Annotated in this window: 40 protein-coding genes (1 of these 40 cut by a window edge); 17 read left to right on the plus strand and 23 right to left on the minus strand. The window is 72.5% G+C overall.

The annotated features are described in order from the left end of the window. Positions 1 to 209: 209 nt before the first annotated feature. Both QSK32_RS36045 and QSK32_RS36050 read left to right on the plus strand, forming a co-directional pair. Positions 210 to 446, plus strand: a complete 237-nt coding sequence (locus tag QSK32_RS36045) for a hypothetical protein (protein ID WP_285474446.1) — start codon at positions 210 to 212, stop codon at positions 444 to 446. 95 nt (positions 447 to 541) lie between these two features. Next, on the plus strand, positions 542 to 1,060 hold the full coding sequence (locus tag QSK32_RS36050; protein WP_157411180.1) for a hypothetical protein: 519 nt from the start codon (positions 542 to 544) through the stop codon (positions 1,058 to 1,060). On the opposite strand, the gene QSK32_RS36055 is transcribed toward QSK32_RS36050, so the two are convergent. Both QSK32_RS36055 and QSK32_RS36060 read right to left on the minus strand, forming a co-directional pair. Then, positions 1,042 to 4,260, minus strand: a complete 3,219-nt coding sequence (locus QSK32_RS36055) for an ATP-binding protein (RefSeq protein ID WP_285474447.1) — start codon at positions 4,258 to 4,260, stop codon at positions 1,042 to 1,044. The two genes, QSK32_RS36050 and QSK32_RS36055, sit on opposite strands and share 19 nt — an antisense overlap. Next, a complete protein-coding gene (locus QSK32_RS36060; protein ID WP_045744016.1) occupies positions 4,260 to 4,919 on the minus strand; it encodes a hypothetical protein in 660 nt (219 codons plus the stop codon). Before QSK32_RS36060 ends, QSK32_RS36055 begins: the two co-directional genes overlap by 1 nt. Before the next feature lie 316 nt (positions 4,920 to 5,235). On the opposite strand from QSK32_RS36060, the gene QSK32_RS36065 reads away from it, so the two are divergent. The 3 genes from QSK32_RS36065 (at position 5,236) to QSK32_RS36075 (ending at position 10,249) form a co-directional block, all read left to right on the plus strand. Then, a complete protein-coding gene (locus QSK32_RS36065; RefSeq protein WP_245674057.1) occupies positions 5,236 to 5,571 on the plus strand; it encodes a CU044_2847 family protein in 336 nt (111 codons plus the stop codon). A 13-nt stretch (positions 5,572 to 5,584) separates the two neighbouring features. Further along, positions 5,585 to 9,628 carry a WD40 repeat domain-containing protein gene (locus tag QSK32_RS36070; protein WP_052720712.1) on the plus strand — a complete coding sequence of 1,348 codons (4,044 nt, stop codon included), beginning with the start codon at positions 5,585 to 5,587 and terminating at the stop codon, positions 9,626 to 9,628. A gap of 312 nt (positions 9,629 to 9,940) precedes the next feature. Next, on the plus strand, positions 9,941 to 10,249 hold the full coding sequence (locus QSK32_RS36075; RefSeq protein ID WP_052720710.1) for a Uma2 family endonuclease: 309 nt from the start codon (positions 9,941 to 9,943) through the stop codon (positions 10,247 to 10,249). Between the two features lie 36 nt (positions 10,250 to 10,285). Here the strand turns inward: QSK32_RS36075 and QSK32_RS36080 are convergent, their stop codons facing one another. The 6 genes from QSK32_RS36080 to QSK32_RS36105 all read right to left on the minus strand — a co-directional run bounded on the left by QSK32_RS36080 (position 10,286) and on the right by QSK32_RS36105 (position 20,795). Continuing rightward, positions 10,286 to 11,464, minus strand: a complete 1,179-nt coding sequence (locus QSK32_RS36080) for a TIGR02679 family protein (RefSeq protein WP_045744015.1) — start codon at positions 11,462 to 11,464, stop codon at positions 10,286 to 10,288. Continuing rightward, entirely contained in the window at positions 11,457 to 15,503 is a 4,047-nt protein-coding gene (locus tag QSK32_RS36085; RefSeq protein WP_045744014.1) for a TIGR02680 family protein, read from the minus strand. The genes QSK32_RS36080 and QSK32_RS36085 overlap by 8 nt, the downstream gene beginning before the upstream one ends. A gap of 12 nt (positions 15,504 to 15,515) precedes the next feature. Continuing rightward, positions 15,516 to 16,838 (minus strand): DUF2398 family protein, encoded by a 1,323-nt coding sequence (locus QSK32_RS36090; protein WP_285474448.1) that lies wholly within the window; start codon positions 16,836 to 16,838, stop codon positions 15,516 to 15,518. After that, positions 16,835 to 18,364 (minus strand): TIGR02677 family protein, encoded by a 1,530-nt coding sequence (locus QSK32_RS36095; RefSeq protein ID WP_285474449.1) that lies wholly within the window; start codon positions 18,362 to 18,364, stop codon positions 16,835 to 16,837. The genes QSK32_RS36090 and QSK32_RS36095 overlap by 4 nt, the downstream gene beginning before the upstream one ends. A gap of 65 nt (positions 18,365 to 18,429) precedes the next feature. Next, positions 18,430 to 20,322, minus strand: coding sequence for a DUF2075 domain-containing protein (locus QSK32_RS36100; RefSeq protein ID WP_285474450.1), 1,893 nt, complete (start codon positions 20,320 to 20,322; stop codon positions 18,430 to 18,432). A 119-nt stretch (positions 20,323 to 20,441) separates the two neighbouring features. Beyond that, the gene (locus tag QSK32_RS36105) at positions 20,442 to 20,795 is read right to left on the minus strand and encodes a nucleotide pyrophosphohydrolase (RefSeq protein WP_285474451.1); all 354 of its coding nucleotides are present in this window, start codon (positions 20,793 to 20,795) and stop codon (positions 20,442 to 20,444) included. Between the two features lie 88 nt (positions 20,796 to 20,883). On the opposite strand from QSK32_RS36105, the gene QSK32_RS36110 reads away from it, so the two are divergent. Then, positions 20,884 to 21,474: a hypothetical protein gene (locus tag QSK32_RS36110; protein ID WP_157411179.1), complete on the plus strand. Its 591-nt coding sequence runs from the start codon at positions 20,884 to 20,886 to the stop codon at positions 21,472 to 21,474. Positions 21,475 to 21,478: 4 nt separating this feature from the next. On the opposite strand, the gene QSK32_RS36115 is transcribed toward QSK32_RS36110, so the two are convergent. Genes QSK32_RS36115 through QSK32_RS36145 form a run of 7 tightly spaced genes read right to left on the minus strand, consistent with a single transcriptional unit; the run spans position 21,479 to position 28,281 of the window. Next, a complete protein-coding gene (locus QSK32_RS36115; RefSeq protein ID WP_285474452.1) occupies positions 21,479 to 22,240 on the minus strand; it encodes a hypothetical protein in 762 nt (253 codons plus the stop codon). After that, the gene (locus QSK32_RS36120) at positions 22,237 to 23,493 is read right to left on the minus strand and encodes a WXG100 family type VII secretion target (protein ID WP_285474453.1); all 1,257 of its coding nucleotides are present in this window, start codon (positions 23,491 to 23,493) and stop codon (positions 22,237 to 22,239) included. The genes QSK32_RS36115 and QSK32_RS36120 overlap by 4 nt, the downstream gene beginning before the upstream one ends. A 32-nt stretch (positions 23,494 to 23,525) precedes the next feature. Then, positions 23,526 to 24,362: a hypothetical protein gene (locus tag QSK32_RS36125; RefSeq protein ID WP_285474454.1), complete on the minus strand. Its 837-nt coding sequence runs from the start codon at positions 24,360 to 24,362 to the stop codon at positions 23,526 to 23,528. Beyond that, the gene (locus tag QSK32_RS36130; protein WP_285474455.1) at positions 24,359 to 25,624 is read right to left on the minus strand and encodes a WXG100 family type VII secretion target; all 1,266 of its coding nucleotides are present in this window, start codon (positions 25,622 to 25,624) and stop codon (positions 24,359 to 24,361) included. The genes QSK32_RS36125 and QSK32_RS36130 overlap by 4 nt, the downstream gene beginning before the upstream one ends. Positions 25,625 to 25,656: 32 nt before the next feature. After that, a complete protein-coding gene (locus tag QSK32_RS36135; RefSeq protein ID WP_285474456.1) occupies positions 25,657 to 26,439 on the minus strand; it encodes a hypothetical protein in 783 nt (260 codons plus the stop codon). Continuing rightward, complete coding sequence (locus QSK32_RS36140) at positions 26,436 to 27,158, minus strand: beta/alpha barrel domain-containing protein (RefSeq protein WP_157411177.1); 723 nt, start codon at positions 27,156 to 27,158, stop codon at positions 26,436 to 26,438. Before QSK32_RS36140 ends, QSK32_RS36135 begins: the two co-directional genes overlap by 4 nt. Continuing rightward, the gene (locus QSK32_RS36145) at positions 27,148 to 28,281 is read right to left on the minus strand and encodes a hypothetical protein (RefSeq protein ID WP_285474457.1); all 1,134 of its coding nucleotides are present in this window, start codon (positions 28,279 to 28,281) and stop codon (positions 27,148 to 27,150) included. Before QSK32_RS36145 ends, QSK32_RS36140 begins: the two co-directional genes overlap by 11 nt. A 134-nt stretch (positions 28,282 to 28,415) precedes the next feature. Between QSK32_RS36145 and QSK32_RS36150 the strand changes: the two genes are divergently transcribed. From QSK32_RS36150 to QSK32_RS36160, 3 genes are read left to right on the plus strand one after another with little or no spacing between them, the layout of a single operon-like run. Then, a complete protein-coding gene (locus QSK32_RS36150; protein WP_285474458.1) occupies positions 28,416 to 29,981 on the plus strand; it encodes a DUF2397 domain-containing protein in 1,566 nt (521 codons plus the stop codon). Next, entirely contained in the window at positions 29,978 to 31,132 is a 1,155-nt protein-coding gene (locus tag QSK32_RS36155; protein WP_285474459.1) for a TIGR02678 family protein, read from the plus strand. The genes QSK32_RS36150 and QSK32_RS36155 overlap by 4 nt, the downstream gene beginning before the upstream one ends. After that, the gene (locus QSK32_RS36160; RefSeq protein WP_285474460.1) at positions 31,129 to 35,424 is read left to right on the plus strand and encodes an SbcC/MukB-like Walker B domain-containing protein; all 4,296 of its coding nucleotides are present in this window, start codon (positions 31,129 to 31,131) and stop codon (positions 35,422 to 35,424) included. The genes QSK32_RS36155 and QSK32_RS36160 overlap by 4 nt, the downstream gene beginning before the upstream one ends. Positions 35,425 to 35,481: 57 nt before the next feature. Here the strand turns inward: QSK32_RS36160 and QSK32_RS36165 are convergent, their stop codons facing one another. The 3 genes from QSK32_RS36165 to QSK32_RS36175 all read right to left on the minus strand — a co-directional run bounded on the left by QSK32_RS36165 (position 35,482) and on the right by QSK32_RS36175 (position 37,604). Next, the gene (locus tag QSK32_RS36165; protein WP_285474461.1) at positions 35,482 to 35,709 is read right to left on the minus strand and encodes a hypothetical protein; all 228 of its coding nucleotides are present in this window, start codon (positions 35,707 to 35,709) and stop codon (positions 35,482 to 35,484) included. A 77-nt stretch (positions 35,710 to 35,786) separates the two neighbouring features. After that, positions 35,787 to 36,917 (minus strand): hypothetical protein, encoded by a 1,131-nt coding sequence (locus QSK32_RS36170; RefSeq protein ID WP_285474462.1) that lies wholly within the window; start codon positions 36,915 to 36,917, stop codon positions 35,787 to 35,789. 9 nt (positions 36,918 to 36,926) lie between these two features. Then, positions 36,927 to 37,604: a vWA domain-containing protein gene (locus QSK32_RS36175; protein WP_285474463.1), complete on the minus strand. Its 678-nt coding sequence runs from the start codon at positions 37,602 to 37,604 to the stop codon at positions 36,927 to 36,929. A gap of 107 nt (positions 37,605 to 37,711) precedes the next feature. Between QSK32_RS36175 and QSK32_RS36180 the strand changes: the two genes are divergently transcribed. The 4 genes from QSK32_RS36180 to QSK32_RS36195 all read left to right on the plus strand — a co-directional run bounded on the left by QSK32_RS36180 (position 37,712) and on the right by QSK32_RS36195 (position 41,475). Continuing rightward, positions 37,712 to 38,878, plus strand: coding sequence for a hypothetical protein (locus tag QSK32_RS36180; RefSeq protein WP_285474464.1), 1,167 nt, complete (start codon positions 37,712 to 37,714; stop codon positions 38,876 to 38,878). Positions 38,879 to 39,186: 308 nt separating this feature from the next. After that, complete coding sequence (locus tag QSK32_RS36185; protein WP_052720699.1) at positions 39,187 to 40,188, plus strand: hypothetical protein; 1,002 nt, start codon at positions 39,187 to 39,189, stop codon at positions 40,186 to 40,188. Between the two features lie 29 nt (positions 40,189 to 40,217). After that, positions 40,218 to 40,538: a hypothetical protein gene (locus tag QSK32_RS36190; RefSeq protein ID WP_045743997.1), complete on the plus strand. Its 321-nt coding sequence runs from the start codon at positions 40,218 to 40,220 to the stop codon at positions 40,536 to 40,538. 124 nt (positions 40,539 to 40,662) lie between these two features. Next, complete coding sequence (locus QSK32_RS36195) at positions 40,663 to 41,475, plus strand: PHP domain-containing protein (protein WP_045743996.1); 813 nt, start codon at positions 40,663 to 40,665, stop codon at positions 41,473 to 41,475. Here the strand turns inward: QSK32_RS36195 and QSK32_RS36200 are convergent. Next, positions 41,472 to 42,641: a S8 family peptidase gene (locus QSK32_RS36200; protein ID WP_285474465.1), complete on the minus strand. Its 1,170-nt coding sequence runs from the start codon at positions 42,639 to 42,641 to the stop codon at positions 41,472 to 41,474. The two genes, QSK32_RS36195 and QSK32_RS36200, sit on opposite strands and share 4 nt — an antisense overlap. Positions 42,642 to 42,790: 149 nt before the next feature. Here QSK32_RS36200 and QSK32_RS36205 point away from each other — a divergent pair, with 149 nt between their 5' ends. The 4 genes from QSK32_RS36205 (at position 42,791) to QSK32_RS36220 (ending at position 46,220) form a co-directional block, all read left to right on the plus strand. Next, the gene (locus QSK32_RS36205) at positions 42,791 to 43,606 is read left to right on the plus strand and encodes a CPBP family intramembrane glutamic endopeptidase (RefSeq protein WP_285474466.1); all 816 of its coding nucleotides are present in this window, start codon (positions 42,791 to 42,793) and stop codon (positions 43,604 to 43,606) included. A 20-nt stretch (positions 43,607 to 43,626) separates the two neighbouring features. Next, positions 43,627 to 44,787: a sensor histidine kinase gene (locus tag QSK32_RS36210; protein ID WP_285474467.1), complete on the plus strand. Its 1,161-nt coding sequence runs from the start codon at positions 43,627 to 43,629 to the stop codon at positions 44,785 to 44,787. A gap of 8 nt (positions 44,788 to 44,795) precedes the next feature. Then, positions 44,796 to 45,455, plus strand: coding sequence for a response regulator (locus QSK32_RS36215; protein WP_083449196.1), 660 nt, complete (start codon positions 44,796 to 44,798; stop codon positions 45,453 to 45,455). A 153-nt stretch (positions 45,456 to 45,608) separates the two neighbouring features. Beyond that, on the plus strand, positions 45,609 to 46,220 hold the full coding sequence (locus QSK32_RS36220; protein ID WP_285474468.1) for an alpha/beta hydrolase: 612 nt from the start codon (positions 45,609 to 45,611) through the stop codon (positions 46,218 to 46,220). Between the two features lie 135 nt (positions 46,221 to 46,355). Here the strand turns inward: QSK32_RS36220 and QSK32_RS36225 are convergent, their stop codons facing one another. From QSK32_RS36225 to QSK32_RS36240, 4 genes are all read right to left on the minus strand, one after another. Beyond that, positions 46,356 to 48,251, minus strand: coding sequence for a hypothetical protein (locus QSK32_RS36225; RefSeq protein WP_285474469.1), 1,896 nt, complete (start codon positions 48,249 to 48,251; stop codon positions 46,356 to 46,358). Then, positions 48,248 to 51,790, minus strand: a complete 3,543-nt coding sequence (locus tag QSK32_RS36230; RefSeq protein WP_285474470.1) for a DUF5682 family protein — start codon at positions 51,788 to 51,790, stop codon at positions 48,248 to 48,250. Before QSK32_RS36230 ends, QSK32_RS36225 begins: the two co-directional genes overlap by 4 nt. After that, positions 51,783 to 52,907 carry an ATP-binding protein gene (locus QSK32_RS36235; RefSeq protein ID WP_045743990.1) on the minus strand — a complete coding sequence of 375 codons (1,125 nt, stop codon included), beginning with the start codon at positions 52,905 to 52,907 and terminating at the stop codon, positions 51,783 to 51,785. Before QSK32_RS36235 ends, QSK32_RS36230 begins: the two co-directional genes overlap by 8 nt. Before the next feature lie 64 nt (positions 52,908 to 52,971). Further along, on the minus strand, positions 52,972 to 57,671 hold the 3' portion of the coding sequence (locus QSK32_RS36240; RefSeq protein WP_285474471.1) for a hypothetical protein. Its footprint extends 121 nt past the window's final position; 4,700 of the gene's 4,821 nt are visible here — the last part of the coding sequence; the start codon falls outside the window, past its right edge; the stop codon is at positions 52,972 to 52,974.

Consider the following 57,671-nt stretch of genomic DNA (forward strand, 5'->3'; position numbering starts at 1 on the left):
CGGCCCGCGGTTCCGCGCCCGCCTGACAGACCGTCCCGGCCCACGGTTCCGTCCTCTCGCCCCGCGCTCCGCCCACCTCGCGTGACGGCCGTGCTCCTGATCCGGTGCCGACTCGGGCTACGCATGGCGCTCATTCCCGCGCGGATGTATCAGCGGGTCCACGACAGCAGTCTCTTCGGCGAGGAACCGCCGACGATCCGAGGTCTGCCATGTCGCACCTGATCGAACTCGCGGTGCGGGCGCTGTCCACCGCCCGCGCAGCCACCCGCGCCACCGGCCATGAGGCGCCCGCCGTCGAGGCGGCGCACCTGAACGCCACCGGTGTCCGTGCCCAGCTCTCCCAGGACCGGGCTGAGGAGACCGCCGAACGTCTCAGCGACGCGGACCCGGGCGACGACGGCCTGCTCGGTGAGATCCGGGACTGGTTCTTCGACCACCTGTCCTGACATCGCTCTGTCCCGAGATCGCCCTGCTTCGAGATCGCCCAGTCCTGAGATCGCCCTGTTCTGACATCGCCCTTCGTTCGGAAAGGAACGCGGAGATGGCCCGATCGCACACCGCCTGGGGAATGTTCGCCGCTCTGAAGATGCTCGGCGCCGATGACCGAGGAGAGTCCTACCGATTCTGGTTCGAGGCGTGGCCCCTCGAACCCGGCGAGCACGCCCTCCAGGGCTGGCGTGCCGTCCAGCTCGGCTCGTCGAAGGTGGGCCGGTACGGCGAGGTGGTCGGCAACCTGGTCCTGACCGGCCGCCGCATCCTCTGGGAGCCGACCGCGAGTCACCGTTCCGGGTACGGCCCGGACGGCCGCAAGGCGACGGTCAACCTGCTCGCCCGCCTCGGCGAGTCGCTCTCCCCACGAGTTCCGCTGCAGTGGCGCCTGCCCGGGGTCGCGGCCACCGGCCTGCCCCACCGCGAAGCCGTGGCGATCACCGACCACCGGGGCACCAGCGCCTCCTTCAGCTTCACCCCGCACCCGCTGGGGCCGGGTGATCCGCTGAAGCGGGCGGCCTTCCTCGACCGTCTCCAGCAGGTGACGAACGGTCAGAGCGGCGTCTCATGACCGGCTCCGGCAGGGGGATGGTGGTTCGGTCCGCGTGCGGCGCGCTCCACCACCTCCTCGCCGGAGAGCGGACTCTTGGGGTGATGGGTCAGGCAGAGCGGTGACTGCACCTTGACGAAGGACGCACTCTCGATCGTGGCGTAGAACTGGCCCGTCCGAAGACGGCCCACATCGGCGATGGCGCTGCCCTTCGCCCGGGCCATCTCCTGCGCCGCGTTGATCTGTGCCGGGCTGTTGAGCAGGCCGAAGAACTGGGTCGCGGCGTTGCCGGGGATGGCGTTGTGCAGGCCTTTCGGCTGCTGGGTGGCGAAGATCAGCCCGAGGCCGTACTTACGGGCCTGGGAGGCGAGCGCCAGCGTGCTGTGGGTGCAGGGCGTCATCGCCCCGGACGGCGCGAGGGTCTGGGCCTCGTCCATCACGAAGAGACCACCCAGTGGACGGTCACCGGCCGGATGGCGTTTGATCCAGGCGAACAGCCCGATCTGGAGCTGGTTGACGAAGTTCTGCCGCTGCTGATCGTCCGGCAGGCCGGCAAAGTTGATCACCGAGACCCGGGCCCGGAACCCGGGCGACGGCGTGAGCAGGTCTCCCGGGTCCGCGGGGGCGCCGTCGCCGCCGAACATCCGGTCGTTGACCGTCTCCGCCCGGAGCAACTGGGCCATCCTCCCGGCGAGCTTGGGGGCGTCGGCGATCCGGCTCACGTCCTCGGGGAGATCAGCGAGGGCGCCGATGAATGCGGTCAGGCTGTTGCCGCCGTTCCGGGCGTACCCGATTAGGGCCTCTCGCAGGACGGCCCGGCCGAGAACCGCCTTGTCGGTCTTGCCGTCGACCTTGGCATGCGGGGCCAATGCGGCCAGGGCGGCGTCGATACCGGCCTCGAACGCGTCCGTGTCGTCCAGGATGTCGGCGAAGTCGGGGAGCGGCTGGAAGCTGAGCGGACGGCCGCTCACCCGGTTGGGGGTCCAGACCACGACCTCGGTCTCGCGGAGGTACTCCTCGGAGCGTCGCCGGTCGTCGCTGGTCCACGCGTCCGGCGGCACGGGCCAGGGGTCACCGAGGCGGGCCAGGTCGTTGTTGGGGTCCAGCACGATGGCCGAGACACCGCGGAGCGCGCACTCCTCGACCAGGCGCCGGATCAGCACGGTCTTGCCGGATCCGGAACCCGCGAAGATCGCGATGTGCCGCCGGAACGCCTCGAGGCCGAGGGCGACGGTCTGTCCGCCGTCGACGGTCTTGCCGACCGGGACCGACCGGGCGTCCGCTGATGGTGTGCGTGTCTCACCCTTGGGAGGGGGCGCAGGCGCCGGAGTGTCCGGCGTGGTCGGTGCAGCCGGAGCGACGGTGGCAAGTGCCTCCTGGAGCACACCGATCGTGGCTGCTGGCCGCCGGCTGCGGAACCAGGGGAGCAGCGCCTCCGGACCATGTTTGGCGAGCAGCTCGCGGAGGGCCGTCAGTCGTCTGATGTCGGCCTCCTCGAACGGCAGGGTCACACCACCGGCCTCGTCGAAGTCCCGGATCACCTCCCGGGTGCGGATCCCCTTGCCCCACGGGTTCGACGCCAGATTGCGCAGCAGGATGAGCCGCCGCTTCTGGACGCCCTTCGTCAGGCCGGCGGTGGTCACCGCATTGCGGACCCGGTTGAGGATGGCGATGTGGTGCGGCGAGCTCACCGCGCGGAAGGCCCAGTGCTCCTCGTCCTCCGCGGAGGCGTCCTCGTCGGTGTCGTTCAGACTCCGGCGCAGGCGGCCGTGCAGGGTCGGCTTGCCACCGGCCTGAGGGTCGATGCTGAACTGTTCGGCGGCGTCGCCCTGTTCCGCGATCCAGGCGGTGAGGCCGGCGGTGAGCAGCGCCGGAACCACGGCGTCCTCGGTGTCCTTGTGGACAGCCGGGTGTGGGTCGGCCTGCCGGATCAGCTCAGCGTAGTGGGTGTCGACGCCGTCCAGGTCGAGGTCGGTGCTCGAGGCTCGGGCCGGGACGGGCCGGGCGGCCGGCTCGGTGCGGGCGGTGTCCTGGGCGTCAAGCCGCGTGAGCTCGGTGACCTGCTCGGTGGCCAGGCATGCCCGGACGTGCGTGTCGACCGTGCGGAGCAGCTCGCGGGGGGTGTAGCGGTGTCCCAGGGCGAACGCCTCCGGACGGACCGGCCAGCTCGGGTAGGGCGGGGTGAAGCGGGCCGCCGCGAACAGTGGGGCGAATCGGCGTTCGATCAGTTCCCGGGCGAGCTCCGGGGTGGGGATGCGGCGCAACGGCGCGGCCTCGCGGAACCGGTCCTGCACGGTGTCGGTGGCCTCGGTGATGATGTCGGTCCAGGTCTGCGGCAGGCAGGTCACCACGGACAACGAACGGCGGGTGGTCTCCCGCAGGGACATCAGCCCGCCGGCGATTTGCTCCAGCAGCAGCGCCTGCTGCCAGTCGACGGCCCGGTCGCTGCGGGCATTGGTGGCCTTGGCGGACTGGGAGATGAGCAGATCGATCTGGTCGACGGCCAGGACCGAAGGGCCGGTCAGGGCGAGCAGCCGGGAGATGTCCCGGACGACCTCCTGCGCCGACCGCTTGCCTCGGCGCATCCCCCACGTGGCCCGGTCGCCGGCCTCCTCCTCGTCGTTGGAGCACAGGAACTCGTAGCCGATGTCCTGCGCGCGGGAACTCTCGGCGGCGCGCAGGGCGAGCGCCCGGGCGGTGTCCTGGGCGTCGATGCCGACCTGGCGGTTGTGCTTGCGGATGAGATCGACGAACGCGTCGAGGCTCGGCCGGTTGAGGTCGGCCAGCCCGGTGACGGCCCGCCGGACCGACCGCGGCGCGCCGACCACGTCGACCAGACGGTTGAGGAAGACCGCCAGCTGACTCTCGCCACCGTCCACCGGCCGGTCCAGCCCGTCGAGCACCGACAGGGCGGTGCTGCGCCAGAAGGCGCTCGTCTCGAGCAGACTGATCAGGAAGAAGTAGCCGCCCTCGGCCTGTACCCGCTCGCGGACGGCGCCGAGGAGGTGGGTCTTGCCGGTGCCGCGCTGGCCGAGGATGGCCACGCCGATGGGGCTCGACTCGGTGGTGTCCCTCGCCTCGTGCACACCGTCGAGCACGGTGCGCATGACATCACGCTGGAGACCGTCGACGTGGAACGGGGCCGACCGCCAGACGTCGTCGGGGGTGGGCGCCCAGTTGAGGCGGAGGGCGGACAGAGCACGCTGCTCGTCGGCGTTCATCAGGACCGGACGGCGAGCAGGTGCATGTCCTGGTTGCCGATGCGGACCGCGGCGGCGCGCTGCCCGGCGGTGAGGACCTTCTGGTTCGACTCCGGGACCAGGTGGACGTCCGGCTGCCGGTCGAGGTCGAGCAGGGCGGTGTCGAAGTCGTCGCGAGACACCCCGGGGAGGGCGGCGCGCAGGTCCTCCAGCATCACGTACACGTTCGGACCATGCGCGAGACCGTCGTAAGCCACCCGGATCTCCGAGCCGACCGTCCGCTCCACCTCGCCCGTGTCCGTGTCCGGAACGGTCACGGGAGCCGCGGTCGGAGCGGCCACCGAGCCGAAGAAATCGGCCGCGGAGAGATCGTGGTGATCGAGGTATTGACGCAGGAAGCCGAGCAGCAGATAAAGCGTCCCGCCCAGGGCGCCGGCCCGCGGCGGAATGTCGGCGGACAATTCCTCGATCGCGCGCGCCCAGCCGTTCTCGGTCAGCTCGAGAACGAGCGGCTTGTCGGTCACCGTGATCAGTTTCCGGTCACGGAGATCATCACGCTTGGGCTTGTCGAGGCTGATCTTGACGGTGTCGGCCAGGAACGTCCGGGGTAGCGGACTCGCCTTGATCATCAGGGCGACGAGTGTCGCCCGCTGGGCGAGAGTGAGTTCCTTCTCCGGCATGCTGACGTGCCCCTCTCGGGCGTGACGCCCGTTTCGCTCAGGCTTATGCCTTATGGTGGCGACATTGATGATCGAATGGCGGCCGAAGCCCGGCTCACGATTGTGCCGATGTCCCGGATGGCTGCGCAAGGCTCGCCGGGGTGCTGCAAAAACCCGACACGAACACATTGTCGATCTTCGAATCTGCAGCTCACGGATTGCCGGGCGGTCCGGGTGGCGGCCATCGACAAAAAGGCCATTGTCATTCGACCGGTCGGCATGCAGCATGACCCGAGCGAGCGCCCGGCCGCTGCGCTTTCCCGGCTGATGGAGGTTGATGACGGTGCCGTCCGAAGTGGTGCGTTACCAGGTGGACGACAAGACCGTCGCCCGGTTCGAGTTCGAGCCCGCGCCGGGCTTCCGCCCGGCCGGTGTCGCCGGTGGTGTCGCCGGAATGGTGCGGGAGGCGGCCGCGCCCTCGATCGAGGCGGCCCGGGCGGTGCTGGAGCAGGCCAGGGCGCTCGCCCCGGACGCGGTCCAGGTGAAGTTCGGGGTCAAGGTCACCGGCGAGGCGAGCTGGGTGGTGGCGAAGGCGGCGAGCGAGGCCAGCTTCGAGGTCACCCTGACGTGGCAGGGCGACGACGCCGTCTCCGGTCTCGCGACCGGCGCCTGACGGCGACCCGGGAGTGGGCGTCACCGGTCCGGAGTCCTGGGCCGTCTCGCTGCACGCGGGTCCGGATCCCGGTGCCGGCGACGAGGTGCTGGGCGCCGGCGTGGTCGTCGACGACTGTCTCGTCCTCGCCTGTGAACACGTTGCGTTCCAGCTGGACGGCCTGCGGGAGATCTGGGTCGCGTTCCCCCGGGCCTTCCAGGTGGCGCCGGGCGTACGCCGCAGGGTCCTCACCTGCCGCCACAACGGCCGCACCGACCAGGGTCTCGACCTGGTCCTGCTGGAGCTCGCCGAGCCGATCCCGCCGGGAGTGTCCCCGGCCAGGCTGCGCCGGCCCTCCGGGACGGACCTGTCCGGCCGTGCCTGGCGGGCCTACGGGTTCCCGGTCGGCAGCGACGGAGGGCGCTCCGCCGAGGGCGTGGTCGGTGGCGAGGGCGGATACGGCCGGGTACACCTCAGCCCGGAGTCCGGCGCCGGCGTCGCCCCGGGGTTCAGCGGTGCCGCCCTGTGGTCACCCGACTACGAGGCGGTGGTCGGTGTCGTGGTGTCCGCCGATCCCACCACCGGTGTCGGTCACGCCCTCACCCTGGCGTACGCCGACGAGCACCTGCCCGGGATGAAACTGTCCACCCTCGACGCCTGGCGGGTCGGCGACGCCGACGATCCGACCCACGCCGCCTGGGGCTGGACACTCGCCGCCGACGGTGAGGCGTCCCGGCACTGGCTGCCGCGGTCCCGCGGGGTGGCCTCCGGCAGCGAGACCGGCAACCGTTTCCGCGGGCGTGCGGTGGCGTTGCGCCGGCTGCGGGAGTTCCTCGACAGGCCGGAAGCGTCCGGCCGCCCGCTGCTCGTCACCGGTTCGCCGGGGGTCGGCAAGTCGGCCGTTCTCGGCCGGGTGGTCACCACCGCCGACGCGGAGATCAACGCCGCGCTGCCCGGCGGGGACACCGCGGAACAGGCGACGGTCGGCTCGGTCGCCTGCGCGGTGCACGTGAAGGGCAAGAGCGCCCTCGAGGTGGCCGCGGAGATCGCCCGTGGCGTGGGCGTCGGGTTCCCGCAGGCCACCGTCGACCTCATGCCCGCGCTGCGGGATCGGCTCACCCGTCGGCCCCGGCGTTTCAACCTGGTCGTCGACGCCCTCGACGAAGCGGTGTCCACGGCGGAGACCCGTCTGCTGATCAACGACGTGCTGGTGCCGCTGGCCCGGTCGTGTGCCGTACTCGGTGTCCAGGTGGTGGTCGGCACCCGCCGCGCGGACGACGCCGGTGACCTACTCGGGGCGTTCGGTGCCGACGCGGATGTCATCGATCTGGACGCGCCGGAGTTCTTCTCGGCGGAGGACCTCGCCGACTACGCGCTGACGACCCTGCAGCTGGCGGGGGCGGGACGGGGCTCCCGGGCGTATTCCGACGCGGCCCTCGCCGCCCCGGTCGCCGCCCGCATCGCAGCCCTGGCCGGGCGTAACTTCCTGATCGCCGGGTTGGTGGCGCGGACCCGGGCACTGCGGGACCTGGCGCCCGTCGACCCGCGGCAGGTCTCCTTCACCGCGACGGTCGGTGACGCGCTCCACGAGTACGTCAGCGACCTTCCCCGGGCCGGCACAGCCCCGGCCGCGGTGGCACTGACCGCACTGGCCTACGCCGAGACGCCGGGCCTGCCGATCCAGCTGTGGCAGGAGGCGGTGACCGCGCTCGGCGCCGCGGTCACCGCCGCCGAGTTGAGTGAGTTCGCCCGCAGCTCCGCGGCGAACTTCCTGGTGGAGACCGGCGATCCGCGCCGGCCGACCTACCGGCTGTTCCACCAGGCGCTCAACGACGCATTGCTGGCCGGCCGCCGCGATGCCGGACTCGCGACCGCCGACGAGGAACGGGTGGTCGGCGCCTGGATCGCGCTGGGCCGGTACGGCGGCTGGGCGACCGCACCGGAATACCTGCTGCGGAACCTACCCCAGCACGCGGCCCGGGCCGGCCGGATCGACGATCTGCTCAACGACGACGGCTACGTCACCCACGCGCACCTCGACCGGCTGCTGCAGGTCGCCCACGGCGCCGGCACACCGTCCGGCCGGGCCCGGAAGAACCTGCTGCAGAGGGTCCCGAAGGCGGTCGGCGCCGAGGCCGGCGAACGTGCCGCGCTGTTGTCGGTGGTGGACCGCCTCGACGACCTCGGCGCGCATGTCGACGCGACCGATGCGCCCTACCAGGCACGCTGGGCCCACACGCCGCCCCGGCTGGAACGCACCGTCCTCGAGGGACATTCACAGGCGGTCTACGACGTGTGCCCGATCGCTGTCGACGGGCGGAACCTGCTCGCCTCGGCCGGGGAGGACGGAACGGTCCGGCTGTGGGATCCGCTGACGAACCAGAACGTGCACGTCTTCAGCTGCCACGACGACTGCATCCGGGGGCTCTCCGCGGTCACCGTCGGCGGCCGCTCCTGGCTCGCCACCGCCGCCCACGACGGCAGCATCGGAGTCTGGGAACCCCGGTCCGGCGACCAGGTGCACCGGTTCACCGGACACGACGACTGGGTGCGCAACATCTGTGCCCTGCCGATGCCGACCGGCGACCTGCTCGCCTCGGCCGGCGACGACCGCACGGTCCGGATCTGGGACGTCGCGGGCCGGACACCGCTGCACACGCTGACCGGGCACACCGGATGGGTCACCGCGGTCACCCACGTGCCGGTCGGGCCGTACGGCATGGTCGCCTCGACGGGATTCGACGGCTCGGTCCGGCTCTGGGACCCGCTGACCGGGGCCGCGGGTGGGACGATGTGGGGACACATCGGCTGGGTCACCACCCTGTACGCCTTCGACGACGGACAGCGGATCCTGCTCGCCTCGGGCGGCTACGACGGCGACGTCCGCCTGTGGGACCCGCTCACCCTGGAGCTGGTCGCCCGGCTGACCACCGGCGGCGGCCCCATCACCGACCTGTGCACCGTGCGCGTCGCCGACGGCCAGCTGCTCGTCTCGACGAGCGAGGACGGCGCCATCCGGATGTGGGACGCCGCGACCCGGGAGGAGACGCGGTGCCTCGAGGGACATGCCAGCTGGATCCGGGCCGTCTGCCGGCTGCCCACCTCCGAACGGGACATGCTGGCGACCGCTGGCGACGACGGCACCGTCCGGCTGTGGGATCCGACCGGTGAGCTCCCCGAGGCCCTTCCCGAGACCGTGCTGCCGGGCGCGGTGGGCAGCCTCTCCGCCGTTCCGCGGGACGGCGGTTCGCTGGTCGCCTCGGGTGGTGCCGACGGCGCGGTGCGCCTGTGGGACGTGCGGACCGGGGAGAGCCGGGCCGTACTGCGGACGCACACCACGGCGGTGAACGACATCTGCGTGGTCGGCAGCGACGATCTCCTCCTGCTGGCGGCCGCGGGGGAGGATTCCTCCGTCCAGCTGTGGGATCTCACCTATCAGGAGATGGTCCGCGAGTTCCGGGACCACCACCGGCCGGTCAACGCGATCACCGCGCTGCACACCGCCGGCGGCTTGGTCATGGCGTCCGCCGGTGACGACGAGACGGTGCGCCTCTGGCGTCCGGACAACGGGGAGACCCGTGGTGGCCTGGTCGGTCACCGCAGCTGGGTCACCTCACTGACCGTCGTGGACCGGTCCGGCCGGCCCGCGTTGGCCTCGGCGGACAAGAGCGGCGTGGTGCGCCTGTGGGACGGCGGCGTGCTGCTCTGGGAGCGCCACACCCACCACGACAGCGTCAACCAGCTGGCCACGGCCGTCGTCGGCGACCGTCCGGTGCTCGTGTCGGCGGGGGCGGACCGGACCATCCGCTTGTGGGACGTCGAGGATGGCCGCCCCTTCCAGGTGCTGGCCGGGCACACCGCCGCGGTGACCGATGTCGACCTCGCCACGATCGGCGGCCGGCAGCTTCTCATCTCGGCGGGCCTCGACCGGACCGTCCGGCTGTGGGACCCACGGACCGGCCGGATCGTGCGGACGATCCCGGTGCACCATCGCGCGTTGTCCTGCCGCTGGATCGACGACCATCTGGTGGTCGGCCTGGACTGCGGGATCCTGGCCCTGACGATCCAGCGGCCCTGAGCGGGGACACTTGCCGGTGGAGTTCGTGGCCGGACTCGAACTGTCCGGGCGGTTCTTCCGGGAGGCTGTGCTGCCGATGCCGGAGCACCGTTTCGCCGGGCTCGCGCACACCGCGGCGCTCCCGGCCCGGTTCCGAGGTGCTCGGGTTCGACATCATGCGCTCCACCGACCACGACTGAGGTCTCCACCTGCAACCCTTCCAACACCATCAAAATCTTGCGGAGTACGGGGCGGAAGTCTGCGCGTTGCTCGCGGCGGAACTCCCGGCCACCGTCGCCGGATATCCGACCAACCTCGAACCGGTCGGCGAGGGTGGCACCCGGCACATGCGGCTCACCGAGCAACACGGGGACGGACCGGCTTCTCAAACCGCAGTTGTACGCGGCGGCGGGCATCGGCTGGTACCTGCTGGTCGAGCCGTCGGCGGACGGTGTCGAGCTGCATCTGCAGAGACTGGTCGGCGGACACTACGTTCCGGCCGTGGTTGCGGGTTTCGGGGAGTCGCTGGCGTCGGAGGATCCGTTCCCGTTCAGCATCGAGGTGGCGTCGCTGCTGCCGTCGCCGCGCCTGACGGGAATGGGGTCTACCGCGGCGAGACTGGTCGCCGGGTGGGTGCGGTGACGCGGCGAGGCCAGACGCGACGTCTGGCGAGTGAGGTCACCCGGTGATGTCGGTGAGCAGGACGTCGAGCAGGCGCTCCTCCATCACGGCCTGACCTGTTTCGGTCATCGCCTCGGTCAATGGCGGGTCCCAGGGCGCGGTTGCGGGGGTGCCGAGCAGCGGGATTCCGCGCCCGGCCCGGGAACGGTAGTCGTCGGTGCTCATCCGCCACGGCGTCGCACCCGGGTAGCGGGCCAGGGCGGCGCGGGTCAGACGGATCCCGGTCCAGTCGAAGTCGTTGCGCCAGTGGATCACCGTGGTCGGTGGCAGCGCGGCCAGCAGGGCGTGCAACGCCGCTGACGGGACGCCCTCGGTGCAGATCAGCGGGGCGGTCGCCCGGCCGGCGGCGGCCCGCAGCACCGCCGGGTTCTCGCAGACGAACACCCGTGGGGCCGCAACGGTCAACGGTGCGAGACGGATCTGGTGCAGGGTCACCCGCAACGGTACGTGCGCTGTCGCGGCCGTGGTCAGCCAGTCGCCGAGGAGACAGCCGGAGGCCGGCAGGTTGAGCACCAGGACCTGGCTGGCCAGGTCGTCGGGTACCACGCCGGACAGTTCCCACAGGGCGCGTTCCTGTTCCGCGCCGGCCGGGTGCGGGACCTCGTGCCATGCGGCCAGCGCCCGGAGGACCAGGCCGCGGAGTGGCCCGTCGGTGAGGGCCTTGGTGTCGTCGAGGAGACGTTCGGCGAACACGGGTAACGGCTCGCCGTCGGCGGGCAGCGCGTCGAGCACCGCCACGACGTCCGCGAACGGCCACCCGGCGCGGACGATCCGGGTCAGGGTGCCGTCGCGGCGCAGCGCGTCGAGCCAGGTGGCGAACCACGGCCGCGCGGCGTGCCGGCTTTCGGCCGCGAGGGCGAGGACGGCGTCCCGGCCGGCGGTGTCACGGGCGCGTTCGCCGGGGCGGTCGCGGAATTCCCCGATCGTCGCGGTCAGGCCGGCGCCGTACGCGTCGCGCAGGAACGCGTCGATCTCGGTCAGCCGTACGGTGACCCGGCCGACGCCGGCGGGCCGGTGCACGCCGGTGATCCCGATGACGACCAGGCGTTCCTCGTCGGTGGGCGCGGCCAGCGAGACGGTGCCGTCCAGACTGCCGCCGGTGCGTTCCAGGCTGCGGCGGGCCGCGGCCAGGAGACGCCGCCACGCCGCGGAGTCCGCCGGGGCGGTGTCAGTCACGGCCGGCGTCGGCGGGGTCCGGCGCCCGGCGGGACTCCGGCGATCCCAGGGCCCGCGCGAGCGTCCCGTCGAAGTCGGCGATGTTGGTGGCGCCGTCCCAGACCAGCAGCACCGTCGAGACGGTGTGCTCCACCGTGGAATGCGACAGGTCGTAGTGGGCACAACCGGTCACCGACGGATGCGTGGCCCACAGGTCGTACCCGGTCATGAACAGGTCCAGGTCGAACTGCTTGGCCAGTGACATCAGTTCACCGCGGCCGGTGTCGTCCACCCCGGCGAACGCCTCGTCCAGCCCGAGGAGCCGCGGCGCGTCCGGCCGGGCCGAGCCGAACAGGGCGTTTGCGGCCGCGAACAGGGGAAGGTGCAGGGACACCGATTGTTCGCCGCCGGACAGCTGGCTGTGCCGGGCCCGGGTGAGCGGTTCGGCCGTGCCGCCCGGCCGGTGCAGCGTGAACGCGAACACCCGCCACTGCCGGTAGTCGAGGACCTCGGCCAGTAACTCGCGGTAGGGCTTCTCCGGCGACTGCGCCCGGGCCGTCTTGATCCGGGCGGCGAAGTGCCGGCGCAGGGTGGTGAGCTGGCCGGGGCCGAGCCGCGCCGGGTCGCGTTCGAGGAGTCTGCACACTTCGCGCTGTTCCGGGTCGAGGTCGTCGGCGAGCCGCCAGCCGACGCCGACGGTCAGGCCCGACGACATCCGACGGGCCCGCATCTGCTGATCCATCGCGGACACCAGGTCGCGGGCTTCGATGGTCCGGCGGTGGATCTGACCGGCGAGCTGGCCGAGCAGCGCATCCTCGAAGACCCGCTGCTCCGCGTCGGTGAGCAACTGTTCCTGGTCGCGGCGTTCTCGGGTGATGCGTTCGGCGAACGCCGCGACCGGGGTGAGGCCCTGCTCGTCGGCGACCCGGACGACGATCACACCCTCGTCGGTGTCCCACTCCGGGCGGTGGTCCAGCCCGGCCGCGGGTAGTTGCGCCTGCAGCTCGGTGAGTGCGCTGGTCAGCCGGGTGGCGCTCTGCTTGAGTGACGTCTCGGTGGGGGAGAGTTCGCGGGTCGCGGCCAGCACGGCGTCGTGCAGGGCGACGACCGCCGGGTCCAGGTCGGTGTCCGCGGCCTCGCCGGTGGGCCACCGCAGGTGCGGCGGGCAGCGCATCAGACCCAGGAGATCACTGTGGGCGTACGGCCGGAGCCGCACCGATTCCCGCCGGGCTTCGGCGACGGCCTCCGTGACGGCGTGCTCGCCGAGGCGCACCCGTTCGGCCGTACCCGCCTCCTCCTTCTGCGCGGCGATGTCATCGGCGCGCGCGGCGGACAGCGTGTCCTCGGCGGCGGTGACCGCCCGTTCGGTGTCGGCCACCTCGGCCAGCACCTGAGCCGCCTCGGCGCCGATGGCCGCGGACAGGGTGCGCAGCTCCTCGTCCTTCTCGGTGTGCCGGGCCCGGGCGTGCCGGGCGGTGCCGGCGGCGGCCTCGGCCCGCTCCTCCGCCTCGGCGTGCCGGTCGGCGGCCTCCCCGGCCAGGTCGTCGGCCCGGTCGACCGTCTCGTAGCCGTGCCGCAGCTCGATGCCCAGCCGCTCGAACCGGTCCAGCGCGGCGCCGGTCTCGTCAAGCCGTTCGACCGGAAGTGATCGCTCGGCGACGGCCCGGCGCAGTGCCGCTCCGGCAGCGGCCTGCTCGGCCACGGCCGCGTCGAGCCGGCCGGATGCCTCGTGCGCTGCTTCCCGGCGTACCCGTAGAAGGGTCGCGGCCTGATCCACCGCACGCTCGGCGCGCGCGACGGCAGTGCGTGCCGGAAGGGCCGCGCCGGCCCGATCCACCTGGTCCAGGGTGGCGCGGCGGGACTGCCGGGCGTCGGACAGCCGGGCCATCCGGGCCAGGATGCCGGCCAGCCGCTGGTCGCAGTCGGCGATCCGGAGGGCGCGGCGGGCAGCCCGGGCGGTGGCGCCGATGTACTCGCAGCGCTCCTTGGCGAACCGGCCGACTCCGGAGCCCTGCGCCCACTGCCCGGTTCCGGTCACGCCGGACGGGCCGGTGACGTCGTCGAGCGCGATGCCGGCCAGCACCGCGACGATCCGTTCGGCCGGCACCCGGTCCTGGTCCTCGGGCACCAGCACGGTGGCCAGCGAGACTCCGGCGACCGCTTGCCCGGCACGCAGGTAGGCATCCTGTTCGCCCTGGTCGAGGGCGGTGTCGGTGGCGTCGGCGGCCGGATGCAGCCAGGCGTCGAGCAGACCGGCCGCGTGCAGGCCCGCCTCGATCGCCGCGGCTCGTTCCCCGGGGACGTCGTCGGCGAACCGGACCAGCCGCCACAGCGGTGCGCCGGCCCGACCGGACCGGTTCGCCGGGCGGGTCGGTGACGGCGGCGGCGCGTCGTCGTGTTCGGCGGCGATCGCGGCCCGTTCCGCGGCGACCGTGTCGCGCTCCCCGGTCAGCTGCTCGACCGTGCTGGCCAGCTTGACCAGGTCGTCGCGGATCACGGCGACCGGCGCGGCGGTCCGCTCGGCGAAGATCTCCCGCAACGACGGCGTCTCGTCGCGGTGCCCGGCGAGCTCGTCCGGCAGGCCCGGCAGTTCCAGCGTCGTCAGCAGGGCGGCATGCTGATCGCCCCACGCCCGGACGGCGGCCGCGGTCTCCTCCCGGGCGGCGTCGAGCGCGGCCGTTGCCTGCTGCTCGGCGGTGATCGCGTCGGCCTCCGCAACCCGGGCGTCCCGGTCGGTCTCGGCCGCACGCACGTGATCACGTTCGGTCTCGACGAGTCTCCCGGCGTGCTGGCGCACGGCCCGCACGTCAGACCTGCGGGCTTCGGTGCGGGCCGCCAGACGGGTGGGCAGACCCTCGGGCTCCTCGTCGCCGGCCCCCCACTCGACGCCGCCGCTCTCCGCCTCGACGGCCATCGCGGCGGCGACCCGGGCGATCCGCGAGCGGGCGTCCCGGGCCTGTTCCGCGGCCCGCGTCGACTCGTCCCGCCGTTTCGCGGCCGTACCCCGCTCGGCGCCGGCCCGGCCATCCGCGGCGAGCGCCGCGGCGAGCAGGTCGGCGACGTGCCGTTCCAGGTCGGCGAGCTGCTCGTGCGAACGATAGGCGGCCGAACCCTTGAGCCGGTCCAGATGCGCCCGCAGCCGGCCCGGCTCCCCCTCGGCGGCCCGCAGCCGGCCGGTCGTCTCCTCGGCCCGGGCCCGTGCCTCGCGGGCGGCCGCCCGTTCGGCGGTCAGGGCCGCCCGGCGCTCCCCGGCGGCGGCCCGGCGCGCGGTGAGCGCATCGGCGGCGGCCCGCGCATGGGTACGCAGATAGGTGGCATAAACGGTCAGGAACACCGTGGTGGCGCCGTCCGCGGCGACCAGCCCCTCGAGGGTACGAGCCACCGCCTCCATGTCGTCGAACGACCGGGCCGCCTCGACCAGCAGATGGTCCTCGACCGGCCGCAGCCCCCGCTGCAACGTGCGGGACAACTCCGCCGGGTTCAGATCCTTCGCCAACTGCGGCTTACGCAGGGTCAGCACCAGATCGAGCAGCTGCTCGTAGCGGGCCGGGCCGAGGTGGAACAGCGCCGCGTCGACCAGATGCCGGTACTCCTCGGCGGAGTCCCGGACCGCCTCCACGCCCAGCCGGTCGATCAGGTCCCGCCGCGACACCGGCCGGTCGTCGGCGTCCAACAGCGACAGGTCCACGCCGACCCGGCCGTCCGCGACGAAATGCCAGCGCGTCACCCGGTCGTTGTGCCGGTGCGCCCGCAGACCGATACCGATCGTCACGAACCGTTCGCCGTCGCCGAACTCCATCCACACGTACGCGTACGACGAATCCTGCCCGCGGTAGAGCAGGTTCGACTTCATCGTCCGGTCCTCACCGGCGAACGGGTTCAGCCGCCGCGGCTCGATCCGCCCGTCCAGCACGAACGGGAACAACACCTCGAGGGCCTTCGTCTTGCCGGACCCGTTCGGCCCGCGCAGAACCAGCCAGCCGTCGACGAACAGGAACTCCTCGTCGCGGTAGTCCCAGAGGTTGATGATGCCGGCCCGGGTGGGGGCGAAACGAGCCACGAGAGTCCCTGTCTAGAAGAGCGTGCGTTGCTTCACCTGCGCGACGGTACTGCGATAACGGCCGATCAGCGGGCGGGCCAGCACCCCGCCCGGCACCTCGATCACCGCCCCGAACCGGACCAGCAGCGCGGTCGCCTCGGCGCGCAACCGCTCCGGATCAGCGTGCCAGGCGGCGCCGAACGCAGACCCGTACCGCGCAAGGACCTCCGCCGTCGCCTCCCGCAGGAAACTGTCGGTGACCAGCGGCAACCGACGCTCCTCGGGGATCTCCGGCTCCGCCTCGGGGCCGGCCTCGTCGCTCACGTCCAGGACCGGGACACTCGCCGGCAGACCGGCGTCGACCTGCCCGGCCAGCTTCACCTGCCACTCCCGCGGATCCGGCGCGGGCATCCGGCGCACCCGGCGGCCGTCCGGATCGGACACCCGCTCGGCGATCGCCACCGCCAACAACACCGCGGCCTGCGCCACCGAACCGGTGCCCGGGAAACGCTCCGCCGACCATCCGGACGTGTCGACCAGCAGCACACCCTCGGCGCGGCGTTCCAGGCGCAGACCGGTCAGCCGCTGCAGGTCGGCGGGGAGCGCCTGACCGCGCAGATGATTGCCGATCTCCGCCGAGACGTCGTCGAAGTAGACCACCGGATGCTCCAGGACCGTCCGGCGGGCGGCCTGCGCGGCGGCCCGCCGCTCCGCGTTGCCGCTGTGCGCCTGCGAACGGTCCAGCAGAGCGGACACCGCGTCGATGTGCTGCAACACCCGAGGCGGACGGAACAGGGCGAGAACGGCATCGCGGGCGACGTCGTAGAGGGCCTCACCGGAACCCGGATCACCCGCCCACGAGGTGCTGGAACCGTCCGCCAGCCGGAGCACACCACGCTCCTCCAGCCAGGCCACCGCATCCACGAACGCCCGCCGGTCCGCGCCGGTGTCCGGGTTCAGGCCCAGCCCGGCGATCCGGTTGGCGTCGGCGGCGACCGCGTCGGCCAGCTCACTCAACATGATCTGAATACCGGCACGGCCCAGAACGGAGAGACAGAGTGTGAGGTACGCGTACCGCTGCCGGTCGAACGGCCGACCGGTCCGTGAGACGGCCGGACGGTCCGCGATCAGCCGATCCGCGGTGCGGACCAGACGCGCCGTCGACCCGTGCAACTCCAGGCGGTAACCGAACGCCTCGGACAGATCCCGCCGCAGCTCGGCGGAGAACCGGCGTACCCGCGGCAGCGCCTTCTCGTCCGGAAACGAAGAGGTGATCAGCGGATGGCGGATCAGCAGGCGCACCGCACGCTGATAGTCGGTCAACTCCAGATCGGAGACGTCGGCGGCGAACCTCATGCGGCTGCCGGCTCTGCCTGCCGTCCGACAGCGGTATGCGCGGCCGGGGTGACGGTCAACTCGTAGCCGTCCAGGTGCAACCATCCGGAACCAGTGCGCACCGTGGTGAACCGGCCCGGGGCGGGCGCTAACGTCAGGCGTACCCCGAACGCGGTCGCACTCATCTTTTGATCTTTGGGCCCGCGGGCGGAGAGAGCGATGTCCAACAGCCGGCGCAACGCCACGACCTGCGCCTCGTCGAGCACCTCGGCCCCGGCGAGACCCGCGGCGGCCTCCGCGTGCCGGCGTTCCTCGGCCACCTGACGCTCCCGCAACACCTGACGCGACCGTTCCGACCGGTCGATCCGCGCCGGACGGCCGTTGCCCTGCCCCGGCATCCGCCCCGACTGCACCAGCGAACGGGACAACTCCACAGCCGGAGCCTCCCACCAGGACAGACGCCCAGCGATCGCCTCCGGATCGGGATAGGCCACCCCGACATGCCGCGGCGCCCCCAACCCGAACACCACCTCGAAGATCGCGTGCGCGGCCTCGTCCGACCCGGCCCCGGTGAACCAGGCCGCCAGATGCCGCAACTGCGACTCCCGGCTCACCCCACCCCGCCGGGCCTCCGTCACCCGCCGCAGCAACGCCAGCACGTCACCGATCGCGGCCATCGTCGCCCCGGACAGCCGCTCCGCCTCACTGGGCACGTCATCGCGCGGCGCCAGCCACGACCGCAGCCCCGCCCACCGCCGGCGCCAGTCCGCCAGCCGCTCGGCCGGCGTCGCGAACAACCGCTCGTCCGCCTCCGCCGCGGCCTCGATCAACCGTTCCAGCCCGGTGGCCTCCACCTCGTGGACGGCCTCCCGCAGCCGCGGTGTGTACCGCTGCAACTCGTCGTGGAAGTCTTTCAGGTGCGTGAGCAGCGCATCCTTGTGCGCCAGGAACACCTCAGGACGCACATCATGGGTACGCCCCAGATCGCCGAGCATGTGATAGAAACGTGCCGCCCGCTCGGCGACGTCCGCCAGAGCCCGGTCCAGCCGGTTCAGCTTGCGGTAGACCTCCTCGGCGTCGCCGGCCTCGTTGGCGTTCTTGAGGGCCTGCAGATCGGCGAGCAGATCGGCGAACACCAGCCGCGACAGCGTGCTGTCGTCAATGCCCGCGGCGAGCACCGACTCGACCGCCCGGTGCGCGCGATAACCGGCCTCGGTGAACTGATAGACCGAATGCCGATTGCGGTATTCCGCGAGGGTGGTGGCCCGGGCGCCGTCCTGCCCACGATCCAGCACACCCCACTCGACGAGCGCGTCCAGCAGCCGCGGCAACTCCATCGCGGCCGGATCCTGACCGAGGGAGATCAGCGCGTCCTGAACCTCGGAGGTGTGCAGGACGACCTGGTAGGACGAGCGGGCGGCCTCGAAAGCACGCAGCACCCAGAGGTAGGCGAGACGGTTGTCCGCATTGACATAGCTGAACAGTCGAAGGCGGTCGTCGACCCCGAAATCGTCAAGCCCGAAGGACGACGGGACCGACGACGACATGCCCACCACCCTACCGGCCGGCCCCGGGACACCCCCACTCGGATGCGTCACCCGATCGAGGTACTTCAGTCGACGGACGGAACCGGTCGGCGTCCCGGAACCAGACCCCTCAGGAATGCCCGGGTCTCCTCATCGGTGGAGTAGACGACGGTTCCCCGCATGCCGCGGGTCAGCAGCACCTTGTACGTGTTCCGGATCAGCCGGTCCGCCTCGAGATCGCTGACCGTCTTCCGGCTGCGGAAAGCGGGATCCTTGAAGGCGTCGCGCTGTGACACCAGCCGACCGTCGCGGGCCACCAGGTCGGGACCGATGATCACGCCGGACCACGCGTACTCGAAGCCCTGCGCGGTGTAGATGCAGCCGACCTGACCGAAGCCGTTCGGGTCGGTGGCCCAGAAGGGGCTGCCCGGCGCCTCGCCGACGCTCCGGTCGCTCTTGACGTTCCACGGGCGGGACCACCCGCCGATCGTCACATCGTGCACGAGGGTGTCGTCGCGGTTGGGGTCGCTCCACGGCCAGCAGTAGCCCGCCGACATCCGAGCCGTCTCCCCGTCCGCCTCCCTCGCGGCGAGGAACGCCTCCAACTCCTCGGGCGACTCGGCGACCCGCAGATCGAACCGATCGTCACCCGCCCACACCGCAGGTTTGCCGTCGTTCAAGCCGAGCAGATCGAGAACCCACTGCTCGTAGGCCTCGCTGCCCCCGCAGCGGAACTGATCGTGCAGCGACACCTTGTCGACCTTGAGGTTCAGCCGTTCGGCGAACGTGGTGATGACCTCGACGCTGCCGAGCTCACCCGGCTTGACCACCTGGTGCTCGTCGAGCAGGAAGACCGGCACCCGGGCCGCCGCGAGCAACTCCTCGATCTGGGCGCGGGCGCCCTGCCGCTGAGCCGATCGGGTGAAGCGGTTGACCGACGTCTCCCGGATCCGGTGCGCCTCGTCGCAGATCAGCACGTCGATGCCGTTGCGCTCGGCCGTCATGAAACTGTTGAAGTAGAGGAAGAGGGTCTTGGCCCGGGCCGATCCGCGGGCGGCGTACCGGCGGAGCGTCTGGGTGAACGACTTCGAACCGGTGGCGTGCAGGGCCGCGCGACCCTGCCGGGCGAGTTCGCCGAGCAGACTGAGGGCGATCACGCTCTTGCCACTGCCCGGACCGCCCGAGACGACAACGACCCGCTTGCTGTCGGCGGCGCGGGCGCGTTCCACCGCGTGCAGGACCAGTTCGTACGCGATCCGCTGCTCGTCGAGAAGGGTGAAATGCGACTGGCCCTTGAGTTCCTGAGCGGCGTGGGCCAGCAGCTGCCGGCTGGGACGCACACTGCTGGCGAGGAACCGGTCCGCGGCTTCGGCACCGGGCTGCCCGGCGTCCAGGACCGACCGTAGATGGTCCAGGAACTGTCCGCGCCGCTGCTTCGTGAAGATGCGGCTCTGCTCGGTGGCCGGCAGCACGAGGAGGTCCGCGATGTCCCGGTCGACGGCGTTGTGCAGGTAGGCGACGCCCCGCACGGTATGGGCCTGATCGGACAGCAGACCGAGAAAGTCGATCAGGTACTGGCAGTACTCGCCCACCTGCACGGCCGGATGCAGCCTCGGGCCGCGTACGTGCTCCACGTCGACCAGGCTGGCGGAGTCCTCGTAGCGGGTGGCGTACGACCACTGCTTCAACTCGACCACGACGAAGGAATCCTCGCCGGTGCGGGGATGGACACCGGCGAGCACCGCGTCGATGCGCCTGCTGGTCAGCGGGAGCTGGTATTCGACCAGAACCTCGACGTCCTGCAGACCCGCGTCGGCCAGGTCCTGCGCGAGAATGGACAGACTGCGGGCCCACGAGTTCCGCTCGGACTGCCCCACTCCGTGGCCGTACCTCCGGACGTGTTCGGTGACACGATCGACCAGGGTTCCCTCGGTGGCGAGACGGAGAAGAGCAGCCGCGGAAACGCGGAACGCCGACATGAGCTTTTGCCCCCGGGCAGCACGAAATGATCGTGCGGATGGGAGGCATATCCCGATATCGGAAGCCTGTCGGACCGCATACGGACAACGCCGACTGTAGCGGCCCGATCAACGAGGCGCTACGACGTGGGTGGCGCCTCGATCTTGGCGGCGTTGCCGCGGGCGGCCTCGACCGTGTAGCGGCGTGCGGAGTCGGCCAGCTTGTCGCGGGCGGCCTCCACCAGGTCGATGCCGAGGACGTCGGCGAGGCGTACCAGATAGATGGTGACGTCTCCGATCTCGGCCCGGACCCGAGGTCCCAGCTCCGGATCCCGCATCACCGCCTCGGACTGCTCAGGCGTCAGCCACTGCAGCTCGGCCAGGAGTTCGCCCACCTCGCCGGCCAAGGCCATGGCCAGGTTCTTCGGGGTGTGGAACTGCTGCCAGTCGCGTTCCTCGGCGAACGCGCGTACGGCGGCGGTCAGCTCGAACATCGTTTCATCGCTCCTGATCATCGGCCCGGTCGATCACGTGAGGCGACCCCCGGTTCTTTTCATGTTCGGCGGACGAGAGACTGGGCGCATGACTTTGCGACTGCGACCGGACCCGGGGACCGTATCCGTCTGGAGGGCCTTCTGGGAGCTGGCCGAAGGCCGCCTCATCAACGACGCCCTCAAGACCGACCGGGCGATGGGGACACTGGCACCCTTCATGGCGGAACACCCGGCCGGCCTGATCGTCGCGGCCACCGACGCGGTGGCCGACACGGTCGTCGAATGGGCCGACGAACTCGGCAAGAACCCGGCCTGCATCGCCGAGACGGCGTTCAACATGCTGCACAGCCAGCTGCAGCCACCGGAACGCCTCGTCCTGCTGGCCGCCAGCCAGACCCTGCTCGCCCAGGACCCGACCGGCGAGGCCGGCAGCCCGCACCAGGTGTGTCACCCGTGGCCGGCCGACGCCGCGGTCACCTCGCTGGCCACCGTCGGCGGCGGCGAGGTGCTGCGTCAGGCGCTGACCGCGGCGTCCCAGACGCACGGCATGGAGCAGCAGCCGGTGCCGGCCCTGATCAACGCGGTGCCGGGCGTCCTGACGAACATCCTCTGGGGCCGCAGCAAGGCTGACCCGGACCGGATGCGCGACCTCATCGACATCAAGCTCGCGATGGCCTGACCTTTCACGACCAGGGCAGCGGATCGGGTACGCGACGCCGCCACCACCGTGGTTCACCGGCAGAGTCGGGGAGTTCGCTGGTGGCGGCGCGGTATACCTGGTCGATGCGGTCGAGGGCCGGGGTGAACCGGTCGGGTAGTGCGGCCAGTTCGTCGCGGGCGGCCAGGTCGTCGTCGAAGTAGTCACGCGGATACCAGCCGTCGGGCGGCCATCCGGTCGTCATGCGGGTGACCAGTGCTTCCCAGCCGCCGAGGGCGCTGACCAGGGCGGTCGGGAGTTCCCCGGAGTCGCGGAGTTCGTCGGTGATCGGCGTCGGCATCCGGTGGTAGCGGATGACCTCCGGCTGCGCCGCGACGGGCACCCCCGGAAGTTCGGCGACAGGATCCGCCACCGCCTCGATGACCAGCGAGGCGTCGTAGTCCTCGACCCGGGCCCGGGTGCGCGAGCTGTCCGGCCGCACTAGCCAGTAGGACCCCGGCGGAATCGGTTGCGCCACGTGGAGGACGAGCACCCCGAGCCGGGCGGCGAGCTCCTCGGCGAACGTGGTCACCGGCGGGCCGGCGACCTTTCCGTCGATCTCGAGGGACCAGGTCACGTCACCGGCGGCCGGTTCGTACGTGCACAGGACCGACGCCGCCCAGTTGCGCTCCTCGACCCCCGGAGGGCTGACGTCGACGTCCTCGGCGGGGAGGTCGGCGAGGGCGGCCAGGACCGTCCTCAGGTGGGCGGGATCCAGTTCGCCGACGATCAGCAGGTCGTACGTCATGGTGGATAGGTCCCGTCGTAGATGGCCTTCGCCGTGGCGATGACTTCCGGATTCTCGTAGAAACGGGGGGCGTGCCGGAAGTCCGGCACGCTGTCCACATCACCCTTCGCCCGCGCGATAGCCACCAGAGCCGCATATTCGTTGCGGTCGAGCAGGACCAGCCCCGGGCCGGTGCCGGGGAAGACCGTTCCGGTGGGTTTGACGCCGTACGTCCGGCCGTTGATCTGGTACAGCGATGTGTCCGAGTCCCAGGTCGCCCGGCCGGCCGCAATACCGCGGATGTCATCGGCGACCGCCTCCTCGTACCCGGGGAGGATCACGGTGTTCTCACCCTTCGGCTGCCCGTGCCGTGCCCCTGCCAGGGTGTGGCGCGAATGGGGGTACGTCAGGCTCTTGCCGCGGGCCGGCCCGGCAATGTCGTCGCGGCCGTGCCAGGGTGGTCCCTCCGGTCGGGGCGGTGGCGTGCTGCCGGGCGGTGGTTCGGTGGGGTTGGAGCGGGACAGTCTGTCGCTGCGCATGCGGAGCAGGTCGAGGATATTTTCGAGTCCGTTGATCCTGTTGGTGAGGTTGCGGAGGCTTGCGAGTAGGGCGCGGATGTGGCGCTGGATCTTGTTGGCCCAGGTGGCGACCAGAGAGGCGACCTGGCTGGCTATCAGGGGTGTGGCGGTGCCGAGGCTGATGCCTTCGACGGCGGCCCACTGTGGCAGGCGGATGGCGAGTGTGGCGATGAATTGGGCGATCAGGTCGCGGACAAGTCCCCGGACCAGCCCGACGATCAGTCCGGCGCCTTCGACGGCTGAGGAGATGCCTCCGCTGGCGACCGAGATTCCGGCCAGGACGGACAGGTTTTCGGTGGCGTGGGCTCGGTAGGCGTCTGCGGAGGCGCCGTGCCAGTCGGCGGTGTCGGTGGCCAGCCGATCGGCGTACCGCTGGCGGGTTTCGTCGGTGGCGGTGGCGATGTTGGCCCAAGTGGCGGCGTGCGCGGCGACCTCGTCGGGATCACCCGCCAACTGGTCGAGGGCATCCTGCAGCGGGCGTACGTGTTCGATCAGCCAGGCCACGCCCCACGCGCCGAGGGTGCCGAGCGGGTCGACGGCCAGTGACAGGCCGTCCAGCGAGGTGCCGAGAACGCTGAGGCCGCCGTCAACCCAGCTCTGGTTACGGATGCCCTCGGTGAGTTGTTGGGCGTCCTCGACCAGCCCCAGGCCGGTTGTTCCGGTAGTGGAGTCCTGAGCGGCAGCGACGAGCCCCATGCGGTGGTGTACCGGGACAGGGCGGCCCCGGTTCACCGAGCGGCGTCACCAGGCCAGGGCACCGGATCGGGTACGCGACGCCGCCACCACCGTGGATCCTCCGGCGAGTCCGCAACCTCGCTGGTGGATGCCCAGTACACGTCGTCGATGCGGGCCAGCGCGGCGGCGACCCGGTCTCGGACGTCGCCGGGCAGGGAGGCCATGCTGGTGGCCACTTCATCGCGCGCCCAGAGATCGTCCTCGAAGTAGTCGCGCGGATACCAGCCGTCCGGCGGCCACCCGGCGGTCATCCGCGCCACCATCGACTCCCACCCGCCGAGGCTGCTCAGCAGGTGTCGCAGATTCTCGGCCTGTTCGGGGTGAGCGTCGGCGAGCGATGTTCTCAGCTCCTCGGTCACGGGAAGCGGAAGCTGGTGTTCTCGGATCACCTCGGGTTGACGCTCGACGTCGACGGTCGGGAGTGCCGCGACAGGGCCGGCGACGGCATCGATGACGAGGTGGGGCAGATCGCCCTCGTCCATCTCGTAGACACGGGCTCTGGTCCGCCGGCCATGCGGTTCCACCAGCCAGTAGGCGCTGGGTGGGAAGGGCTGGGACGCGTAGAGGACGAGAACGCCCAGCGCCCCGGCGAGGTGGGCGGCGGCTGTGCTGACCTCGGGCCCCGTTCCCCGGATGTAGATGTCGAGCGACAACGTGACATCACCGTGAACCGGCTTGTACGCGCACAGGACCGCGGCCTCCCAGTTCGTCGTTTCGGAGTCCTCGGGGCTGACGTCCACCTCGGTCTCCGGAACGGAGAACAGTTCGGCGAGTGCGGCACGCAGGTCATCGGGATCGGTCTCGCCGACGGTCAGGAGGTCATAGTTCATGGCGAGTAGGTCCCGTCGTAGATGGACTTCGCTTTGGCGATCACTGCGGGGTTTTCGAGGAACCGCGGATTCTGCCGGAACGCGTCCACCGCGGCCACGTCGCCGTCGGCCTTGGCTATCTCCCGGAGGGCCGCATACTCGTTGCGGTCGAGCGGGGCGATGCCGGGTCCGGAATCGGGGAAGACCGTTCCGCTGTTCTCGACGCAGTACAGCCGACCGTTGATCTCATAGCGCCCGTTCCCCTTCAGGGTGGCCCGCCCCGCGGCGATCTGGCTGATGTCGTCGAGGACGGCCTGTTCGTAACCGCGCAGGATCATGCTGTTCTTCGGCCTGATAATGCCATGTTTGACCCCGGAGAGCGTGTGTCGGCTGTTCGGAGGCTTGAGCACCTTTCCCCGAGCATTTCCGGGGATGTCGTCCCGTGCACGCCAGGGAGGGCCGGGCGGCGGTACCGGAAGTCCCGGAGTTGCGTCACCGCCGCCAGAACCTCCGGTGGGGTCGGAACGTGCGCTGCGGTCGGCGCGCATGCGGAGGAGATCAAGGACCTTCTCGAGGCCGTTGATCTTGTTGGTGAGGTTGCGGAGGCTGGCGAGGAGGGCTCGGATGTGGCGCTGGATCTTGTTGGCCCAGGTGGAGACCAACGAGGCGACCTGGCTGGCGATCAGGGGTGTGGCGGTGCCGAGGCTGATGCCTTCGACGGCGGCCCACTGTGGCAGGCGGATGGCGAGTGTGGCGATGAATTGGGCGATCAGGTCTCGGACGAGTCCGCGGACGAGGCTGACGATGAGTCCGGCGCCTTCGACGGCGGAGGAGATGCCTCCGGTGGCGACGGAGATTCCGGTCAGGACGGTGAGGTTTTCGGTGGCGTGGGCTCGGTAGGCGTCGGCGGAGGCGCCGTGCCAGTCGGCGGTGTCGGTGGTCAGCTGGTCGGCGTACCGCTGGCGGGTCTCCTCGACGGCGGTGGAGATGTTGGCCCAGGTGAGGGCGTGTGCGGCGACCTCGTCGGGGTTACCCGCCAGCTGGTCGAGGGCGTCCTGCAGCGGGCGTACGTGTTCGATCAGCCAGGCGACACCCCACGCGCCTAGAGTTCCGAGTGGATCGACGGCCAGGGACAGCCCGTCCAAGGTGGTGCCGAGAACGCCGAGGGTGCCGTCGACCCAGCTCTGGTTGCGGATTCCTTCGGTGAGTTGCTGGGCGTCCTCGACCAGCCCCAGACCCGTGATTCCGGTCGTGGAGTCTTGAGTGGTAGCAACGAGCCCCATGCGGTGGTGTACCGGGCCGGTGACGCCCCGGTTCACCGAGCGGCGTCACCAGGCCAGGGCAGCGGATCGGGTACGCGACGCCGCCACCACCGTGGCTCGGCCGCCGAGTCGGCGAGCTCGCGGGTGGCGGCCAGGTATGCCTGGTCGATCCGGTCGAGGGCTTGGGCGAACCGGTCGGGTAACCCGGCGAGTTCGTCGCGGGCGGCCAGGTCGTCCTCGAAGTAGTCGCGGGGGTACCAGCCGTCCGGCGGCCACCCGGCGGTCATCCGCGCCACCATCGACTCCCAGCCGCCGAAGGCATAGCGCAGGGGTGGGACGAGATCGAGGTCGTCGGTGACGGGTGTCGGCATCCGATGTTCTTTGATCACTTCCGGTTGGGCCGCGACCCGGACATGGGGGAGGGTGGGCACCGGCTTCTCCACCGCGTCGATGGTGAGCTCCATGATGTCCAGGTCGGGGTCGTCGCCCTCGTAGACGCGGGCCCGGGTGCGGCTCCCGTCCGGCAGGACCAGCCAATCGGCGCTCGGCGGGAAACTCTGGGCATCGTAGAGGACTGGAACGTCGAGGGTCGCGGCCACCTTCGCCGCGACCTGCGCCTCGTCCGGCTCGGAGCGGCTGAAGTAGAGGTCCAGACACCAGGTCACGTCGCCCAGGACCGGTTCGTACGTGCAGAGGACCGCCGCCTCCCAGTAGCGGTCCACGACGTCGCCCGCCCGGACGTCCACCTCCGCGACCGGAACTCCCGCAACGGCAGCCAGAGCCGTCCTGAGCTGCGCGAAGTTGATGGCGCCGATGACGTACAGGTAGATGCTCATCCGGTCGGGAGGAGGGCTCGGCGGGCTGCCGGGAGGACCTCGAGGGCGGCGTCGAGGGTGTGGAAGCGGACGTCGTCCCGGGTGGGGTTCCCGGCCAGGGTCAGGGAGAGCCCTTGCAGGGTGGACAGGCGTGTCGCGATCTCGGCGACGTTGCCCGGGGTGAGGTCGAGACCGGCCACGAGAGGACGTTCCCGGCCGAAGCCGACGAGATCCTCGAGCTGGAACTCCTCCGGGTACCGGGGGGACTCGGTGCGGAGGAAGTCCCACGACTTCTCGTACTCCGGCAGCACATCGACCTGGAACAGGGCCGCGCCGAGGTCGGGGGTGTCGTCGTGGCGTCCGAAGACCCAGCCGGGGTCGTCGTCGTGGGAGATCTCCAGACCGGCGTAGACGATCTCCAGGCCGGCTTCGCGGAGAGCGATGCGGACCGGGTACGGCGGAACGACGATCGTGATCGGCTGAACCATGTCCGCGCCGAGGAGCTGGGCGAGCCGTACGATCTCGTCCGGTTCGGTGTGGAGGTCCATCGCCGCGACGAGGCGGCTGTCGTGGAGAACCTGGCGGATCTCGGCGGCCTGCTGAACGCTGACGGTGCGATCGTCGTCGAATCTCGGGTCGGCGCTCAGGTCGACGCCGACGATGTCCACGCCGAGGTCCTCGAGCGCTGCGGCCTCCTCGGCGGACCGCACCCGGTCGACTTTGAGGATCCTATTCGTCATAGCGCACCGCCTGTCCCCGCAGCCCTTCGGCGCCTCGGAAATGCCGGTCGATCACCCAGATCTTGCCCGCCGTACTCGTGGATATCTTCCAGTACGGTGACCCGACAGGCGAGTGGCGACCGCCTCCGGGGTGGACCTCGATGTTCGTGACCACCGGGTGTCCTTCGACGCGTACCTGTACCGCCAGCCCGGAGGTGCCTTTCCGGAGGGAACGTTCGGGGAACGCGGTGTATCCGGCCGCGGTGAACTGGTCGGCGATCTCCTCGGCGGACCGGCCGACCACGGACCGGGGATTGCTGACGATGTTCGCCACGAACACCTCGGGGCTGTCCTCGCCGACGCGACGCGGGCCTGAGCCGCCGTCGTTGTCGGGCGGCCCGGTGGGATCTCGGCGGGCCATGTCGCCGCTGCGCATGCGGAGCAGGTCGAGGATATTTTCGAGTCCGTTGATCTTGTTGGTGAGGTTGCGGAGGCTGGCGAGGAGGGCGCGGATGTGGCGCTGGATCTTGTTGGCCCAGGTGGAGACGAGGGTGGCGACCTGGCTGGCTATCAGGGGTGTGGCGGTGCCGAGGCTGATGCCTTCGACGGCGGCCCACTGTGGCAGGCGGATGGCGAGTGTGGCGATGAATTGGGCGATCAGGTCGCGGACAAGTCCCCGGACGAGGCCGACGATCAGTCCGGCGCCTTCGACGGCGGAGGAGATACCTCCAGCGGCGACGGAGATTCCGGCCAGGACGGACAGGTTTTCGGTGGCGTGGGCTCGGTAGGCGTCGGCGGAGGCGCCGTGCCAGTCGGCGGTGTCGGTGGTCAATCGGTCGGCGTACTGCCGGCGGGTCTCCTCGACGGCGGCGGAGACGTTCGCCCAGACAGCGGCCTGCGCGGCGACCGCCGCCGAGTCGCCGGCCAGCCAGTCCAGAGCCTCCTGCAGCGGGCGTACGTGTTCGAGAAGCCACGCCACACCCCACGCGCCCAGCGTTCCGAGCGGGTCGACAGCCAGTGACAGCGTGTCCAGGGACGCGCCGACCGTTCCCAGCGTCACGTCCACCCAGCTCTGGTCGCGGATGCCCGCGGTGATCTGCTGGGCATCCTCCACCAGGCCCAGGCCGGTGGCATCGAACGTCATGTCTCGATGTACCTGCGACCGCCGGGCCGGGTTCAGCGCGTGGGCTTTGCCACGCGGCGCGGCCGGTGTCGGCTGATTGTCGGACCGTCCTCCTATGCTGCTTACCGAGCGTGACGCCGACAGCGGAGAGGGGCGTGGGGGTGCAGGCGAACGGTGTGGAGCCTGACGAGGAGGATGAGCGGGGGCCCGACCTGTGGCAGCCGGCTGGGCTTCCCGGCGGGTTGTTGCAGGCCAGCTACCTGACGAGCCGGTTTGCGGCGCAGTATCGGCTGATCGTCGACGTGTTGCTGGCCGAGCAGGAGCACACCCTCACCGGCGTTGCCGCGACCGATCTGCCGGATCTGCTGCGTCGGCGGCTGCGGGCGTTGAAGGCGGATGTTCGGCTGCTCGATGACCCTGCGTTCAAGCTGAAGGAGCGGATGGCGCGGCTCGAGCGCTGGGGTGTGGTCTACCGGTTCCAGGACAAGGCTGTCCGGGATGCCGAGTTCGTCCTGGATCGTGACCGCTATCAGCTGACCGAGACGGTCGCCGAGTTGCACCGGGCGATCACCTCGCTCGGGGACGATACGGCTGCCGCGGCCGCGGCGACGCTCGCACCGGGGATTCTCACCGCCAACCTCACCCTGTTGTACGAGTGTGCCGAAACCGACCCGTCCGGCGCGGCTGCGGCCTGGTCCGTGATCGCCACGACGCACCAGTCCATGGTGCGGGCCGCGGCCGGCTGGCAGGCCCGCCTGGCCGGGGCGCTGGCCGGGGCGCCCACCCCGGAGAAGGTCGCCACCGTGCAGGAGACGCTGCGCCGTTACGTGGACATGTGGGGCGCCGGCATCGACACCCACTCCGAGGCGATCACCGGGGCGGCGGCCCGGCTGGCCACCCTGCCCGCCTCGTCGTGGCGGCGGATCGCCGTGCACACGCTGGGCGCGAACGCCGACGAACCCGCCATCGACGCGCTGGTCGCCACGCACGTGCACACGCTGGACACGCTGCGCCGCTGGTTCGACGGTCCGGACTGTCAGGCGCGGCGGCTGCGCCGGCAGATGCGGGACACGATCGGTCCGCTGCTGCGCGGGCAGCGCACCCTGGCGGCGGTCGGCGGTCACGTGTCGCGGCGCGCCGAACTGGTCGATCTGGCGACCCGTCTCGAATCGGCGGCGGACGACGACGGCGCCTGGCGGCTGTGGTGTTCGGCGACCGGGCTGTTCTCCGCCCGGCACCTGCCCGGTGCGGGCAATCCGCCGGCCGGGAACGCGGGCGCGGTGTCGTTCTGGGACGCGGATCCGGTTCCGGTCGAGGCCCGCCTGCGGAAGCAGGGCCCGAAGGCGGCCGGTGGCAGCGCGGCCCGCATCACCGACCGGACCGGGGCGAAACGGGCGGCTCGCGAGCGGGCGGCCCGGGCCGCGGCGCAGACGGCGACGACCGAGCAGGCGGTGCTGGCCCGGTCCGGGCAGCGCCTGTCGCAGTGGCGTGAGCTGACCGCGGCCGAGCTGCAGATGCTGCTGGTCCTGTTGGGCACGGTCGCCTCGGCCCGCCCGGACCGGGCCGGCCGCCGGACGGCGACCACCGGTGACGCCCGCTGGCGGCTGCGGTCCGAACCGCCGTTGGACGGGGCACCGGCCGCGGTCGTGCACACCCCGGACGGGCGGCTCGTGCACCCGGACATCGTGCTGCACATCAGCCCTCTGGAGGCGACCGCGTGACCACCTCCGCCGCCGCCCGGGAAGCCCAGCAGGCGTTCCTCGGCCTGCTCGCCCAGCCGCTCGTGACGCCCACGACGAACCGGCTCCTGCACCGCCACGTGATGCGGCACCAGCGGCAGATCGCCGATCACGCCCGGCGGGCCGGATACCGGCTCCAGCGTGTCGGCCGTGCCGTACGCATGATCAGGGTGCCCATCGCCGGAAGCGTGACCGCCCCGCCCCGGCCGGCCACCGCGCCCGGCCGGCGTCTGCTCTCCCTGGTCTGCTGTCTGGCGGCGTGCTGCGAAGAGGTCTCCGGCACGGTCACGCTGCAACGGCTGTCGGACATGGTGCGGGATCTGACGTCCGCGCCCGGTGTCACGGTCGGCGCCTACGACCCGGAGCAGAAACCGCAGCGGCGGCTGCTGCGTGACGCCGCCGCGCTGCTGGCCGGGTGGGGCGTGCTGCGGCGGCGCACCAACGACGAGAAGATGATGTACGACTGGACCGAGGACGGCGCCGGACCGGGCGCGGGCTACGAGGTCGACCGGGACGCGCTGCTGCTGATGACGAGCCCGGATGTGCTGGCCGCGGCCCTGCACCCGCCGGACCCGGACACCGAGCCGGACGGCCGCACCGTGCACCACCTGCGTGCCCTGCTGGAGACGCCGGCCGTGGTCTACGCCGACCTCGACGACGCCGAGGCCGACGCGCTGCGCAAGGGCCGCGGTCTGCGCTCCGCCGACCTGGCGCAGATGACCGGCGGCACGGTCGAGGCCCGCGCCGAGGGGCTGGTGCTGGTGCTCCCCGACGACCCGGATCATCCGCCGACGGTGGCCGACTGGCCGCGGGCCCGCGCCGCCGACTGGGTGGCGCTGCTGATGGCCGACCTGGCCGGCCGGCACGGCGACCGCACCCCGGGCGGCGCGGTGCGACTCACCGGCGCGCAGGTCGACGAGGTCGTGGAGGACCTCGCGAGCTGGCGCGGCGACTACATGTCCAAGGATCAGCGGACCGTGCCCGGCACGATCCGCGCCGACGCGGAGACGATCCTGACCGAACTCGGCCTGCTGCGCGTGGGCGCCGACCGGTCGTGGACGTTGTCCCCGGTGGCGGGCCGGTACCGCGACCCGGACGTCACCCTCGTAGACACCACGGAACCGACCCGATGAGAGACCACGGAGCCGACCCGATGACCAGCGACCTGCCCGTGCCGGGACCGGCCGCCACCGATGCCCAGCTGTCCGCCTGGCGGGACGCCGTCACCAGTGCCGGCCTGCCCGAACCGTCCCGTTCCCGCTGGCAGGTGCTGCGGGCCGGGGTGGTCGGTCTGTGGGAGTTCGACGTGGCGGAGTACTGGTTCGCCGACGGGCGCGCCCAGTTCGTCGGGCAGAACCAGTCCGGCAAGTCGACGCTGATGGCGCTGACCACGCTGCTCATGCTGGCCGGCAGCCTGGACCGCAAGTTCGTCGACACGTTCGGCCAGTCCGACAAGGAGTACCGCTACTACGTCGAGCCGGTCGCCGACGACCGGGACCGCCGGGACGCCTCGGTGTCGACGAACCGGGGCTGGGCCTGGGTGGAGTACGGCCGGGTCAGCCCGCTCGGCACCCCGGAATTCTTCACCACCCTGCTGTACGCGCAGACCAAACGCGGTGTCTCGCAGATGACCCGTGCCTGGGTGGTGTGCGAGGGCGCGGCCCGGGTCCGGGCCGGCCTGGACCTGGCGGTGGGGCAGTCGGTCACCGAGCCGAAGCTGCTCGAGGCGGTCGACGGGGTGACGATCTACCCCAAGGGTCAGGCGTACGCCGAGCGCCTCGCCCTCGACCTGTTCGGTTTCGACGACACCGACCGGTTCGCCACGGTGATCGAGATGTTGAAGGTGCTGCGGACCCCGCACCTGGGTCAGAAGCTCGACCCGGCCTGGTTCACCTCGCAGATCCGGTCGGCGCTGCCGCCGATCGCCCGTAACGAGGTGACCGAGCTGGCCGACGGCTGGCAGGAGCTGGAGCAGCTCGCCCGGGACCGGGACTCCGCCGACGAGGCCCGCAAGGCGATCGCCGTCTATCTGAGCAGGGCGTGGCGGCCGTGGGCGGACGCGGTGCTGCGCCTGCACGCGGACAGCCTGATCGCCGCGGACACCGGCGTCACCTCGGCCGGTGCCGCGGTCCGGGCCGCGCAGTCCCGGCTGGACGAGGCGCGGCGGCTGCTGGACCAGGAGGCGGCCGACACCCGGGCGCTGGAGCAGGCCCTGGAGCGGACCCGGACCGAGCTGATGCAACTGTTGCGGTCGTCGGCGTACACCGGGGCGATGGAACGCGCGAGCGACGCCCAGCGGCTGCGGGCCGAGGCGAACGCCGCGAACGCCCGTGCCGCGAAGGCCGCCGCGCACCTGGCCCGGACCCGGGAGCAGCTCGACCGGTCCCGGCTCGAGCAGCAGCGGGCCGACGGGGAGCTGGACCGGATCGGTCAGGAGGTGGACACCGCGGCCGCCCACTCGGTCGAGACCGCGCTGACCGCCGGTCTCGGCGAGCAGGTTCCGGTGTGGGCGCAGGCCGGTGACGTGGACCGGTTCGACGCGGCCGTCACCACCCGTCGCGCCCAGGTCGGCACGCTGCGCAAACTCACCCGGGCCGCGACGAGGGCGGCGGCGGCCTGGCAGACGCTCGACGACCTGGCGCAGCGGGCGCAGGAGCAGCTGGACGAGCGCACGTCGGCGGCCGTGGCCGCGGAGCAGGCCCTGGAGCAGGCGTCGCAGGCGCTCTCCGACGACCTGGAACGCTGGGCCGCCGGCCTGGGTGACCGGCGTCCACCGGTCGAGGACCGGTCCGCCTGGATCGGCGCGGTCGCCGAGCAGGCGGCTGCGGCCCGTCCCCGGGCGGTGCTCAGCGCTCTGCTCGGCCGGGACTGGCTGGAGCCGGCCGCCGGGCCGCTGACCACCCGGGCGGCGGAGTTGCGCGCCGCGGCGAAGGTCGCCTCCCGGCAGGCCGTCGAGATCGACCGTGAGGCGGACGTCCTGGAGAGGGCGGGCGATCCGGTGCCGGCGTCGCCGTCCCGGTGGACCCGCCGGGAGCGTCCGGATTTCCCGTCCGCCGCCGGGGCGCCGTTGTGGCGGCTGGTCGACCCGGTCGAGGGTCTCGACCCGGTGATCCTCGACCATGTCGAGGCGGGACTGGCCGCCGCCGGGCTGTTGGATGCGTGGGTCACCGTCGACGGGCTGTGGTCGCTCGGCCGCGACGGAAGCGACGACGTTTTAACCCCTGATTACACGAAAAATCCGGACAAAAGCCTGGTTGCGTCGTTGGTGCCCGCCGAAGACGCCGGCGAACTCGCGCCGACCATCCGCCGCGTTCTCGCCACCATCGGCGTCGACGGGACCGGGGCGATCAGCATCGCGCCGGACGGCCGCTGGCACACCCCGATCGCCGCCGGTCACGCCGCACCCGCCCCGAACGGCGCCGAACTCATCGGCACCGCGGCCCGCGCCGCCGCCCGCCGTCGCCGGATCACCGAGCTCCGGGACCGGGCCGGCGCCGCCCGTTCCGAGTCGGCCCGGCTGTCCGAGCAGGCCGACGCGGCGATCGACCAGGTCACCCGGCTGCGCGAGGCGTACGCCCACGCCCCCGCCGACGCTGACGTGATCACCGCGGCGGCCGCGCACCGGACCGCCCTGACCGAGCAGACCAGGGCCGCCGACACCTACCGCACCGCCCGGGTCCGGGAACGTGATGCCCGATCCCAGTCGGACACCGCCGCCGGTGACGTCACCCGGTACGCCACCGACAACACGCTGCCGACCGTCGACGACCATCTCGACACGCTCGCCGGGGCCCTGGACGATGCGGCGGCCGCGACCAGCGGACTCCGTCTCGCCCTGCGGGGCCGGGCCGGGGCGACCTCCGCCGCCACCTCCGCCGCCGCCCGGGTGGCCGCCGAGGACGACCGGGTCCAGGACGCGGCCGGCGCCGCCGAGGAGGAGGCCCAGGCCGCCCAGTCCGCGGACACCGCCGCCGCCCTGGCCGAACAGTCCGTGGACGCCGACACGCAGGAACTGTTCGCACACGCCCAGAACCTGGAGCGCAAGGTCGAGGAGTACGGGCCGTCCATCTCGGCCAGCAAACGCGAGGGCCTGGCCCGGTCCGAGGCCGCCGGCAAGGCCAACTCGGTGTGGCAGCAGCGCCGCGACGACCTCACCGCAGCCCTGGAACGCCGCGACAAGGCGGCGCTCGCCTGGTGGGTGCCGGTCGACGCGGGGCTGGCCGCCGCCCGCGACCTCACCGAACCGGAGCATCGCACCCTCGACGACGCCCTCGCCCACGCCCGGTCCGCGGCCGAGCGGCTGCGCGTGCCGAACTGGCCGGACCGCCTCGACGACAAGGCCAAACGTGCCGAGGCCGCGCTGTCGCGGATGCTCGGCGGAGCGCTCGTCGACCTCCGCTCGGTGCTGGAGACCTCCGGCGGCCGCTCGGTGCTCACCACCGACGCCGACGAGCAGCACCCGCTGCCCTCGGTCACCCTGATCGTCGACGCCTCCGGTGCCCAGCTGGACCCGGCCGGTGCGATCCGCCACCTGCAGTCCCTGGTCGAGGAGTTGTCCCGGACCCACGACGAGAAGCTGCACACGATGTACACCGAGCTGCTGTCGTCCACCTTCATCGACCACCTCGCGGACCGGATGAAGAAGGTCGTCAAACTGCTCGACGTCGTCAACGACGTGCTCCGCAAACACCCCACCGGCGCCAACCGGACCACGTTGCGGCTGCGTCGCGTACCCGCGGAGGGCCAAGGTCCCGGTTTCAAGATCTTGAAGGCGCTCCAGGAGGGCACCATCGAGTCGGACAGCGCCCAGCAGCAGATCCAGCTCTTCCTCGGCGAACGACTCCGCGAGGCACAGGACGCCGGCCTGGTCGGCACCGAGGACTGGACCGACCGCCTCGCCGAACTCCTCGACTACCGGGTCTGGTTCGACGTGGTGGCCCAGTACCGGGTCGGCGAGGGCGACGACGAGACCCGCTGGAAGGACCTGACCCGCAAGGTGCACGGCGTCGACTCCGGCGGCGGCAAGGTGGTGACGCTGCTGCAGCCGTTGCTCGCCACGCTGGTGGCGCTCTACTCCGAGTCCCCGGACGCGCCCCGCCCGCTCTGGCTCGACGAGGCCTTCGAGGGCGTGGACCCGGCGAACCGCGCCACCATGATGCGGATGCTGACCGATTTCGACCTGGACTTCCTGCTGGCCGGCCCGGCCCCGCTGGTGGCCGTCGCCCAGGTCCCGGCCGCCGCGGTCTGGGTGATCACCCGAGCCCCGGCCCCGGTCGCCGGCGTCGACCTGTCGCTGATGCTCTGGGCCGGCCAGACCCTGGAACAGGTGGCCGTCGGCGACTACGCCACCCACCTGCTGACCCCGCGCCGCGTCCCGGAGGACACCGGCCCGGACCTGTTCACGACGGTCGACGCCACCGGCTGACGAGGTGGCGGCCCTGGTGAGCCACGGACGTCGGCCCTCAGGCCGCTCGGGGCGAGCTCACCCGCCCAGGGTCACGATCGTCTGCCCCTGCGGCCACACCCAGGGGTACGCCCCCGGCGGCAGGACGTCGAGCCGCCACGGCACGTGATCGAGATCGACGGTGACGGAGACGCCGACCGTTCTCGGCGGTCTGTCGTCGGCCTGCGCGGCGCCCGGCGTGAGGATCAGCGCGACGGCCGGCGTGACGACCAGCGCACCCGCGGCGACCAGCAGTGTCCTGTTCATGGCAGTACCCCTTTTTCCTGGTGGGATGGGATGCCTCGAAGGCTAGACCCGCCAGGTTTCCACCGGGCCGAAAAGAGTCACCGGCCCAGGTCGGCCAGCAGCGCCGCGGCCTGCGCCTCCAGCGGGGAACCCGGGCCGGCCACCCGGGCCACGATGCGCCGGATCTCGCGGGAGTCGTCCGGGTCGTCGCGCAGCTGCACCCGCAACGCCAGCGCGGTCGCCAGTTCGAGCAGGGTCCGCTGCTGCGACGGGCCGGGCGGCAGGACGTCCACGGCCCGGCGGATCAGCGTGATGCCCTCGTCCGAGCGGTCCGGTTCGCCCTGGTGCGCGCCCTGGCAGAGCAGCATCCCCAGCGCCGAGCACTCCCGCGCCCACACCCGGCTCCCGGCCGGCGCGGCCCGGACCGCGGCCCGTAGTTCCGCCTCGGTCGCCGTGTACAGCTGGTGCAGGCGCCGGGCGGTCCGCGGGGTGGCCGGGCCGCCGCGTCCGACGAGACGGGCGGCCTGGTACATCAGGTACTGCGCGCGGTGACTGTGCAGCCGGCTCCGGCCGCCGGGCAGCCGCTGATGCCGTTGCACCAGATCGTCGAGCACCCCGATCGCCTCGTGGTATCCGGTGTCGTCGCCGGACTGCTCGGCCCGTGCGCTTTGCGCCTGCACCAGCTGATCGGCGACGGTCAGCGCGAGCGCGGCGTCGACGGCCGGGTCGGCGATCGCATGCCGCAACGCGGGCAGCGCCGCGCCCGGCCCGGCGGTGGCGAGCAGCCGCCGGGCCCGGTCCAGCGATCCGACCGGGGTCGCCGGGGTCCGGTCCGGCGGTCGTCCCGGGTACGCGCGCCCCCGCACCACCGGCACCGGCCGGCCGGTGATCAGGTGCACGCCGGTGGCCCCGGCCCCGATCAGGGCCATCACGAGTGGTGTCGCGAGCGGCCCCGTCCCGTTCATCGCCAGCGCCGCCCCGGCCAGGACCGCCGGATGGACGGTCAGGCAGACGGTCAGCAGCCGCTGCCGGTCCCGCAGGCCGAGCCCCCGGAACCACGCGAGGCACACCAGCCGGTGCACGGTCAGCAGCAGGACCACGGTCACCAGCAGGGCCGCCAGAAGGCCGGGCATCGGACCGTACGACCAGGCGAGAGCAACCCCGACGACCAGCAGGATCAGCGGGAGCCGCCACGGCGGGAGCACCCCGCCGGCGGTGAGAACGCGCATGCCGGCCACTCAGATGGTGATCGCCGGCAGCGGCGTGAAGTGTGCGGCGGGCGTGTCCAGATACAACCCCTGCGCCTTGGCCGGGTCGGCGAGACTGGTCGACGTGGTGCGGATGCTGCCCAGGATCGCGTCCATGATCTCGCCGACCTGGGTGGCCGGGTCCTCGCCCTTGGCGGTGAACGTGAACCGGCTGGCGATCCGCTGCAACGACTCCGGGTGCGAGTCGCCGAACCCGAAACTCACCACCTCCGGCGCGAACTTCCAGCCGCCGTCCCGCAACTCCCGCAGCGGCCCGGTCCAGTCCTCCCCGGCCTGGTGCCTGCCGTCGCTCATGAAGAACACCACCGGCCGGTAGACCGGGGTGCCCTGGGGCAGCGCCGTCATGCCGGTCTCGATGGCCCGGCGCATGCCCCGGAACGCCGCCGCGAAGTCGGTGCCGCCCGCAGCGTTCAGCTCGGGCAGGTGAGCGTCGGCCAGGTCGCAGAGCGGGATCACCACCCGGGCCTCGTCGGAGAAGGTGGTCAGCCCGACCCGGGCGATCTCACCGACCAGCGGGTCGGTCCGCATCGCGGCGCGGATGCCGGGCAGCGCCCGGTTGACTGCCGCGATCGGGCCGCCGGTCATGGACGCGCTGACATCGACCAGCAGGAAGACGGGGAAGACGGTGGACAGCTCGGAGGAGGTCACGGGTTCTCCTTGGAATCGCCGACGCCGAGTCCTACGCCGGGTCTCTGACGGACAGCCCGCGCTGTCCGTCAGAGACCCGGTGATAGGACCGACCGGGGGGAGAACCCATGACCGCTGACCTCGCCCCGGGCGGGGACGCCGCCGAGCTGCACGGACAGTGCATCTTCACGGGTGCCGGGGAGCCGTCGCGGGCCGGCGGGACTGACGCTTTTCCGACAGCCCCGGTGCCCGTCGTCGATCTCGGCCGGCTGCGGGAGACGCTGCGCAGCCGTCTGGTGCGCAACACCGACCTGTACACCGTCCTGGTCTCCCGGCTGGCCGCGGACGCCCCGGTGCTGCCGGTGGCGCTGGTCGACGAGCTGGTCGCGCTGACCGCCGCGATCCTGCAACACGGCGGGGACACGCCCGGTGACCGGGTGCTCGCCGCGTTCGCGCTGTACCAGCGCAGCCGGCTCGGTGGCAGCGGCGCCTGGGACGACGATCCACGCGCGGCCGACCGGCACCTGCTCGCCGCGGCCGACGGGCTGACGGCATCCACCGGTGGCCTGCTCGCGGTGGCGTTCGCCCTGGCCGGCGCTCTGGACGACCGCTATCCGGACGGCGCGGTGCGGGCACACCTGGCGGGCCGGTTCGCGCCCGTGCAGAAGGCCCTCGACGCCGCCGGCGTGCAGGCCCTCGCCGTGCCCCGGCCGGGCGGCCTGACCCTGCTGGCGGAGGGCCGTCTGCACCCGGTCGCGTTCGGCACGCCGCTGCCGCGACGCCTGGTGGTGGTCCCGGACCGTCGCCCGCTGCCGGCCCTGCCGACTCTCCTGTCGTACGCGACGACACCCGCCCAGCTGATCGACCTGGCCGGCCGCGCCCGCCCCGCGCTCGGCAGCTGTCCCGTCTTCCACGCCGACCCGGCGGGCCCCGCCGCGGCGCTGCACGACGCGTTCTACCGTGCCGCCCCGCGGGCCCCCACGTCACCGACGCTGCTCTATCTCGGCGCCGACGGGTTCACCGGCCGTTCGCCCGGTGGCCTGGCCGTCCTCGCCCCGGGGCGGGACCCGTTCGCCGACGACCTCCTCGACGCCGGGTTCACCGGGGTGATCGGCTGGCGGCGCCCGGTCCCCGGTCCGGTGGCCCTGGCCGCGACCGTCGTCCTGCACCGCGAACTGCTGGCGGACGCCGATCCGGAGCCGGCCGTCGTGCTGCGCCGGATCCAGAGCTGGATGCGCGTCCCGGGCGGGGCGTCGGCGGAGGCTGCCGGCGCACTGGTGCTGCACGGACTCTGACGGTCGGGCCGGTGTGCCTGAGGGCAAGGGCACGGGACCCGCGTTACCCATCGACGGTGCCAGAGAGAGGAGTAGCTCGTACCGCAGAAGGAAGCCGGCGCCGCAGTGACCACCGGGACCGATCCGGGGTGCCTAATCGCCACCCGATGCGGTACATGTCGCCCGGTGATCTCCCACAGTGGCCGGAGAGCGGGGAAGCTGCACCGAGCCGGCCTGATGGGGAGGAACGCTCGGTGGGCGATGCGACAGGGGTCAGGCGTGCGGCCCGGACCACGCCGAACGGGGCGGGGCGGCGTTACGGATCCCGGGTGGTGCGGCCGCGCGCGGGGGAGGAGCCGTCCGAGGACCGGGTCCGTCTCCTGCGGGAGCTCGCTTCGGACGGCCGTCTCGCGCTCGCGGCCCGCGACGGCGCGCAGCGGGCGGTGCTCACCGCGGCCGCCTACGACCTGGTGTGGCCGATCGTCTTCGCCCGGCTGACCCGGCGGCTCGAACAGCAGCGCGGCCATCTCGCCTGCGCGTCCGGCATCGGCGCCCTGGCCGACGAATGCCTGGACCGGTTCCACGACGACGTCGAGGCGGTGGTCGAGGACCTGCTGGCACACGCCCGCCAGCCGATCGACCGGCTCGAGGCGTGGGTGGCGACCCGGGTCGGCGCGGCGACCGTGAACGCCCATCGCCGCCGCCGGGGCAGTCGCGGGGCGTTGCAGCGTCCCCGGCTTCCCGGCTGGCTCGCCGCCGCGCTGGACGACGATCCGTGGCTGACCACGCTGGCCACGCACATCCTGGTCTGGGTGGGGGTGAGCGGCACGGCCGGCAGCGGGACCTGGCCGCTGGAGTCGTGGGCGCAGGAACGCGCCACCCGCACCGGCGACTGGCAGGGCACCGACCCGGCGGCGGTGGGCCGTGACGTGGAACGGGTGCTGTCCGCGATGCGCCGCCGGCCGACCTGGTACGAGTCGTTTGTGGAACGTCCGCTCGGCGCCAAACAGCCGCCAGTGGCCGCGGTCTGCACCGACGAGTACGGCGAGCCGCTCGCCCCGCTCACCCTCGGTGACCCCGATCAGCGGGTCGACGCGGAACTGCACCTGCTGGCCGGCGACGCGGTCCGGGCGATCCGGCACCGGCTGGGCAGCGGTGAGCAGGCCGAGGCGGCGGTCGCCGAGGTGATCCGGACGGTGTTCGGCGGTCTGTTCACCAGCACTCTGGACCGGGCCCCGCACACCGGCGGTGACCCGGTGGGGGAGGTCGCGGCGTCCCGGCTCGGGCACATCGTGGCCACGGTGCTGGCCATCGTCGGCGAAACGGAATGAATCGGTCGCCGGTGGGCAATACAGAGAGGGTGAACTGGCTCGAATTCACGCTGCTGCACACGTCCGGTCCGTGCAGTCTGCGCCTGCACACCGGGCTGGGCGACACCGTCGAGGTGGGCCCGTGCCTGGTCACCGACCGCACGATCTTCTGCCCGCCGGACACCGTCGCCCCGCCCGGCACCCGGCTGGTCCTGCCGTCCGGGGAGACGGTCCGGGTGGTGGCCGCGCACTTCCTCGACGCGGCCGGCACCGCGCTGCCCGAACACTGGCAGCTCGACGTCACCCGGCGCCCGCACGAGACCCCGCGGCACGGTCTTTGCCGGCCACGTTCCGCTCTGCGGCGGGTTTGACGTACCCGGCCCCGAGCGACCGCGGGCGGCAGCCGCGTCCAGCCTGCGGGAAAGCTGATCGCTATCGGGCGGGTTGCGCGCCACCAGCGATAATGGTCGGGGACCGTTCCTCGGAAGGATTTTGATGAGCCAGCGACACCCCGGGCCCGCAGCCGGATTCCCCGCCGACAGTCACGTGCACAGCGAGTGGTCGTGGGACGCCGGGCGGCGGGGCGCCGACATGGTGGGGACCTGCGCCCGGGCCGTGGAGATCGGGCTGCCCGCGCTGGCGTTCACCGAGCACCTCGACCTGACCACCTGGGGCGACTTCACCGCGCCGCCGCTGGACGTCGACGGCTACCTGGGCGCGGTGGCGCGCTGCCGGGACATGTTCCCGAGCCTGCGCATCCTCACCGGCCTCGAGCTGGGCGAACCGCACTGGCATTCCGACGCGGTCGCGAAACTGCTGGCCGGCGGTGACTTCGAGCGGGTCATCGGCTCGCTGCACTCGGTGCCGGTCGACGGCGGGCTGGCCGAGGCGAACCGGGCGTTCGGCACCCTGCCCGCCGACCGGATCGTCCGGGACTACCTGCTGGAGATCCCGCGGCTGGTCGCCGGGTCGGACGACTTCGAGGCACTGACCCACATCGACTACACGGCCCGCCGCTGGCCGGCGTCCGAGGGCCCGTTCGACCCGTACCGGTTCGAGGAGGAGTTCCGCCTCGCCTTGCGATCATTGGCGGACAGCGGCCGGGCCCTCGAGGTCAACACGACGGTGCCGCTGAGCCCGGTGATCCTGCGCTGGTGGTGCGAGGAGGGCGGCCCGGCCGTCACGTTCGGCAGCGACGCCCACTCGCCCGAGGACCTGGCCCGCGGCTTCCCGGACGCGGTGGCGATGGCCGAGGCGTCCGGTTTCCGCCCCGGGCATCGCCCCTACGACTGGTGGACCAGGGCTTAGAAGGCCCCGGTGTAGAGCAGGCGGTTCGGCGAGCCGGTGCCCGGGCTGGTCACCGCCCCGGTCGTCGCGTTGCTGACGATGGCCGCCTGCACCTGCGCGGGCGTGTCGGCCGGATGGTTCGCCAGATAGAGCGCGGTCGCCCCGGCGACGTGCGGGGTCGCCATCGAGGTGCCGCTGATCGTGTTGGTCGCCGTGTCGCTGGTGTTCCAGGACGACAGGACGCTGATGCCGGGGGCGAACACGTCCACGCAGGTGCCGCGGTTGGCCCAGGACGGCTTGGCGTCGCTGCTGTTGGTGGCCGAGACGGTGATCGCCGCGGGGACCCGGGCCGGTGACTGGGTGCACGCGTCCAGCGCGAAAAGCCCGAGAAGTCCGTTGCCGGCCGCGATGGAGTAGGTGACGCCGGAGCTGATCGAGGCGGCGACCGCGCTGTCCAGGGCGGTGTCGGCGCTGCCGCCGAGGCTCATGTTGGCGACCGCGGGCTTGACCGCGTTGGCGGTGACCCATTCGATGCCGGCCACCACCTGCGCGGTCGTGCCGCTGCCCTCGCAGTCGAGGACGCGCACGCCGACCAGCTGGACGCCCTTGGCCACGCCGTAGGTGGATCCGCCGACCGTGCCGGCCACGTGCGTGCCGTGCCCGTGGCAGTCGTCCGCGGTGCCACCGTCGATGGCGTCGAAACCGCTGGTCGCGCGGGTGCCGAACTCCTGGTGGGTGGTCAGCACGCCGGTGTCGATGATGTAGGCGTGCACGTTCGACGCGGTCGTGCTGTAGGTGTAGGACGTGCTCAGCGGCAGGGCGCGCTGGTCGATCCGGTCGAGTCCCCACGGCGGGCTGCTCTGGGTGTCCGCCACCCGGTGGATCACGTTGGGTTGCACGAACGCGACGTCCGGGTCGGCGGCCACCTGCCGCGCCTGGCGGGCCGTCATGGTCGCCGCAAAACCGTTCAAGGCTCTGGTGTACGTGGTGAGCACGGTCGCGTCGTGTTCCGCGGCGACGGACTTCGCCACCTTGCCGGACTTCAGCACCACGATGTAGCTGTCCGGCACCACCGTGGCGCCGGGTACCGCGAGCACGTCGGCTTCGGCGGGTGCCGCCTGGGCACCGGTCGACAGGCCGAGGACGGCCAAGGCGACGGCACCGGCCGCCGCGAGGGTCTTCTTCACGCATCCTCCCCACTGTGCGTACGTAGGGTGACGCTAACAGTTCCATTGAAACATTTGAATTAAATGTCGATGTCCCCCACGCGGGGGACCCCGGATTGCCCACCGCGCGGTGACGACCCCACGGGGGTCCCGCTCATAGCGTTCAACCCATGTCGACCCGACCCCTGCTTCGCGCGTCGTTCCTGGTAGTCGTCTTCTTCGCGGTCACCGCCGTGGGCAACTCGGTCGGACTGGCCGCCGCCGGCAACCCGGTCACCGGGCTGCTCGTCGGCGGCACGACCGCGGCCCTGACCCTGTGGCTCTACCACTGGCTGATCCGCCGCTACGAGGAACGCCGCCCCGACGAGATCGCCCTCGCCGCAGCCCGGCCCGCCCTGCTCCGCGGCTTCGGCCTGGGCGTCGGACTGTTCACCGCGGTGATCGCCGTGATCGCGATGCTCGGCGGCTACCGGGCGGCCGGATGGGGCTCGATCGGCGGCATGCTCGGCACCCTCGGCCTGATGATCGGCGTCGCCACCTGCGAGGAGGTGCTGTTCCGCGGAGTGATCCTCCGACTGGTCGAGGAGAAGGCCGGCACCACCATCGCCCTGACCGTTTCCGGACTCCTGTTCGGTCTGATCCACCTGAGCAACACCGGCGCCACGGTGTGGGGCGCGCTCGCGATCGCCGCCGAGGCCGGGCTGATGCTGGGCGCCGCGTACGTCCTGGCCCGCAACCTGTGGCTGCCGATCGGCCTGCACCTGGGCTGGAACTTCGCCGAATCCGGCCTGTTCGGCGCGACCGTCTCCGGCGGTTCCCCGGACGGCCTGCTCCGCGGCGCCGCGGGCGGTGCCGACCTGGTCAGCGGCGGCATCTTCGGCCCCGAGGCGAGCATCGTCGCGGTCGCCGGCGGCTTGGCCGTGACCGTCCTGCTGCTGCGCCGGGCCCGCCGGCAGGGCCGCCTCGTGGCTGCGCCGTGGCGATGATCATTCGCTACGCTGCTGCGATGCTTCGGCACCCGCTCCTCGACCGTTGGCGTGCGTTGCCGGTCACCCTCCGCGACGCGCAGTTCGGTGTCCTCCTCGCCGCGATCGCCTTCCTGCCGGCCCTGGCCTCCTACGGCACCCGCCTCGGCGAACTGCCGCACCGGCCCACCGACGTGCTGGCGGTGGCCGCCGCATTCACGATGAGCCTGTCCCTCGCCGCCCGGCGCAGCCGTCCCGCCGTCGCGCTGGCCCTGGTCGCGGTGGGATTCACCGTTCAGGAACTGCAGGGGTACGAGTCCTTCGCCAGTCTCGGCCTCATCGTGGCGATCTACAGCGCCGGCGCCCACCAGGAGCGGTTCCGTCCGTGGGTGGCCGGGGCCGCCACCGTCTGGTACGTGCTGCTGGCGATCGCCCTGCACGCCGCGGGCGCGGCGCCCGGCGTCGGCGACTTCATCACGTTCTACCTGAGCCTGGCGATCGCCGCCGCGGTCGGCGCGAACGTGCGGTCCCACCGGCACGCCACCGCCGAACGCCTGCGCCTGGAAGGCGAGGTGGCGGTGGCGGCGGAACGGGCCCGGATCGCCCGGGAACTCCACGACGTGGTCACCCACCACGTGACGGCGATGGTGGTGCAGGCCAACGCGGGACAGTTCCTGGCCGCCGACCCGGCGAAGGCCACCCAGGTGATGGTGACGGTCAGCGACACCGGACGGCGGGCGCTGGGGGAGCTGCGGGACCTGCTCGGCGTCCTCGACCCGACCCGGGAGGCCGAACCCGCGTCCCGGCCCGCCCCCAGCGGCGACGACCTGGCGAAACTGGCCGGGCTGGTCGAGCAGACCCGGGCGGCCGGGCTGCCGGTGACCCTCACCGAGGACGGCGACGTCCCGCCGATGGGCGCCGGACGGGAGACCGCGATCTACCGGGTGGTCCAGGAAGCCCTGACCAACGCGCTGAAGTACGCCGCCGGGGCCCCCGTCGAGGTCCGCCTCTCCTATCACCGCGACCGCGTCGAGATCGTGGTGACCAGCGGTCCCGGACAGTCGACGCCCGGGGTGGGCGGTTCCGGTCGCGGACTCACCGGCCTCCGCGAACGGGTATCCCTGTTCGGCGGCACCCTCGACTTCGGCCCGGCGCCCGGCGGCGATTTCGTCGTCTCCGCCGTCGTCCCGCTAGCCCAGTAGGAGTTCTGTTGATCCGCGTACTCATCTGCGACGACCAGGCCCTGATCCGGATGGGCTTCGGCACCATCGTCGAGGCCCAGGACGACATGACGGTGGTGGGGGAGGCCGGCGACGGACGCGCCGCCGTCGACCTGGCCCGGCGGCTGCGCCCCGACGTCGTGGTGATGGACGTGCGGATGCCGGTGATGGACGGCATCGAAGCCACCCTGGAACTCGCCGGCCCCAGCGCCACCGACCCGGTCAAGGTCCTGGTCGTCACCACCTTCAACATCGACGAGTACGTGTACCAGGCCCTCCGCGCCGGAGCCAGCGGTTTCCTCCTCAAGGACGCCAGCCCGCAGCAACTGATCGGCGGCATCCGCACCATCGCGGGTGGCGACTCGCTGCTCGCCCCCGAGGTGACCCGCACCCTGATCGGCCGGTACGCGGCACGCCTGCGCCCGGCGGACACCGGCGTCGCCGCGTCCGAGGTGCTGACGCCCCGCGAACTGGAGGTGCTGCGCCTGATCGCCACCGGCATGTCCAACGGCGAGATCGCGGCGACCCTGGTGATCGGGGGCGAGACGGTCAAGACGTACGTGTCCCGCATCCTCACCAAACTGGACCTGCGCGACCGGGTGCAGGCCGTGGTGTACGCCTACCGCACCGGCCTGGTCGAACCCGGCTGAACCGTCCCAACCTGGTCTTGCCCGGCCGAGCCGTCCCGGCGCGGAACATCAACACTTTCGGGTACCGGCTTTTGATCGTCGTCGACGAGAGAATGCGCCTGTCATTGGTTTCGGGCCGGCAGTGTGGCCGGCCCGCATTCTCCGAGGAGCCGAGTGAGGATCCCGTCGAGCGGCCGTACCCTGGCCGCCACGCTGTTCACCCCGGAACTGCCGTCCGGCGCGGCAGTCCTGTTCCTGCACGGTTGGAACAGTGACCGTTCCGGTTACGCTCCCCGAGCCCGGCCGCTGACCGACCGGCTGGGCCTGACCTGCCTGACCGTGGACCTGGGCGGCCACGGCGAATCCACCGGCGACCAGGCCACCCTGACCTCCGCGGACCTGCTGGCGGACGCGGCCGCCGCCTACGACACCCTGGCGGCGGAGCCCGGCGTCGATCCGAAACGCATCGGCGTCTGCGGTGCCAGTTTCGGCGGCCACCTGGCGGCCCGCCTGACCGCCGAACGCCCGGTGAGCCGCCTGGTCCTGCGGGCCCCCGCGCTGCCCCCGAACACCCCCGCCCTGGAAGCCATCCGCGCCTTCGACGGCGACACCCTGGTCGTCGAATCCCGCGCCGACGAGAGCATCCCCTCGTCGACGGTCCAGGCTTACGTGGCCGCGGCCCGCCACGCCGAGCACCACGTCATCGAGGCCACCCACGCTTTGGTGACCCCTGCCGCGAACGCCGCGTTCGTCGCCGAACTGCTGGCCTGGTTCGCCGACCTGTGATCGCCCACTGGTTGCACACACGGGTGTCCGCCGTCCTCCGCTGAGGGCGATCCACCCATAACGATCTTGGACGGGTGACCACACCCGGCTGTGGTCACCCGTCCAAGATCGCGGATCTGGCTGTGGGCGTCGGGGCTATCCGCGCTGCCCGATGTCAGACCAGGCTGTTCGCATGCTCTCGCGGACGGCGGCCTGCTCGTAGACCGAAGCCGCCAACCACGCCCGAGCCAGCATCCGAGTGTCGTGCGGGTCAAGCCGTCCGAAGACGTCCCGAGTGCGCCGGACTCCCGCCGCCCCCAGTTCACCCAGCATCGCGGCCGCCCCACCGAGCTGAGCAGCCCCGAGCCGCCGGACATCAGCCGCGACCCCGGCCGACAACGCCGTCCGGCCGCCGGCCACCACCCGCTCCAGGTGATGCCGCAACAGGTGAATCGGCGGCCCGACCACGTCCCCGCTTCCCTCGACACCGACCGCGCGCACATGGTTCGCAGGATCGCCGCTCTGATGCCCGGCACCCGAGGGCACATCAGTCGCGTGCACGTCGGCTGTAGCCGACTCGACGTCAGCCATGACGGTGTCAGCCGTATGCAGGCCGTCGGACGCGCTGGAGTGGAAGTCCGCTCGGGTCAGTGTCACCGTGCCGAGGTCGACGTGCCCGCCGTGCCGGTTCGCCAGCCACGGAGCGGCGAAGGCCAGCCCCGCCACCCGCCGGGCCCCGGAAAACCGTCCGACCAGCCGGATCGTGCGCCCCACCGCGTTGGCTGCCAGCTGCCGAAGGTTGGTCACATACGGCAGTGACCGGTCCTCCTGTGCCGGAATCACCACCACCGTGAAGCCGGCATCGACCCCCACCAGCAGCCCTCGACGATCAGCCCCCACGACGGTCCCGTCAAGGAAGGCGAGGTCATGCCCCGCCCGCTGCTCGTGTCCCGGCAGCGCCGCCCCGTCGAGCCACCGCCCCACCTGCGCCCCGAGCCCGGTCCCACCCGCGTCCTCCGCCGTGGCCGAGTGAACCCCGGACCCCCGCGCAGCAGTCGCCGGCCAGAGGTGGTTGAGGGGGTCGGCGAACCAGCCCGCACCCGGAGCGGCCACCGCCTGCCGGGCCCTGCCATGGCTGAGCCGTCCCGCCGCGGAGGCGTGGGCGTTGACCGCGCGCAGGCCGCCGCGTGCCAGTTCGTGATGGGTCGAGCGCACCTCACCGAGGTCGACTGCGGTTCGTGCCGACGGCTGCGGGCTGCCCGGGACGACCGGTTTGACGTCGGACACCACCCAGATCCGCCCCTGCGCGTCCGCCAGGTAGGTCACCGTCCCCGCATGCCCGGTGGCCGCCCGCACCGGCTCGCAGAACAGCCCGTAGAGGCGCAGATCCCCGACCGCCTCATAATCCCGCCGGGCCACTCCGACCGCCCCCGGATCGCCCCGTCCCAGCCGATGGCAGGCGGTCAGTAGTTCCCGGACAGCCGCGGTCAACTCCTCCAGCCGGTACCCCGGATCGTCCCGCCGAGCCGCCCGCAGATGCTCCACCACCTGCACCGCAGTAGCCGCCGCAGCATGCAGCCCCACCCCACGTGCCCGGTGCACGGCCCGCAGCAGTTCGGCCTGGGCCACCGCCCCCGCGCCGGGAATCCCGGAGCTGAGCACTCCGGAAGCCACCTCCCACAAAGCCCCGGCAGCATCCGCCTGCCCGGAACTGATCAGCCCGGCACTGCCGCCCACACCGCCGTCCCTCTCCTCCACACCACCGGAGAGAGAACCGTCCTGGACCGGCGCCGCACTGAGCACCGCCGCCCGATGCAGACACCGAGGCGCCAGCAGGCAACTGCACACCACCGCAGCCTCCGAAACCACCGGCAGCCGAAGCGTCACCACCGTCTGCTCATCCGGCCGCACCGTGACGACATCCCCGTCCACCGCGACCGTCCACCCCGCGACCTGCTCCACCACCGTGTCGAGCCGCCGCTGCAGCCGTGCGGGCAGTGCCGCCACCGCAGCCGCCGTCACTTCCGCCTCCACCGGGGGTAAACCTGTCATCGGACCTTCTCCCCGATCCAGCGCGCCAGTTCCAGCGGGCTCAGCGCCGCCACCGGCATCCCCGCCCCGACCAGCTGCGATGCCACGCCGGTGCTGTACCGGGGCGCACCCCGGTCGTCGAGGCTCGCGCAACCCAGCAGGTTGACGCCGTCGTCCACCAGGGCGCGTACCGATCCGAGCAGATCGCCGATCGGGAACCCCTCCTCGAAGTCGCTGATCGTGACGACCAGGGTGCGGGCCGGGACGAGCGTGATCTGCCGCGCGTACCGCATGCCGGCCGCGATGTGCGTCCCCCCGCCCACGCTGATCCCCAGCAGGAGGGCGAGCGGGTCGTCGACGCGGTCGGTGAGGTCGACGACCTCGGTGGAGAACGTGACGAAGTGGGTACGCAGCGACGGCACCCCGGCCAGCACCGACGCGGTCATCGCGGCCCAGATCGTCGACTCCTCCATCGACCCGGACACGTCGACGAGCAGGATCACCTGCCAGTCGACGCTGCGCCGGCCCGGGCTGCGGAACACCGGTCGTTCCGGCACGATCCGGGGCCGCCCGTCGTCGCCGGCGCGCACCGTGTGCAGGTTGCGGCGTACCGTGGCGGCCAGATCGAGCCGTGCCGTGCGTCGCCGGGTGGTCCGGGGTGTGCCGATCCCGGTCAGTGCCGGGCGGATCCGCCGGGCCAGTTGCCGGGTGAGGTCCCGGGTGAGCCGGGCGACGAGCGGCCGCAGTTTGGCCAGTCGTGCCTCGGGCAGCCCGCCGGCCAGGGACAGCACCGCGTGCAGCAGGTCCACCGACGGCCGGACCCGTTCCGGGTCGGCGGCGAGGATCGCGTCCACCCGTCCCCGTTCGGCGGCCCGCGCGATCACCTCGTCGCGGACGTCGCTGCCGAACAGTGCCTCCAGGTCGGTCAGCCAGTCCCGTACCCGCGGATAGGGCGCCTCGGTCCCGCCACCACCCCGGTCCACCGTGTGGGAGCCTTCGCCGCGCCCGGTCCCGTAGAGCTCGTCGAGCGCCGTAGCCAGCCGCTGCTGCCCGCCGCTGAGCTGCTCCTTCTCCCGCCCGAGCAGAAGCCGCCATCGCTGCACCGCCGAAAGATCCCCCGCCGCGACGACGTCCCCGGCCGCCGTCAAGGGCGACACCACACCGCCTTCGGGTACGAGTCCGAGCGCCCGCACCGCCGCCATCCCGGCCCGGTCCGCCGCCAGCCATCCCGCCAGCACCACCGGATCCGCCACCAGCCGGTCCTCGAACCCGCCGTGCCGTTCCCGCACGGTGGCGAGGAGCCGGTCCCGGTCGGCCGGGCTCAGCACGTCGAACCCGTCCCGCAACCCGGGCAGCCGGCGCACGAAATCGTCGTCCGCCATCCGTTCCACCGCCGCCAGCAGCGGTTCCAGCACCTCCCCGCCGGCCTGCAGCATCGCCCCCGCGACGCTGAGTGCCCCGCGCAGCCGGTCACCGGAGTCCATCCCCGCCCACGAGGCCAGCAGCTGCCCGAACTCCCCGGGTTCCACCTGTCCGAGCTGCACCCCGAGCGCCGCCGCGGCCCCGCGCATCAGCGGCGACCCGTTGGTGGCCAGCTCCCGTACCGCATGTCCGAGACGGATCACCTGCCCGGCCTCGTCGGCGTCCCGCACGAGATCATGAAGAGCACGGGCGTCCTCGACCCGCTGCGACCCGGCCAGACCGGAGACCGCGGCCACTGCCGCGGCACGCATCTCCTCGAGTACGCCGTCAGCACCCGCCACCGGTTCGACCAGCCCCGGATGGTGACCGCGTCCGATCCGGCGCACGAGTCCGAGGGCGGTGACGATGTGTTCGACCGTCCCGTCGTGGGTGACGGCACGGCGTACATCGGAGAGACGGTCCTGAACCGCGGCGCCGAGCCCGCACGCCGCGCTCCGGGCCAGTCCGGTCAGGGCCTGTTCCGCGGTCGGTCCGCCGGCCCGGTGTTCCCGGCGGCGGCGGGTGGCCAGCATCCCGGCGGCGGCCTGTTCGAGGGTGACGCCGTGTGCCCCGGCCACCGCGAGCGCCGCGTCCACCGGCGGCGTCCACTGCACCCGCCACGTCGTGGTCAGTGTCTCGCCGCCGACGGCCGGCCCCGTCTCGCCGGCGTCCCCGTAGGCCGCGCCGCACACCTCGAGCCGCCGGATCGCCAGTTCGCGGGCCCGGTCGGTGGGGGAGCGCAGCGGGTCGAGCCGGATCCGCTGCGCCGCCTTGCCCGGGCCGGGCAGCTTCAGCCGCTGCAGCTCCTTCTCGACCGCCGGCGTCAGCCCGCCGATCGGTGTGCCCGCAGCGACCCGGCCGCGCCGCTGTCCGACCAGGACGTTCTCCATGGCCCGGGCGACGCCGCGGCCCACCCCGGCCGGCGCACCCTGGGCGAGCACACTCTGCAGCGCTTCGACGAGTTCGCCGCGGCTCGGCGCCGGCAGCGACCGGAGTGCGGCCAGGTCACCGGCGAGCCGGGCCACCTCCGCGGCCTCACCCGGACCGGCCGGCCAGCCCCGGTTGCGGAGTTCCCGGGTCACCTCCACGGCGATCGTGTGGGTGGCCAGGCGGATCCGTTCCGGGTCGGCGCCGTTCTCGTAGACCGCCTGCTGCCAGCGCGGATCCCGGATGCCCGCCGGATAGCCGGACCGCGAGTCCAGCAGGTCGAACGTGTACGGCACCAGCGACACCACCGGCGCCTCCCCGCCGACGGCGTCGACCAGGACATCCCCGTCCAGCAGTGCCGGGGCGTGGAACGCGCCCACCACCACGGCCACCCGTCCGGTGGCGGCGGCGATCCGCCCGCGCATCCACGCCTCCCGGCGCAGGTCGAGTGGGTCGATCCCGTGCCGCCCGGCGTCGTGCCGTAGCGCCCATCCGGCGGCCAGCGCGGCCCGGCGTACCGCCTCGGGCGAACTGCCCGGAGCACCCGCCTCGATCCACCGGTCCCACAACTCGTCACCGTCCCGCCCGGTCAACGATGCCCGAACGATCTCCCCAAGCCCGGGCCCGCCGGAATCAAGCCCAGGCTCGCCGGAATCAAGCCCAGGCTCGCCGGAATCGAGTCCGGGCCTGCCGGCATCAAGACCCGGACCGCGCGGAACACCACCCGGACCGCCCGGAACAAGACCCGGACCGGCGGAGATGACGGCAGGCTCCCGCGACCTCCAAGCCGGATCGACCATCGGCAGGTCGCAGCAGTCCACCGGCACGCCGTGCTCCCGCGCCCACCGAACCGCCGCCAACTCCGGACTGAAGTCCGCGAACGGGTAGAACGCCCCGTCAGCCGCCAGCGCCACCGGCGTGACCGTGCCCTCGGCGGCCAGCCACCGCACCCACGGCTGCATCTCGGCCGGCAACTCCACCAGCACCGTCTCCGGCCGGAACGCGGTCAGGATCGCCGGCATCGCCGCCGCCAGCACCGGCGAGTGGTGCCGGACCCCGATCAGGTGGACCCGCGGGTCACCCGCGAGCCGGTCCACATGATCGCGCGGTTCAGTCGCGCCCAGCGGATCGCGCGGTTCAGGGACGTCCGCCTGATCACGCGGTTCAGTCACGCAGCACGTCCCGGTGTTCCCAGAGCTGCCGCCACATCCGCGCCCCCGCTTCGGCCCGCCGCCGCAGAGCCCCGTCCCAGTAAGCCAGCAACCGTTCCGCATCCGCCGGATCGTCCTTGCGCACCACACCGAGCAGGTGCCCCGGCAGCAGCGACAGCGGATCCGGGCCGGGAAGGTAGGCCGCCGACAACCCGATCGACGCGGCCACCGCCACCGCCTCCGCGGTGCTCATCACCGACGACGGCCGTTCCACCTCCCAGCCTTCGGCGCTGCGCCCGGTCCGCAGGTCCCGGAACGCCGTGACCAGCGTGTCCAGCACCGCTTCGTCGACCGCGAAGTCCGCCCCGCCGCGTTCCACCGAGGCTTTCGCCTGACGGGTCACCAGGGCGACCTCGGCGTCGAAGTCGGCGATCGGCGGCACCACCTCGAAGTTGAACCGCCGTTTGAGCGCCGCCGACATCTCGGACACCCCGCGGTCGCGCAGGTTCGCCGTGGCGATCAGGCAGAACCCGGGCGCGGCGTAGCTGACCGCCCCGTCCCGCCCGGCCAGCTCCGGCACGCTGACACGGCGCTCCGACATGATCGACACCAGGGCGTCCTGCACCTCCGGCAGACACCGGGTGATCTCCTCGACCCGGGCCACCGCGCCGTCGCGCATCGCGGTCAGCACCGGCGACGGCACCAGGGACTCCTCGGACGGGCCGGCAGCCAGCAGCAGCGCGTAGTTCCACCCGTACCGCAGCTGGTCCTCGCTGGTCCCGGCGGTGCCCTGCACGGCCAGCGCACTGGTCCCGCAGATCGCCGCGGACAGCAGCTCGGACAGCATCGACTTGGCCGTGCCCGGTTCGCCGACGAGCAGTAGTCCGCGCTCGCCGGCCAGGGTGACCACGCAGCGTTCGACCAGGGCGCGTTCCCCGACGAACTTCGGCGCGATCACCCGTCGGCCGCCGGGCCCGTCGACCGGCACCCCGGCCGACCCGGCGACGAAGGTGACCACGTTCCGCGGGGTCATCCGCCAGCCCGGTGGGCGGCGCCCGGCGTCGGCGCCGGCCAGGAAGGCGAGTTCGTCGGCGAACCGGTGCTCCGGCGGGTCGATCTGACGGACGGCGGCGGTCACAGCGTGGGCTCCAGTTCGTGGTAGCGGGGGACGTCACCGGATTCGACCCGGGACCAGGCGGCGGTCACGGCTTGGCCTCCAGTTCGTGGTAGCGAGGGACGTCACCGGACTCGACCCGGGACCAGGCGGCGGCGAAGAGGCCGGGCAGCGTCCGCGGGACGATCCGGTGACCGTTCGCCCACACGTACAGTGACTGCTTCCAGGTCTCCACCGGCAGGGACGGCGCTTTCGCCGGAACCCAGCCACCGGGCAGGAACACCGGGCGTCCCGCACGTTCCCGCTTGGCGGTCACCACCACGCCGGCCGTGATCAGCGCCTCGCGGGCCTTGCGCAGCTGCGCCGGTTTCCAGCCGTTCCACGCTTGTACAGCCTTGTCGGTCGGGTCCGGCAGGGCGAGGAGCTGCAGATAGTACGCCGCCGCGTCCGCACCACAGCCCACCCGCGTGTCGACCGCGGCCACCAGGCCCGGCACGCTGACCCGTGGGTTGTGCGGCTCGCCGGTGGCGCCTTCCGGGGTGGTCAGCACCCCTTCGAGCCAGCCTGCGAGCAGCACCCGCAACGCGTCGCCGTACTCGTCGTCGATGAAGCCGAGCGCCGGGTCGTCCGGCCCGCTCAGTTTCGCCGGGGCGACGTGGTGGATGCCGTGGTCGGGGAGGCCGGTGTAGTTCCCGTCGACCAGGGCGGGCCCGGCGTCCGGCCGCGAGTCCAGCCGGTGCATCCCGGATCCGGTGAGCAGGAGCGGGTTGGCCAGCCGGGCCCGGGTGAGCCGCAGCGCCTCGGGCAGCGTGGCCCGGACGGGGTCGCCCCAGGGCAGGTGATATGCCAGCCACGGCAGGGCGACCGCGAGGCGCCGAGCCCACTCGCTGCTGAACGGGACGCCCTCGTCCGCGGTGGTGGTCAGGTTCCAGTAGCCCTCGGATCTGCTGCGGCCGTCGGTGGTCAGCCAGTCACCGGCCGACGGTGCCACGATCACCCGGAGCACCTCGGCGGCGTGAGCGCCGCCCACCACTCGGGCCAGTTCGCCGACCAGGGATTCCGGCACGGTCACCCGCCGCCCGCGGATCCGGATCCACACCTCGGCGACCGCCGCCACGTCCGGCCCGTGTTCCCACAGGGCGGCCGGGTCGGTGGGCATCGCCGCGTCGAGCAGGGCGATCCGTTCCTGCCCGGTCAGCGGTTGCAGCCCGGCCCGCCCCACCTTGGCCTGCTGCGCGGTGAGGCCGAGGACCGCGCGCTGCTCGGCGGTCAGGAAGGTCGCCTGCCAGGTGGCGATCCCGGGCAGACCGGCCAGCAGCAGTGCCGCCTCGGGCCGGGTCATCCCGGTCGCCGCGGCCAGGGCTTCGGCCGCCTCGGGGCGCCACGGCGCCGGGCCGCGTTCGCGCAGCAGGGTGGTGAACGCGGCGACCCGGTCACCGGACAGCCGGGTGCCGGGGCCTGACTCGGTCTCCAGCAGGGTCTCCGGCGGCAGGGTGAACGTCCCGCCGGGTGCGGACTGCAGGACCGCGCGCCGCCAGGTCTTCGACGACCAGTATGAGCCGTATCCGGGTGGGAAGAGGACGCTGACCTGGTCGCCGTCGCGGTGCACCCGGACGGTGCGGCCCTCCTGATGCGGTTGGGTCACCTCGATCAGCCGGATCGGCGTGCCCGCACCGGCGAGCGGGGTGCCGGCCACGGTGTCGAGGAAGACGGCCAGCGCGTCCCGGTCCTCCGCCGGGGTGACCGGTGACGCCGCCCGCAGCGCCACCGCGCCGAGGCCGGTGAGCAGCAGCGGCCAGCCCTCGTCGGTGTCCGGGAGCGCCTCATGGTCCGGCCCGCCGGCCGGACCGAACAGCGCGCCGACCCGGCTGATCTGCTCGATGACCCGGTGGGAGAGATCGGCGCTCCCGCTGTAGTAGTGGGAGACGTCGCCGAGCCCGGCCCACGCTTTCGTCAGCGCGCCGTCGGTGATCTCCGGCGTGGCCCGTACGGCGCCGGCCGGGCCGGACAGCAGCCCGGTGACGGTGGCGAGCCGGGCCCGCAGGCGTGCCGCGGTCGCGACGACCGTGGCGATCCCGCCGCGCAGGGTCGCGTCACCGACCTCCGGGAGAAGCTCGGCCACGGCGGCGACAGCAGCGGCTCGCCGGGCCGCGGCGCCGGGGTCGGTACCGCCGGGCTGGATGGCCGTGCTGATGAGACCGGTGACCGGAGACAGGGTCACCCCGGTGGCGACGACGGGAACCGTCTCGCCGGCGGAGGGGGTCGCGGCGAGCAGTTTCGCCGCCCGCACGGTGTCGAGCCCGCGCAGCACCGTAGAACCGGCCTCGTCGCGCGCCCGGGCCGCGTGCAGCCAGGCCAGCGGCGGCAGCAGACTGGTGGCGTCACCGCGCCGGGCGAGCTGGAACATACCGTCGGCCGTCCACACGTGCAGGTCGTCGTGGCGGTAGCTGCTCACCCGGCTCACCGGCAGGAACTCCTGCGATCCCGGCAGCCGCAGCGCCCCGGCGAGCAGGTGCCCGCCCCGGCCGTGCTGTCCGAGCCGGTCCGGGCCGGCGGACGGGAGGACGACCCGCCGGCCGTCCACGCCGTCACCGGTCTGCGACCCGTCGGCGGCTATCGTCGTGCGCCACCCGGCGAGGCCGTCCGCCCAGCCCAGCGGTGATCCGGCGAACGCGGCCGGGGTGGGCCGCAGCCGGCACGCCTGCGGGAGGAGCTCGCCCCTGGCGGCGGCGAAGAACGCCGGGACACTGACCCGGCCCACCTCCCCGGTCCGCGGATCGAACTCGCGCCACCGCCACGCCGGCGGACCGTCGCCGGCGGACACCCATTCGCACCGCCAGAACGCCTCGCCGTCGCCGGCCAGCAGGTAGGCGTCGGCGGGGCCCCGGGTGTCACCCGGGTGCAGCGGCCGGACGCCGGTGCTCAGCCCACCGCCGGGCACCGGCAGCGGTTCCGGGGTGACGCCCCAGCCGACCGCGTTGGCCGGGACGACGCCTTCGACGATCTCGTCCGGCCGCGACGACCAGTAGCCGGGGTTCGCCTGCGGCGCGTGCCAGCCCACGAACAGGTCGCCGTCGACGTACCGGCAGTACGCGTGTGAGTGGCGTGCCGGGGCCAGCGGGTCACCGGCCGGCGGGAGGCGGAACACGTGTTCGGTGACCGTGCCGTCCGGCTCGATCACGAACGCCGTCCGGTCGTCGTGCACCACCAGCTCCGGCCACGACTCGCCGATGGTGATGCTCCTCAGCTGTTGCACCGCCGACTCGTAAGCCGGCCAGGCCAGCTCGTCGAGCACACCGGCCCGCAGCGTCCGGGCGAGCAGCGCGTCCAGATCGATCGCGGACAGCAGCCGAAACGCTTCGGGGGCGAGCGCCATCCCGGTCGGCGACCAGAGCGGGGCCAGGTCGATCAGGTCCTGGTGGAGGCTGGCGACCGTGCCGTTCCCGGCCGTCCGGGCGGTGGCGGTGACCAGCGCGACCAACGCCCGCCGTACGCCGTCTGCCCCGAACGCCTGCCGGATCGTCTGCTCGGGCAGCGCCGGACTGGTCAGGAACACCCCGTCGCGCAGGCGCAGGATCGCCCGGCGCACCCCGGTGGCCAGCATCGGGGCGAGCACCGGGTCGTCCGCGATGGCGGACAGCTCCCGGCGGCCGGGCCGGTCGTCCTCGGCCCACTCGGCGACGTCGAGGGGCCCGTCGCCGAGACCGCGGGAGAACCCTGCGCGGACCCCGCCGGACAGGCAGAGGTCCAGGATGTCGAGGTCGGCACCGCCGGGATACGGCGCGATGGTGATGGTGTCCTGCCGAGCCAGCGCGGGCAGCATCCGCTCGATCAGCGCCAGCAGACCGGCGTTGCGCTTGCGGGCGGACCGGCCCATCGACCAGCGGCCGGCGAGGAAACGCTCCAGCCAGTGGGCGGCGGTCCCGGACGAGGTGGTCAGGATCTCGGTCGCCCCGGTGGCCTCCAGCAACTCCAGCCACTGGTCGGTGACGTCGACGTCCCAGCCCGGCGGATCCGGGATGATCGCGAGGAGCCGTTCGCGGATTCCGGTGTCCGTCGCACCGAGCCGGACCAGCGCCTTGCGGTACGCCTTCCACACCGACGGATGTGACCGGGCCATGGCCGGGTAGGTCAGCAGCCGGGCGAGCACCTCGTCGGTCTGCTCCTCGGGGTCGAGACCGGCCGTCTTGGCCAGCCGGGCCAGGTCGGCGGCCATCGATACGTGCGGCGCCAGACCACCCGCGACCCGTCGCACCGCGAGCGTGCGAACCAACTCGTACGCCTCCAGGGCCGGCCGTCGCACCGCCACACCCCGGGAGTACTCCGCGAGCATCGCCGCGGTCAGCGCCCCGGCGAACGCGAACTCCAGATGCACGTCCCGCAGCCGGTCCTCGTCGACGGCCAGCCCGTGGACCTGCTCGGCCCGGCGCGCCGCGGTGAAGCAGGTGCCGGCCATCCGCTGGTTGTCGGCGGCCAGGAACGCCCGCCCGGCCTGCTCCCAGAAGGTCGGCAGGAACGCCGGGGCGGCCGCGCCGAGCCGGTCGGCCAGCGCGTCGTAACCCTCCTTGGCGTTGCCCGGTTTGCTACGGGCCACCCGGGCGAGTTTCTCCATCTCCTTGACCAGGGCGAGCGCGTGGCGCCCGTTGGCCGGGTCGTGGACCAGCGCCCACGCCGGGAACCCCAGCGCCTGCCGCCGGGCGTGCCCGACGGTCACCGGCTCACCCGCCTGGAACCCGAGGAACTCCATCGTCAGGTCCTCGGCCGGGCCGACGGTGGCGCCGACCAGCC

It is taken from the genome of Actinoplanes sp. NBRC 101535 (assembly GCF_030269225.1).
Classification (GTDB): Bacteria; Actinomycetota; Actinomycetes; order Mycobacteriales; family Micromonosporaceae; genus Actinoplanes; species Actinoplanes rectilineatus.

Bases quoted from the DNA above. Each gene is read 5' to 3' on its own strand.
- QSK32_RS36045 (WP_285474446.1), top strand. From the start codon at position 210: ATGTCGCACCTGATCGAACTCGCGGTGCGGGCGCTGTCCACCGCCCGC.
- QSK32_RS36050 (WP_157411180.1), top strand. From the start codon at position 542: ATGGCCCGATCGCACACCGCCTGGGGAATGTTCGCCGCTCTGAAGATG.
- QSK32_RS36055 (WP_285474447.1), bottom strand. From the start codon at position 4,260: ATGAACGCCGACGAGCAGCGTGCTCTGTCCGCCCTCCGCCTCAACTGG.
- QSK32_RS36060 (WP_045744016.1), bottom strand. From the start codon at position 4,919: ATGCCGGAGAAGGAACTCACTCTCGCCCAGCGGGCGACACTCGTCGCC.
- QSK32_RS36065 (WP_245674057.1), top strand. From the start codon at position 5,236: ATGACGGTGCCGTCCGAAGTGGTGCGTTACCAGGTGGACGACAAGACC.
- QSK32_RS36090 (WP_285474448.1), bottom strand. From the start codon at position 16,838: ATGAGGTTCGCCGCCGACGTCTCCGATCTGGAGTTGACCGACTATCAG.
- QSK32_RS36095 (WP_285474449.1), bottom strand. From the start codon at position 18,364: ATGTCGTCGTCGGTCCCGTCGTCCTTCGGGCTTGACGATTTCGGGGTC.
- QSK32_RS36100 (WP_285474450.1), bottom strand. From the start codon at position 20,322: ATGTCGGCGTTCCGCGTTTCCGCGGCTGCTCTTCTCCGTCTCGCCACC.
- QSK32_RS36105 (WP_285474451.1), bottom strand. From the start codon at position 20,795: ATGTTCGAGCTGACCGCCGCCGTACGCGCGTTCGCCGAGGAACGCGAC.
- QSK32_RS36110 (WP_157411179.1), top strand. From the start codon at position 20,884: ATGACTTTGCGACTGCGACCGGACCCGGGGACCGTATCCGTCTGGAGG.
- QSK32_RS36115 (WP_285474452.1), bottom strand. From the start codon at position 22,240: ATGACGTACGACCTGCTGATCGTCGGCGAACTGGATCCCGCCCACCTG.
- QSK32_RS36120 (WP_285474453.1), bottom strand. From the start codon at position 23,493: ATGGGGCTCGTCGCTGCCGCTCAGGACTCCACTACCGGAACAACCGGC.
- QSK32_RS36125 (WP_285474454.1), bottom strand. From the start codon at position 24,362: ATGAACTATGACCTCCTGACCGTCGGCGAGACCGATCCCGATGACCTG.
- QSK32_RS36130 (WP_285474455.1), bottom strand. From the start codon at position 25,624: ATGGGGCTCGTTGCTACCACTCAAGACTCCACGACCGGAATCACGGGT.
- QSK32_RS36135 (WP_285474456.1), bottom strand. From the start codon at position 26,439: ATGAGCATCTACCTGTACGTCATCGGCGCCATCAACTTCGCGCAGCTC.
- QSK32_RS36140 (WP_157411177.1), bottom strand. From the start codon at position 27,158: ATGACGAATAGGATCCTCAAAGTCGACCGGGTGCGGTCCGCCGAGGAG.
- QSK32_RS36145 (WP_285474457.1), bottom strand. From the start codon at position 28,281: ATGACGTTCGATGCCACCGGCCTGGGCCTGGTGGAGGATGCCCAGCAG.
- QSK32_RS36160 (WP_285474460.1), top strand. From the start codon at position 31,129: ATGAGAGACCACGGAGCCGACCCGATGACCAGCGACCTGCCCGTGCCG.
- QSK32_RS36165 (WP_285474461.1), bottom strand. From the start codon at position 35,709: ATGAACAGGACACTGCTGGTCGCCGCGGGTGCGCTGGTCGTCACGCCG.
- QSK32_RS36170 (WP_285474462.1), bottom strand. From the start codon at position 36,917: ATGCGCGTTCTCACCGCCGGCGGGGTGCTCCCGCCGTGGCGGCTCCCG.
- QSK32_RS36180 (WP_285474464.1), top strand. From the start codon at position 37,712: ATGACCGCTGACCTCGCCCCGGGCGGGGACGCCGCCGAGCTGCACGGA.
- QSK32_RS36195 (WP_045743996.1), top strand. From the start codon at position 40,663: ATGAGCCAGCGACACCCCGGGCCCGCAGCCGGATTCCCCGCCGACAGT.
- QSK32_RS36205 (WP_285474466.1), top strand. From the start codon at position 42,791: ATGTCGACCCGACCCCTGCTTCGCGCGTCGTTCCTGGTAGTCGTCTTC.
- QSK32_RS36210 (WP_285474467.1), top strand. From the start codon at position 43,627: ATGCTTCGGCACCCGCTCCTCGACCGTTGGCGTGCGTTGCCGGTCACC.
- QSK32_RS36225 (WP_285474469.1), bottom strand. From the start codon at position 48,251: ATGACAGGTTTACCCCCGGTGGAGGCGGAAGTGACGGCGGCTGCGGTG.